This is a genomic window from Natrinema sp. H-ect4, from assembly GCF_041894845.1.
In the GTDB taxonomy this organism is placed as follows: domain Archaea; phylum Halobacteriota; class Halobacteria; order Halobacteriales; family Natrialbaceae; genus Natrinema.
This window is the reverse complement of record NZ_JBHDYC010000016.1, coordinates 57,003-104,390: the sequence shown is the minus strand read 5'-3', so window position 1 is coordinate 104,390 and position 47,388 is coordinate 57,003. Positions and strand designations below refer to the sequence as shown.

Here is a 47,388-nt window from a genome sequence, read left to right as displayed (position 1 = left end):
CACTCGTGCCACCGCCGGTGATTCCGTGTTCGGCCGGCTCGAGCCCGGTCGCGACCGTCGCCCAGACCTCCGGCGTGTACGGGACCGACTGCGTGTTCGCGAACGTCTCGATCTCGCCGCCGGACTCGAGGCGGACGGCCTCGAGGTCGAAGTGGTCGACCAGTCCGGCGTCGAGCGCGTCGAGTGCCAGTACAACGACCGTCATACGTATCCGAGATCCTCCAGATCTTCCTGCAGCGCGTCCTCCTTGACCACGTAGGCGGGATCGAACCGCTCGAGTTCCCCCTCGAGACTGGGGTCGTCCACCGGTTCGCCGTCCGCGAGTCGATACGTTCCCTCCTCCGTCGCGATGCGGTCGGCGGTCATCGCGGCCTTTCGATCCCCGTAGGCGGCGAAGGCGATTTCGCGCTCGAGCGTCCCCTGGCGGTGTTCGACGCCAGTCAGGATCGTTGGGACGTCGATCAGGGAGACGACCTCGCCGAGGTCGGGCGCGTTCCGCGTCCCGAACGGGACATTCAGCAGTTCGGGGCGCATCTCGCCGGGGTGGCCCCACAGCCCGTCCTCGCCGAGGAGTTCGCCGTGATCGCCGCAGAAGACGACGCGAGTGTCCTCGGGGATCGCGTTCCAGAGGGACTCGAGGGTCGCGTCGAGTTCGGCGACCTCCTGCCGGTAGAGCTCTCGAACGAGGGCTGCATCAGCCTCGGAGCCGCGATCCGAGAGCACGCGGCGAGTGATCCGCTGTGCCTCCGCCCGGTCGATATCCGCGCCGTCGGGGTCGTAGGGATGGTGGGGTTCCATGAAGTGCAGCCAGCCGAACCACTTCTCGCAGCCGTCAATTTCGGATCGAAACTGGTCGACGACGTCGTCCGCGGGCCGGAACGACTTCTCGGTCTCGTCGACGTAACTCCGGAGTTGCTGGTATCGGTTGTAGCCCCAGCTGGCGATTTTGTAGGGAAGCGAACCGCGCTCGAGCACGATCGCCCCCTTGTCTTTCAGCGACTCGCCGCCGCCTTTCGGCGACGTGAACGAGTCGAACCCGGTCGCGTAGTCGTACTCCGCGGACAACAGGTGATTCGTCGTGATTCCGACGCAGTGGGCGTCGAACTCGTGGGCGACGCTCGCCGTCGGCTCGAGACCGTTGCCGGCCGGATACTCCCCGCCGATGATCGCCGGGAAGCTGCCCGGCGTCGCGGTGCTCGTGGCGAAGGCAGCGTCGTGAGTATCGTCCAGAAATGCCAGGGTCCGGGGCATAAACTGCACGTGATCGGTTCGAAGCGAGTCAACTGTGACTAACAGGGTCGTATCCGTCGTGTTGTCGGTCATAGATATCCCAGATCCTCGAGTCGCGCGCGGCTCGCCGCGTCGACCTCCTCGGCGAACGCCCCCTCATCGTGCTCGTCGCCGGTCACCCACTCGCCGAAGGCGGACTCGAAGAGACCATCTGGAACCATCTCGTCGGGTCGCTCGACCTGTTTCGACGGCGGCCCAGAAACGTCGTACACCGCCTCGGTGCCGAGCTGGTCGCGGTAGTACTTCCGGTCGCCCCGATAGATCACCCGCTGTCCCCGGTCCCAGTACGATTCGTCCCCACCCTCCGGAATGCCAGAGCCGGAGCCGACGATCTCGGCTCGAGCGCGCTCGCGTTCGAACGCGAACGGATCGAACGGCTCCTCGCTCGCGAGCGCCCGAATCACGCCCCCAAGGTCGGCGTGGGAACTGAGGCCGTCCACGTCGACAGGAGTCTCTTCCGCGACCTCAAGGGCGCGGTCGCTCGTGGGGACGACATCGAACGGAACGTGCAACAGCCCCTCCGAGAGGCTGCTCATATGGTTCATGAGGTAGCCGTCGGATTCGTAGCCGAGGTTTTCACCGTGGTCCGCCGTCACGATCAGGATCGACTCGCGGTCGTCGCCTGTCTCCAGTGCCCGCACGAGGTCGGCGACGAGCCGGTCGAGGTAGTCGACGGTCGCGGCGTACAGTCGGCGGACGCGCTCGACGGACGGTTCGAACTCGCCGAGACCGTCCGCGGCGTTCACGTCCGAGTCCCGGAACGAACTCGAGTGGAACGCCGCGGAAACGCCGTGAATCGAGTCGTCCAACCCGCGAAACGGGGTGTGGGGGCCGTGGGCGTCCATGAGGTTGGCAAAGGCTAGCACCGGCCCGTCGGATTCGGTGACCTCGCGCTCGAGGGCTCGAGTGATCGACCGACCGCCGAAGTCGGTCGGCTTCTCGATCGGCAGCTTCCGACTCACGTCGTCCAGTTTGAGGAGGACGCCGTTGGCCAGCGATTGCAGCGGATAGTCGTGGTCGAGGGCTTGGCGGATGAAACCGGCGTAGGCCTCCATGCCCTCGGTCGATCGATCGGAAATGTGTCGCTGAACGTCCATCCCCGCGGGCAGCCTACGACTCGGCGAGACGGGGACCGTCCGGTCGAAAAAGCGGTCGAACCCGAAGACGGGACTGGCGTAGATGTTCGACGTGACGCAGACCGATTCGTATCCCGCCCTCGAGAGGGGCGCGATCCAGGTGTCCGCGACGTCGATCGGGTCGAACCGGCGCTGGTGAGCGTGGACGCCCGTTTCCGACGGGATCGAGCCCGTCAGCAGCCCGGCGTGGCTCGGGACGCTCCAGCCCGCGAGCGCCCGCATCCCCTCGAAGCGGACGGACGCCAGTTCCCGTAACCGGGTCGCGTATCGGTCGTAGACGTCCTTTCTGACGGTGTCGAGACAGACGACGACGATGTTCGGTCGGTCCGGTCGGTCGGCCCCGGTCATGCGAATTGCGCGAGTGCGGCGCTGAATCGGTCGCCCTGATTCGATTCGGTCAGGTCGGTCACGAGGCTTCGCTGCTCGCGACCGACGGCTCGGCGCTCCCCCGGAGCCCGCTCGAAGATGGCAAATATACCTTCGAGCAGGGCCGCCTCGGTCGGCGGAACGACCTGTCGAGACGGCAGTAACTCCCGAACGCCGGTCGCGTCGGTAACCATCGTCGGCGTCCCCGAGAGGATCCCCTCGAGCGCCGCGACGGGAAACGCGTCGCCCCGCGACGACTGGACGTAGACGCTCGCGCGGTCGAACCAGTCGGCGAAGGTATCCAGATCGACGAACCCGGGCGTGATCACGTGTGATCTGTCCGCGTACGCTTCCGCCTCGTGCCCCTCACCGAGGACGACCAGTCGAACGTCGGCGTCGACGGTCCCGGCGAATCGTCTGACCGCTCGGGTCAATCGATCGTACCCGTTGGCCGGTTTGGCCTCGCCCGCCGAGAGGATCGTGAACGGATCCTGCGGCGAGTTCGGCGAGAGCGACGCGAGTCGCTCGTACTTCTCGTCGGCGATCGGCGGCCGGACGTACGCGACCGGGACATCGCCGATGTACGGCCGCGCCCAGCGGTAGACATCGTGACCGACCGCGATCACGCCGTCCAGCAGCCGGCTCGAGAGGGGTCTGAGACCGCGCCAGAGGTGTCGCGTCGGCCGCTCGGAAAGGGTGTAAAACGTCTCGTCGGCGGCGAGATAGACGAGAGTCGTTCCCGGCCGCCGCAGTTTGTACGCGAGTCCGGTCTGGAGCGGCGCGCTCCCCTCCGCGATGACGGTATCGTACGCCGGCAACGTCTCCGCGGTCCGGAGCCGATCGATGGTCCGCTCGGTGTTTCCGTTCGGTTCGGGCGCTCGAGCGCCGGTCTCGAAGTGGCGACGTTCGGCGTTCACGGCGTCGGCAAAGACGCGGTGTGCGGGGTGTGCGTCGCTGTTCTGATAGAGCAAACACCGGTCGCTCGTCGCAGCGCGCCGCGGACGCGGCGTCTCCGTCCCCGTCTGACCCACTGAATCACTGTCTCGACTAGCACCGCTCGACTCGCCGCCTCGACCGCGAGCGGTCGTGCTCGCCGTCATCGATCCGTCGCCTCCTCGAGATCGGGGGGTTCGTCGGCGTCGTCGACCGGCTGTGATGCCTCCTCGGTGCGCTGCTGGCCCGCGGTTCGTCTCGCTTCGGTCGGGCGCTCCGGCTGCCGCTGTGCTTTGCGTTCCGGTGTCTCGATGTCGGCGGCAGCCGTTTGCTCGACGATGTCGCGAAGCCCCTCGGCGAACCGATCGTACTCGTATCGCCTCGCAGCCGCCCGAATCTCCGTCGAATCGTAGTCGTCGGAATCGAACCGCCGAACCGCGTCCCGGATCGACGCGACCGTCGGCTCGAAGAGCAATCCCGTTCGACCGCCCCGTACCTGGTACCGCGTGAATCCCTCGTTCACGCCGAGCAGCGGCTTGCCGGACATCATGGCCTCGGCCCCGACGAGGCCGAAGTCCTCCTGTTTGGGGGCGTAGACGACCGCGGTTGCCTGCGCGACGAGCGATTCGATGTCCTCGACGTACCCCCGAACCTCGATGTTGTCGTAGTTCGACGCGAACGCCTCGAGCGCCTCGCGCTGCTCCCCGTCGCCGGCGATCACGAGCCGCTCGTCGAGCCCGGCGAAGGCCTTCGCGATCAGGTCGATCCGTTTCTCGGGGGCGAGTCGGGACCAGGTGACGAAGTAGCCCTCGTCGCCGTCGTTGCGCCAGTCGCCGGTCACCGGCGGGTAGACGACCGTGGCGTCGCGGTCGTAGAACCGCCGAATCCGATCACGGACGAGTTCGCTGTTCGCGACGAAGCGGTCAACGTAGTCGTTCGCCTCTTTGTCCAGTGCCCGCCACCCCTTCGCGTAGGCCTTGATCCCCGTCTCGACGAACGGATACTCGAACGAGGAGAGTCGATCGCGATAGAGGTCGTACAGCCACCGCGGCGGGCTGTGGGGATAGTGGACGATCCGCTGACCGACATCGGGGACGTAGTACTTCGACAGCGGCGCGCTCTCGAGGATCACGTCGTACGCCGCGAGATCCGGGTGGGCGTCGGTCATATCGAGCGCGACGTTGAGCGTCTCGAGGGGGTTCATTCCCTCGTTTTTCCACTCGAGGAAGGGCCGCCACGGCAGCGAGGTGTACTTGGCCTGCCGGAACGGGATCACGTCGACGTCGTCCGGGATGTCGGTCCCCTCGGCGACGTAGGCGGTATAGATCGGTGCGTCGAGCACCCGGGCGGCCTCGAGTGCGAACTCCTCGCCGCCGCCGATTCCGGGGAAGCGATCGTGGAGGATCGCGACGTCCGTCACTGCAACACCTCCCGAAGTTCCTCGTCGGGCGACCAGGTGCCGTCGTGGCTTGTTTCGTCGCCGGCGGCGCGGGCGCGAAGGAGCGAGACGCTCGCCCGAAGGAGCGAGATCTGAGTGTCGAACAGGGAGTACAGCGGCTGGATCGGCCCGAGCGCATCGCGCGAGCCCAGCGCCGTAAAGGCGAGAACGCCGGCCGGAGTCGCCAGCCCGAACGGCCCGGCGACCGCCAGCGACCCGATCGTGGCCACGGCGATTCCGGTGGCGACGAGCCACGGAGAGACGACCATGAACCACCAGTTGAAGGGCAGGACGATGCGGCCGTAGGCCCCGTGGCGGCCGAGCGCGTCGCGCTGTCGCCACAGCAATCGGAGGAGCCCCATCGCACGGCGGTCCTTTTGCTCCCGGCGCTTACTGAATTCGGAGTGAGCGGCCTCCCTGTAGTGGATATCGGGATCGAAGACGACCCGGTCCCCGTTTCGCCGGATTTTGAGCGCGAGTTCGGTGTCGTCGGCGATCGAGTCATCGTCGATCGGGACGATCGCGTCGCGCTCGAACGCCGAGAACGGGCCGTGGAAGATCAGCGTCGAGTCGATGTGGGACTCGAGGATCTGGATCATCGTCTGGATGTCGCGATACCCCTGTTCGACCTCGCTATCGCCGATGACCTCGGCGTTGCGGCCGGTCACCGCTCCCACGTCGGGATCGGCAAGGTTCGCAACCGCCGTTCGAACCGCGTCGGGTGCGAGCCGCGAGTCGCAGTCAGTCTTGACGACGACCTCGTTCGCCGCGGCGGCGTAGGCCTGATTCAAGGCGGTCGCCAGTCCTCGTCGCTCGTCCTCCCGGATGAGCGTCAGCTTCGGCTCCTGACGGCCGGCGAAGAAGGTCTCCACCAGCTCGGCCGTCCCGTCGTCGCTCGAGTCGACGACGACGATCTCCACGTTCTCCATGGGGTAGTCGAGTTCGACCAGTTCCTCGAGTTTCGACTCGACGATGGCGGCCTCGTTGTACGTCGGGAGGACGATACTCACCGATGGCTCTCGAGGCCACGTGTCGGCGGGCGTCCCCGTTGGCCGCCGGACGTAGTACACGACGAGGTAGATCAGATACGGGAGGCCCGTCAGTGCGATCAGACCGAACAGGGCCTCGAGGAGACGTTTCATGCGAATGTACATATACACTCTATATTCCACGGTAAAACCGGTCTCCTTGCATTATACAAGATGGAAATGGTTAATGTATTCAGTCTATGAACGTCATGGCGTAGAGAATGTCATCTCGCGCTGTAATCCAACAGACCGTATAAGCGATTACTGCGAAGAAATCGGCCATACGGTGGGGACGAAACGTGCTACTTGATCCAACGCACTCGAGCGGTATCGATCGGACCGGTGGCTTTTTCCACCCGGTCGGTCATTTCCGAGTACGCGATAAACGGTCGTGAACCTCATCACAGTTCCGTTACGCATGCCACATTCGATATACTTTTACGGGACTACGGTATAGATGCGTGTATGTCAGTGCTAGCAGAGTCCGCCGTCGGGCACGACGAACTCGCCGTGCTCAAACTCCTCGCGCTCGAGGGCGGACTCGAGGGCGACGTCAAGATCTCCTGTTCTCACCTTGCGGAGCGCCTCGACGCGTCGAACCAGACCGCCTCGCGACGACTCCAGCGCCTCGAGAGCGCCGACTTGCTCGAGCGCGACACCGTCAGCGACGGCCAGTGGGTCGCGATCACGGAGACCGGGGAGCGAGCGCTCCACGCCGAGTACGAGGATTACCGTCGCATCTTCGAGACGGACTCCCAGATCGGCCTCGAGGGGACCGTCACCAGCGGGATGGGCGAAGGTCGCCACTACATCTCGCTGTCGGGCTACCAACGCCAGTTCGAGGAGCGACTCGGCTACGAGCCCTTCCCCGGCACGCTGAACGTCGACCTCCGCGAGGACAGCGTCCGCCGGCGCAGCGCCATGGCCTCGCTCGAGCCCGTCCCAATCGACGGCTGGGAGTCCGACGAGCGGACCTACGGCCCCGCCGTCTGCTACCCCGCGACGATCGAGACCGCCGACGGCGAGACCTACGAGAACGCCTACACCATCGCCCCCGAACGCACCCACCACGACGACGACCAACTCGAGGTCATTGCCCCCGAAAAACTCCGGGAGGAACTCTCCCTCGAGGACGGCGATCACGTCACCGTCTCCGTGGGGGATCGCGAATGACGGGCCACCACGCCGGACCGCAGTCGAACGCCGATAGCGGGACGAACGCCGATGCCGGGGCGAACTCGAGCGTCGACCCGTCCGCGAACTCGTTTGAGCACGCCCTCGAGTCGCTCCGGGCGGGCGAGCCGATTCTCGTCCACGACGCGGCCGACCGCGAGGGCGAGACGGACCTGATCTACCACGCCGATAGCGTGACACCCAAGGCCGTCACCCGATTGCGAAACGACGCTGGCGGCCTGGTCTGCGTCGCGCTCGGCCACGATATCGCGGAGGCGTTCGACCTCCCCTTCTACTCGGACGTGATCGATCACCCCGCGACGGCCGACCACGAACTCGGCTACGACGACCGATCGTCGTTCTCACTGACGGTCAACCACCGGGACACCTATACCGGGATCACCGACGACGATCGCTCGACGACCATCCGGGCGCTCGGCGACGCTGCCGCTGCACCCGAGAAAACAGAGTTCGCCACGGAGTTCCGGGTCCCCGGCCACGTTCACCTGCTCAAGGCCGCGCCGGACCTGCTCGCCCAGCGCGAGGGCCACACGGAACTCGGGGTCGCCCTGGCCGAGACCGCCGATCTCTCGCCCGCCGTCGTCGTCTGCGAGATGCTCGACGACGAAACTGGCGAGGCCCTCTCGCCCGCCGATGCGCGCGCCTACGCGGACCGACACGGCTTCGCCTACCTCGAGGGGCGCGAGGTTCTCGAGCGAATGGAGTAGCGGCCGGAGTCGTAGAACGCGTACTAGTACCGAAGCAGACGCGATGCAGACGTGCGAACACCCGCCTACAACCGGTCTCTACTGCACCGACGTGCGTATTTTGCACCCGATTCGGTCCGATTTGAAAACAGTAGGACACGTTTATTGCTCTCTATGTGGGCCTTGCTAGCATGGCTGAATCCCGGTTAACACCAGCGATCGATCTGGACGGTATTCCCCCGGACGAGGCCTTCACCATCCTGGGCAACGAGATCCGGTTGGACATCATCCGCGTGCTCTGGCACACCGATGCCGCCCACGAATACGACGACGTCTCCGATACCGCCGAGACGATATCGTTCTCGGCGCTGCGTCGTCGGGTCGACGTCGACGACAACGGGAAATTCAACTATCACCTCTCGCAACTGGCTCCCCACTTCGTTCGGCAAACCGACGACGGGTACCGATTGAGCAGTGCCGGCAAGCAGATTGCCAGAACCGTGATCGCCGTCTCGGGAGCGGAAGAACTCGACTTCTCCGCCGATCTCGAGCAGGACTGTCCGCTGTGTGACGCGCCCATGACGGCGACCTACGAGGACCAGTGGCTTCGGATCAGTTGTACCGACTGTGACGGGATGTTCGGCGACAAAGCGCCACGGGACTCGGTCTTCTTTTCGAACTACCCGGCTGCAGGCCTGACGGATCGGACCCCCGACGAGGCGCTCGCAACCGGATTCTACCGGTGTATGTTGGATATCGCCTCCATGATGCGCGACGTCTGTCGGGAGTGTGCGGGCTCCATCTCGTCGTCGGTTTCGGTCTGTGAGACACACCGGGTTCGGGAGGGGAAACCGTGTCCGCACTGTGGGACGCGATTCCCCGTTTGGGCCGAACAGCGGTGTGATACCTGCGGGTTCGCCAAGAACTTGCCCGTCGAACCGTTCGTCATGAGTCTCACCCCCGTGATTGGATTCCTCGACGGCCAGGGAATCGACGTGCTCGCTCCCTCCTTCGACGAAGTCATTGACTTGCTTCAGACCCGCTTCGAGACGGCCATCACGGAGGATCCGTTCCGCATAACCGTGACGATCGAAGGCGAGGCGACGACACTCACCGTTTCAGTGGACGACAGCATGAACGTCGTCGATCTCGACGAACAGCCGTCGATCTGATATCGGGACCCCGCTGGTTTCCGACCCGGTCGGAGGGAATACGAGCCCACCGGTCGGGTCCGTGAACGGAATTTCACTAGAATCAGCTAGAGAAATGTAATTCTCCTTATGTATAAGTACGATCCCGTCGTAGCCCTAGCTGGTCATGTCAGAACAAGACCTAATCGACTTCGGTATCTGGCGCGAGATGGACGAAGACCTCACCACCGAGGAAGCAAAACAGGAGGCGCTCGCGGCGTCTCAGCGGGCGATCGCAGAACTCAGCGAGGAAGATGTCGAGGTGGAGTGGGTCCGCACCGACGTGCTGGCAGACACGGACGACGACACCGACTGCGCGTACTGTCACTACCGCGCCCCGAGCGAGGAAGCCATCGCGGAGCACTCCGAGCGCGCGGGTCTCCCGGTGACTGAACTCACGCGCCTCGACGACCAATTCGATCGAAACGACCTCGAATAGTCACCAACAATGGCAGAATTGAAAACAATAAGCCTCGACGAACTCGAGCTTGTCGGAGTGACGCAATCGGAATCGGAGATGGACGTGAGCGTGAACTTCCCGTTCACACCGGCGTTCCCGGCGACGACCGGGATGGAACTCGAGGGCGGCCACACCGTCGTCTACTTCGAGATCGAACCCGGGAAGGAACTCGGGACCCACACGGACAGCCCCGAGGAACTCATCATCTGTCTCGACGGCGACGAAGTCGAGGCCTGGGCCGGGGGCGCAACGGGAGTGATCAGTGCCGGCGACCTGGCAGTGATTCCGCCGATGGCTCCCCACGGGTTCCGTAATACCGGTTCCGTGACGGCCCGGTTCCTGGGCGTCTTCTCGGATAGTACCACCGTCTCCGAGTTCGAAGCGGACCTCGAACCGTTCGGGGAACGAACCGTCAAGGCGTAGCGCGTTTCGACCGATCCCAACCGAATCGAGAACTGAGACAATGACATCGAGACAAAAAACGAGAGGGCACATCGACGGCATCGATCGACGACTGTTCCTGAAGACGACGGCTGTACTGGCGGGTGGAACGCTCGTGACCGGAGCAGCCAGCGGATCGCAGCGCGACTCAGCCCCGCCGGAACTCCCGAAGTCGGCGAACCACGACGTCCACTGGGGTGAATCGGATGCGGATGGGGGCGTCCGGACGTACGCGACCACCGACCGGGACGAGCGACTCTCGTCGCTGGGCGTTCACGTCGGTGGCGACGCGCTGATGGCCTTCGACGAGGAGGAGCGCGCAGCACACCTCCACTTCCCGGACGAAACGGACGACGGGGCCGAGATCGACCGCCATCAGTTCACCCACATGGGATTCCACTACAACCCCCAGGGCCATCCACCGCCGGCCATCTACGACGTTCCCCACTTCGATTTCCACTTCTACATGCTGGCCGAAGACGTCGTCGAGGGGATCAGTGGCGGGCCGCTCGAGTCCACGCCGCACCCCTTCGTCGGCCTGGCAGACTACGACGTTCCCGCTGACCAGTTCCCGCAGGGGCACGTGTTCGAGGAGCATCGGCTCATCGTCGAGGGGATGGGGGAACACCTGCTCGACGAGACGGCTCCGGAGTTCCGGGGTGAAGCGTTCACTCACACGAACGTCTACGGCGCGTACGATCCGAGTATCGACCCGGAGCAGCCCGCCGACACCGAGGTAATAGAGCTAGAGGGTGAACGCGTCGAACTCCCAGTCTACGAAGGGGATGGTGACGGAAGGGTCCACTTCGTCGAGCCGATGGTTACGACCGACTTCCTTCGCAACGACCTCGAGGAAGAGACGGTAATCGACATCGCGACGCCGGGAGTGTACTTCGAGGCGGACGACTACCCGACGGCGTACGCGTTGATGCCGGACGGCAACGGCGGCGCGTACGTCTCTCTCCGCGAGTTCGAGGAGTTCTCCGGACCGGACCAGTAGCCCGGCCGCCGGGCTACGCAGGCCGCCGACCATATTTTGCGCAAACGGTGACCTCATCGACTCGAGGGGCCCAGTTCGCCGCTCGGAGATTTCGCCAACGGTCCCGGACCGGCTGTTCGATCGCGTTACTCGACTGGTCGACGGCGTGCTCGAGAACGCGTCCGGATCGCGGTGATCGCCGGCACAGTCGCTGGAGGGGAGCTGTGATCGCCGGCACTCGACTGAGCGGCGTTCGGCGGGCCTCTCCCTCGATCCCCGACGGTTCGCTTCCGAAAACCGCGAACACTTAGTACGGTGGCTTGCAACACTCCCAATCATGGGATTCGACGAGATGGACGTCGACACGATCTGGCTGGACGGTGAGTTCGTCGACTGGGACGACGCGCAGATCCACGTGCTTACACACGGGCTCCACTACGGATCGGGCGTCTTCGAGGGCGCGCGCTGTTACGACACCGACAACGGACCGGCGCTCTTTCGCTGGGAGGAACACCTCGAGCGCCTGTTTCAGTCCACCAAGCCCTACGAGATGGAGATCGATTTCACGAAAGACGAGCTCACCGAGGCGACGAAAGCGCTCATCAAGCGCCAGGAGCTCCCCTCCTGTTATATCCGACCGATCGCCTTCTACGGCTACAACTCGCTGGGCGTCAGTCCCAAGGATTGCCCCACCCGAACGGCCGTCGCCGTCTGGCCGTGGGGGGCCTACCTCGGCGAGGACGCCCTCGAGAACGGCATCGACGTGATGATCTCCTCGTGGCGGAAACACGCCTCAAGCCAGATTCCGACGAACGCGAAGACCACCGGTCTCTACGTCAACAGCATGCTCGCTGGCGAGGAAGCGCGCCGGAACGGCTACGCGGAAGCGATCGTCCTCAACAAGGAGGGAAACGTCGCGGAGGGCCCCGGCGAGAACGTCTTCCTCGTGCGCGACGGCGAACTCTACACACCCGGTCTCTCGGAGTCGATCCTCGACGGTATCACTCGAGACTCCGTCATTCGGATCGCGGAGGATCTGGGGTACACCGTCCACGACAACGTCTCGATTTCGCGCGGCGAACTCAACACGGCCGACGAGTTGTTCTTCACCGGCTCCGCGGCCGAAGTGACGCCCATCCGGAAAGTCGACAACGTCGTCATCGGAAACGGCTCCCGCGGCCCGGTTACCGAGGAAATCCAGCAGAAGTTCTTCGAGATCGTCGAGGAAGGCTCCGCGGAGTACGACGAGTGGTTCGAGTACGTCGACGTGTAAGGAGAGCTAATTCTCGACAGCGAACGCGTCTGATCGATCTCGAGATAGCGACTTCAGAACGAAGTGAATCGGATTCTTCTCCCGGTCTGTCTTCTCCCGGTCTGTACAGATTGCGTGCTGTGGCCGGGAGCGCGCCTCGAGTATTACGAGAGGCGCACGACTCGGGGAAGGGCAGGCCATCAACCGACTCTCACCGCGGGCGAGGCCGAAGGTCGAGCGAGCGGGCCGACGACTGACTTGGAGCGAGAGAAACGAGCGGAAAGGAAGGAGGAGTGCTTTTGATCGACCTTTTGCCGAGCGAACGACCGACGGGAGTGAGCGCAGAGCAAAAGGTCGGTGTTAGTCGTCGTCGGCGCGGTCGGCTTCGCCACGGTCGGTTCCGGCGCGGTCGGTTCCGGCGCGGTCGGATTCGTTCGCTTTCGCGTCGTCGATAACGTCGATGGAGATGCCGGCGTCCATGCCCCGGTGGTTGGCATCGCCGAAGCCGGCGCTCAGGACGCGAGTAAGCGCGTCCTCGACATCTTCATCGAGTTCGGTGATCTCGTCGGATTCGACTTCGACGACGTAGCCGGTCGTGATGTTCGGCGAGGTCGGCAAGAAGAGCACCTCGCGGCCGTCGCCGGTCACCTTTCCGGTCTTGAACGCCGTCATCCGTAGCCCCTCCCAGGTCTCGATCTTGACCGGTTTCTGGAGCGAATCCTGCTCGCCGAAGGCCGTCTCGGCGGCCATCTTCGAGGCGTTGTAGACGACGCGGATCACTGGAACGCGGTTCGCGATGTTGTCGACCAGCCGTTCGACCAGCCCACCGACGGTCGTCCGCATGAGATAGCCAACGGAAAACGTGAGAATGACGAAGACGGTCAGCGCGACGATTACGCGAAGGAACTGCGCGAGTTGCTCGCGCGTCTGGGCGGCCTGATCGCTCGAGCCGGGAATAAGCGGCGTGAGCGCGCCGGAATCGAGAATGAGACCGGGCGTCAGCCCGGCAACGAGTCCGTAGAGCCAGTAGATCGCGTAGAGCGTGACGAGGATGGGACCGAGGACGACGAGCCCGCTCGCGAAATCCCGCTTCCACGAAGCCATGTGCTGGATCTCACACTACTGGCTAATGAGCCCTTCCCTTTGTCGTATCCCCCCGCTGTCAGCGCCGGCGGCAGCGTCGGCCGACGGATCAAATTTCAAGCCGTCGGCCTGCAAAGCAACGCACATGAGTCTCGAGCAGGAGTCCACGGATCAGGAGGCCGATCCGCTGGATCCGTTCCGGCAGTTCTTCGCGCTCGAGCGGGACGTGCTCGTCCTCTCGGTGGCGATGTTCGCGTTCAGTCTCGGCTTCCAGATGACGAGCCGATACATGGCCGAGTACATGTCGGCGCTGGGCGCGTCCGTGTTCGTCGTCGGGCTGTTCGGGACGTTCGGGAACGTTATCAGCGCCGTCTACCCCTATCCGGGCGGGGCGATTTCCGATCGAGTCGGCTCGCGGTACGCCCTGACGGCGTTTGGCCTGTGCTCGACGCTCGGCTTCGGTCTCTGGCTCGGTGCGCCCGCGCTCGCCGGCGTCTCGATCGGCTCCACCTCTCTGGCCATCGTCGCGATCTTCGTCGGATTGGCACTCTCGCAGGCCTGGAAGTCGTTCGGCCTCGGGGCGACGTTCGCCATCGTCAAGCAATCGGTGTCGCCCTCGAAACTGGCCGCCGGCTTCGCGAGCACCGAGACGTTCCGCCGAACCGCCTTCCTCGTCGGCCCGCTGCTCGCCGCCGCGCTCTTCTATCCGTTCGGCTCGAGCGACGGCGAGATCGTGACCGCGTTTCAGCTCATCCTGCTCGTCGCCGTCGTCTTCGGCGTCTTCGGGACCGTCGTCCAGCACGTCCTTTATCGGTCTGCGGACGACGATTTCGGCACGGAGTTCGAGGGAGCGTCACGGCTCATCGCCGACCTCCGGGCGATGCCCGACGAGCTTCGACCCCTGCTCGTGGGCGATACCCTCGTCCGGTTCGCGAACGGGATGGTCTACGTCTTCTTCGTCCTCGTCGTGACGCGGTTTCTCGAGGTCGGTCTCTCCGTTTCCCTGCCGGCCGTCGGCGCGGTCGACCTCTCGCCACAGTCGTACTTCGGGATCCTGCTGGGGATCGAAATGGTGGTCGCCCTGGTGACGATGATTCCGGTCGCGAAGGCAGCCGAACGCGTCGGCCTCAAACCGGTAGTCGCGCTCGGGTTCGCGGTCTATGCTATCTTCCCGATCGTGCTGATCAACGCGCCCGAAGACGCGGCGGTCCTCGCGGCCCTCTTTGCGTTCTCCGGGCTGCGGTTTGCGGGGCTGCCCGCTCATAAGGCGTTGATCGTCGGCCCCGCCGAACGGGGTGTCGGCGGCCGGGTGACCGGCGCGTACTACCTCCTGCGAAACCTGATCGTCATCCCCAGCGCGGCGCTGGGCGGACTGCTGTGGGACGGGTTCTCGAACCCGCTGACCGGTGCCGAAGTGTTCGCCGGCGATCCGACGGTCGCGTTCACCATCGCGACGGGAATCGGGCTCATCGGTACCGCGTACTTCCTAGTGTTTGGCAAGGAGTTCGAGGCCTATCAGTAGTTACGCAGCGTCGAAAAGTACATCAATTTCGCTACCGGGCCTATTCGTTATCTCATCCGTTGCCGGGATCTGCTCGAGCGGTCGACTCGCTCGATAGAGGGACGCTACGTATCACGCCGAACCGGCCAACCGTCTGCGGTGGCGCGCGCTGTGCCGCAGTGAATGTCAATGAACTGTGGCACGAAACTGCGCGAGGGATGAGCGAACGAACGTATGTGAGTGAGCGAATCGGTTGGGGAGGGTGAGGCAATTCCCTGTTGCCACGATAGCAGGGCACTTCTTCGCACGTATCTCCAGCAGACTCCACTGCTCCACTCACACGCCTACGCATCGAACGCTCACTTCGGGTAGCGACAGTTCGTTAGAGGAAAAACCGATAGTAGTACGGACTGACGAACCCCTCGATAATCGCGGCGATCGCCAGCAGGATTCCGATCCCGATCAGCACCCAGAACGCCCGCTCGAGCGCATCCGCGAAAGCCGTCCGGCTCGCGCGACCCCGCCACGTCCGCCACGCGGTGACGCCGACGGACACTCCCAACGCGCCCGCGATCAGAATCGCCGGGATCTCGAGAACACCGTGGGGAACGACGAAGGCGGCGAGTTCCAGCGGAGCGACCTCGAGGCGGGCCATGATCCCGAGGAAGACGCCGTTGAACAGCAGCGACACGATCGCCGGGACCGCGAGCGCGACTCCGGCGTAGGCCGTCGTGAGCGCGACGAACCAGTTGTTGCCGAACAGATTGGCCGCCATCGTCGGCGGGAAGATGCCCTCGAGGCGAGCCGCGATCGACGCGTCAAACGTCCCGACATAGGGTCCGGCGGCGGCCCACCCCATCCAGAATCCGAGAAGACCAAGGCCGAGGACGAACGCGTGCGTCCCGGGCCGCGCCCGGACGAACGACACCATTTCGCGCCAGCCGCGGCGGAGTCCGGCCCGGACCCCGTCCCGAAGGGATCGCGTCCGTGGCTCCGGCGGATTCAATCGGTCCCGATAGCCGCAGTAGACGGCGGACTTGAGTAGATCGAGGGCCGGCATCGCGACCAGCGCGGAGACCAGCGAGCCGACGGTGACGACGTCAACGAGCGAGAACAGTCCGGTGAGCGTCGACAGTCCGACTAGCATCCCGATCGCGATCACGTAGTAAAAGGCCGCCTCCACCGGTTGCGCGCGAATGAACCCCGCGGCGCTCCGCAGCGATCCGAACACGCCCGCATCGTCGACGACGATCGCAACCGGCGCGAAGGCGAACAACGCGCGAACGACGAGCAGGACGACGAACGCGACGAGTACACCGAGCAAGACCACGGGGAGAGCGAGTGCCGCGGACCCCGTCGCAAGCGAGACGATGCCGCCGAACAGCGCTGCTCCAATGCCGATGGCACCGAGTACCGCCACCCAGCACAGCGACTCGAGGAGGAACAGGCCGAGAAACCGAAGCCAGTAGCGGCGAACGCCGTCGATCCCGGCGACGAGACCCCGCTCGCCCCGGAGCCGGCCGTAACAGGCCGCGAGCTGGCCGGCAGCGACGACGGCGGACAGCACTGCGAACAGGACGACGCTCACGACGATCGCCACGAGGGCGAGGGCGACCAGCGACGGCGTCACCAGTTGCTCGAAGATCGGCTCGAGGCCGGTGGCCCACGCGTCGAACGCCTCGGGATCGGCGTCGGGACTCGGCGGCGGATCGAGTTCGACGAGGTGTGTTCGGATCGACTCGAGACGTCCGGACCTCGAGAGGAAGAGATACGCGATGCCGATCGCGAGAAACGGAACGACGCGGACGATCGCGGGAATCGCGACGCCGAGCAGGTACAGGGGCAAGAGATCACCCGGGCGACGACGGAAGACGGCGACGACGGCGGCGACGAAATCTGACAGAGCCATACCCGACAGTTGAACGGCGTATCAGTTAAATGAACGCTCTCGGCGGCCGTGAACTGTAACCGATCGATGCTGCGTCGCAGTAGCTGTCGCGAAGTCGATAGCGATCCTGGCACCTGTCGCGCTGTCGGTGATGATCCGGGCACCTGTCGCGCTGCCGGTGGCGATCCTGGCAACTGACGACTCAGTATTTACATCCCTCGTCGCCGTACGGTCGTGTATGGTCACCACAATCTCGCCAGAACGGCTCGCAGAGTTGCAAGACGAGAACGCCGATTTCGCGCTCGTCGATACCCGTCCCGAAGACAGCTACGAGTCCTGGCACATCGCGGGTGCGCTCCACTTTCCGTTCGGTCCCGAGGAGGAACTGGACGGCCGACTCGAGGACCTCGAGACCGTCGTCGGTGACGCCGACCGCGTCATCACCGTCTGTGCGAAGGGGCTCTCTTCGGGCAACCTTGCGACGCGCCTCGAGTCGGCGACCGACGAGTACGAGGTGGCGGCCGTCGACGGCGGGATGAAGGGCTGGAGCGGGGTCTACAACCGAGTTGAGATCGATGCCGGTGACGGGCTGACGATCGTCCAGATTCAGCGACGCGCGAAAGGCTGTCTGGGCTACGTCGTCGGCTGTGCGGAGACGGGCGAGGCCGTCGTCGTCGATCCGACCGCGGACACCGACGAGTACGCGGCCGCGGCCGAGGAGGCCGGTCTGACCGTTACCGGCGTGATCGACACGCACGTGCACGCCGACCACATTTCCGGTGGTCGCGATCTGGCGAACGATCTCGAGGTGCCGTACTACCTCAGCGAGCGCGCGAGCGAGCGCGACGTCGAACGGGAGTACACGCCGCTCGAGCGCAACGAGGTACTCTCGGTCGGCGAGCGCGAGGTCAAGGCTGTCTCCGCGCCGGGACACACCAGCGAGATGATCAACCTGCTTGTGGACGACGCGGCGCTGCTGACCGCTGACACGCTCCACGTCGATTCGACGGGGCGGACGGAACTCGAGTTCAGCGAGGACGAAGGGGAGAGAGGGGCTCGAATGCTCTACGAGACGCTTCACCGGACGATTCTGGCCGAACCCGAAAGCGTCGTTGTTCTTCCGGGACACGTGACGGTCACCGCCGACGGCGAGTTCGAACACGGTGCACCCGGCGAGCCGATCCGGACGATGATCCGCGAGGCTCGGACGGAGATCGACCTGCTCGGACTCGAGGAGGACGAGTTCGTCGAGCGCATGGCCGACGCCGGCGAGACGCCCTCGAACTACGAGGTGATCATCGACTACAACCGCGGCGTCCGCGAACTGCCGCCCGAGGAACGCGTCGAACTCGAGTTGGGTCCGAACAACTGTTCGGCGTGAGTCGAGCGAGTTCCGCGCGACCCGCTGGCTGAACGTCGCGTCAGCCTACCGCTTCGCGCCGGCGACGCCGCTGCCGATCGCCGCGCCGCAGTCGTTGCACGCGACGAGATAGAATCGCTTCGACGCCGCAAAGAAGCCGGTCGTGGCGTCCATTTCGACGAACTCGACGTCGGTCTTCTCCGAGAGGGTCGCGTCGCATTCGGGGCAGTGGACCATACGCGCAGTTATGATAGCGGTACTATATGTCTTGTCCTCACACTGCGCCGCCTCCGGCCCCACCGGCTTTCGCGCCGGCGACGCCGCTGCCGATCGTCGCACCACAGGCGGCACAGGACGCCGTATAGAAGCGCTTGGACGCCGTGAGAAACCCCATCTCCGCGTCGGTTTCTGTGAAGTCGATGTCGGCGGCCTCGGCGAGGGTCGTTCCGCAGTCAGGGCAGTGGACCATAGCGATCGAATGTGGTGCCTGCCTGAAATTTGTTGCCCACGTTCCACACCGGCGACTCGACCACCGCGAACTCGATCACCGCGAGTACGTCTCGAGGCGGCGGATCTCTCCCGCGGACAGGTCGAAGAAGTCAGCGAACTCGAACAACGTCGCTCCGTCATCGATCACGCGACCGCGAACCGCGACCCGGTCGGCCTCAGCGATCACCGACTCGAGGTCGTGGTCCGTGTCCGGATTCGGTCGCTTCCCGCGCATGAATTTGATGAACTCGTCGCGGTCCTCGAACGTCCGGTCGGGCCGGTGCTGGACGAACTCGGGCGAGAGGAGCGCCTCGAGCGTCTCGTAATCGTGCTCATCGAGCGTGTCGTAGTATCGACGGACGAGAGCGGCCGAATCCATACCCGACGTTTCGGTGCGACCGACAAAAGTGTGCGACTCTATGGGCGGCTGAGCCGAGGCGAACGTGTGACGTGACCACCGGACCCCCGTCGCTGTCGCTCGGGACTTTCGTGGCAATGGAGGGTGTCATAGAACTCTTCTCACATCGTGATGATCGTGCTTCCCGGATCGTCTCGGTGTTCGTAGTTTGTGATAGCGACGACGAGGCGAAAGCACAGGGCAAGAAGATGCTCCGTAAGGCAGGGTTATCACGCTATGGGACGGATCTGTGTCACCTTATTCTCGTCTATTAAGATATTCTTCGAGATTATTGATGATTTCTTCGTCATCAAACCGGAGATCGTTTCGATCGAATCGAATACTCGGTAAAAGACCGGATCGATGTAATATTACATGATTCTCCAACACTGTAACGTATTTTATCTGTGACATTGGTATAAATTGGCACCAGGTTACCAATTTTCCACTTCCACTCCGACGAAGCTCTAACCCAGCCGGAGTAAGCTTATAGGCTCTATCAGACAGCACTGTGTTTGTTGTACTAGATACTGTGACGACGACAACGAGAGCAGTTAACACAGTCAGATGTGGAGGAAGCCAAAATGAAAGTAGCCCAACTAGGACCAATCCAGTGACCATGGTGAATACCTGCACCTTTATTCTGTGACCCCGCGGCCACCTGGAAGTCCATTCTATTAGGACATTCTCGGATTCGATAGCGGAAGACGCAACCCGATTACGAGCCGCTCGTATGGCGATCTCACCTGCCACAGCTGCGACAATCCCGAGTAGGAACCCAGTCGCACCGACGAGACTTGACACGGGGATGGAAGCCGGGTCGATGAGATAGACAGCGACCACCTCGAGGACACTAAAATGGTAAGCGATCATTGGAACGAGTCCGAGAAGCGGGAAGAGCCAGGCTACCCAACCTGAGTTCAGCCAAGAGGCTATTTGTCCGTTGTCGGTTGTTAGGAATGCTGTCCCGGAACCGATAGTAATACCGATCGTTCCTAGAACGGTGAATGCAAGCACTTTGCTGCGCCAGCCCAAATACTCCACAGTGAACAGAGTAAGCGTCGGCGCAATCAGCGCGGCTACGTAGCTGCCGACGAGCACGCCGAATCGAGGACCCAATCCATCCGGTGAAACTACCGATTTTTCGGTATTATATTTCATATTTGATTTTGATGTGGGGCGTATAAAGTATTTAGGTACGCTGAAAAACTGAGTATTGACCTCAGCGTGAAGGAGGGAGTTGAAGCGGTTCTGACGAGTGCTGTTACTGAAGACTCGCCGGCCTGGTCGCGGACTGGCCGTCAGCCCGCGACCGGAGCGTACGCGTCGGGACGACGACACTTTCGTCTCGATCTTCCACCGCCGCGCTACCTCTGCTTCTAGTTCGTGGCGAATCCAGCCACAGAACGTCTGGAATGTGAACTGTTCGGGCAGGTCGCGCCCACCCTTTCGCGGTCGGACGACGGCTGTAAACGGATGCTGAACACATCCAGACGCAGACTTTCTCATGATCAACTCGTCGATACGATTCAGCTGATTACGTCGGTTGGGAAGTACCAGTCTTAGCAGTCACAATGCTGTGAAGATACGGTTTCTGAATCAGTCCCGATTTTAATTCCACATCCTTCATTAGTCAAACCGATATAGATCGTAGTCACCGTCGCGAGGACAGCCGCTATTGCCATCACAATCGGCGCCAATGCAGTTGCTCCAAAATAGGCGGCGATCGCAGTAGCGATAGTGAAGGTGCCGGCAGATAATGCGCTTCCCCATTGAATCTCATCGACAGCGTCGTCATCAAGATAGCCCACGTCGCCGTCAATCTCTGATTTCCCATTACAGTGGCTTTGGATCTGGACCCCGCCTTTGCGATTGTTGTCACTCTTGAAAAATTTACTACGTCCTTTTTCGGTTAGATCAACGTCAAGTTCGCCGGCACTCTTTTTTATTTTCCAGTATCCTTTTTCTACACCCTTATTCATTTGTTTAACAATTTTTTGGGCAGTGAATGCGAGCGATTTCCCGTTAGCAGAGATCTCAACTTTTTCCTTCCCAGATGTCCGACGTTTCGCTTTTTCCTTCCCGAGTGCGTTCACCTGACCTTTCACTTTTGCCTTACCATTGGCGACCGTGATCGAATCTGTGAGTTTTTCGAACTTGTTGGCTTTCTGATTGCCAATCGCCTTCTTGTCCTTTGCCGCAGCGGCGGAGCCAGCCATGAGACTGCCACCAATAAGACCGCTAGCTGATTTGAGAACACTACGCCTGTTGATTTCATTATAGCCTTCATTCATGACTTCATCAACATTTTAGTCCTTACTGTATATAAAATTTATCTTTATGCCACTGGACCGTATCATGGAAAGCCTCCCGTGGGAGGCCGCAGGGTTTGGAAACGGTGTCTAGCAGTACCAACGCTCTGCAAGACGTAGCTTCGGTAGACGACTTCTTGGATACGGCGGCTACCGAACAGAACCGCTGTTTGATCATCTTGCGTTCGAGTTTCTGCTGGAGTACGACGTGTTCGCCCCCGGTAGGCGGGGGCGAACACGAGTGCATCAGCCACCAGATCTCTTTCGTGGCTTTCTGCACTGCTACTACGAGGATGTCTACGGTACGCGCCCAGTTACACGAGAACTTCAGAACGGCCTTGGCGGGTTACTGCGGACTCGACAAACCGCCATCTATAGACAGGATTGATCGCTTTCTCACCGACCTCGAACACATTGTTGACGATGTCTTCGGCAGGCTCGTCAAGCAGGCCGCTGTCCGCGGCCTGCTCGACTCAACAGACTCTATCGATTCAACCCACGTCGAAGCGATCCAGTACAACGACGCTGCATCGTGGAACTACGACCCAACAGCCGAGGAGTACTACTACTACTACGGCTTCGGTTGTACAATCGTCTCAACCGGTTCAAAGATCCCAATTGCAGCGGAATTCACCCAATCCAAGCAAGCATCTCAAGAGACGGCGATGCGCGTCACGCGTGACACCTCCTGACAGAGAGGTGGCGTTCCGACGGGGGCTGGCCTGACAAGGCGCGGAAAACGCTACCCGGACAGTCAGCGGTACTGACTCGCGTTCCGGGGTTCTTTTCTCTCGGCCGGCCGTATCGCCTCGCGTGGAGTGTCACGTCTACTACGAGGGCGACGACGACCCCGAGAAGTGTACCGCGCGTCGCCTCGAGAAGTTCGATAAAGCGACCCTCTATCGGTCGATGGGGCAGGTGCCCTACGGGGTCGTCCTCAACCCCCACGCCGAGCAGGCGCTCTCGCCCGCCGACCTCGAGGAGGGGCTGGGGACGCTGGTTGCCCTCGATTGCTCGTGGGAATCCGCCGAGGCGGCGTCGTTCGAGATGCGCGGCGTCCACCGGGCGCTCCCGTTCCTCGTCGCCGCGAATCCGATCAACTACGGTCGACCGTTCCGGCTGACCACCGTCGAAGCGCTCGCCGGCGCGTGTTGCATCTTCGACGAGTGGGAGCGCGCCGAGGACCTGCTCGAACCGTTCCGCTGGGGCGAGACCTTTCTGACGCTCAACGAGGAACCGCTGCGGCGCTACAGCGAATGTACGGACTCGAGCGAGGTCGTCGCGGTGCAGGAGGATTATCTGGCCGACGAGGAGTGACGGAGTACGGCATGCGGATCGACGGTGGCGACTGACTCCCATCCTCAGTTCCCAGCGGACAGCGTATCGCCACCCGTCTGCGACCGTTTGTGAGAGTCGAACCGCGCCAGTCGGACCACAGCGATTAAATGCACCACGGGCGAAGGCCGGGTATGGCCAGTTTCGATGCCGCTGAGAAACGGACGCTCGAGAAGATGATCTGCATGCGCTGTAACGCTCGCAACTCCAAGCGAGCCAACCGGTGCCGGAAGTGCGGCTACAAGAAGCTTCGTCCCAAGGCGAAGGAAGCCCGCGCCGCATAATCGACCGCGACGGATCTCCAATATCGATCCGTTTTCTTCCGCTCCCTGTCTTCCAGTTACGACGCCGTCCGAACCGCGGACGGTCGAAACGGCTGCTATTCGTCGGGATACTTCGGTTCTCGCTTTTCGGCTCGCTCGAGCGCCGTCGTCACCACGTCGCGCACGTCGCCGTGGAAGACGCCGCCGTGGCCCGCATACATGTGCTCGACGCCGGCAGACTGACTACTATCGGGCATACGCTCGAGCAGGTCTTGAATGCTCTCGATGAGTCGCTCGCGGGACTGGCCGGCCATGTCGGTGCGGCCGAAGCTCCCGTACTCGAACGCGCCGTCGTCGTGGACGACCACGTCGCCGGAGAACAGCGACGAGTCGGAGACAAACGAGACGTGATCGTCGGCGTGTCCCGGCGTGTAGACGACATCGAAGTCCTCGTCGCCGATCCGGACCGTATCGCCGTCGTCGATTTCGTGCGTCCGCGTCGGGTGATCGTCGTACGCGTACACCTCGGGATCGAACGCATCACAGACTGTTTCGAGCTGGGCAACGTGATCGCCGTGCTGGTGGGTCATGACGACGGCCTCGAGGTCGTCGGTGTGCTCGCGGATCTCGTCGACGACGCCATCCATCGCACCGGCGTCGACCAGCGTCGTCCGATCGCCGACGACCAGATAGGCGTTGCACGTGAACGTCTCCGCGTCCTCGGTGACGTGGTGTACCTCCATATAGGGACACTTGCGGGCCGACGGCAAAAACGGTGCCCTCGATACCCGCTCTGCAATCAGCCAGCAGTGGCAATCCGCTCCCTCACTCTCCTCCTCACTCTCCTCTTTACTCTCCCCCTCAGACTTGATTCTATTCTTATACGCAACGTGCCTTCCATTGGTTTTGGCCGGTCTCCGGTGCGTATCAGCCACTTTAAAACACCTACTAAACCGTAACCATTGACTTTTTTAATCGGACTCTCGTAGGTGGCACCGTATGGGATTCGGGAGCTACGACGAATCCGAACAGCAGGACGTCGACGCTGATTTTGATGACGAGGACGCAGTGACATCGGAAGAGAACAGCCACGACGGAACGATCGAATTCGAGAACGGCGCGTCCAGCGACGAGTTGCTCGACCGACTCAAAGCGATCAAAGACGACGGCGACGGCGACGACGGTACCGACGGCTGATGAAGTCCGGGGTACGGGCGCTGGGCATCGCCGAATCGTACCGCGACGATCGGACCGACGGCCGACCCCGAAGTACGCTCGCCGGCGCCGTCGTTCGCGCCGATCGCGTATTCGACGGGCTCGCGTACGGCTCCTGTCGCGTCGGCGGTACCGACGCGACCGACGCCGTCATCGACCTGATCGACGACCTCGAGCGGCCCGATGTCCGGTACGTCCTGCTCGGCGCCATCGCCCCCGCCTGGTACAACGTTCTCGATCTTTCGACGATACACCGCGCAGTCGAGCGGCCGGTACTCGCCGTCACGTTCGAAGCGAGCGGCGGCCTCGAGGCCGGTCTCCGGGACGCGTTTTCGGGTGACGAACTCGAGGCGCGCCTCGAGAGCTACCGGGCGGTACCGGAGCGACGCGAACTGTCGGTCAACGGCGAGACCGTCTACGTGAGGTGCGTGGGTCTCGAGCCCGCTGACGCCGACGAAGTCGTTCGGGCGTTCACGCCCGCAGGCGGCCGTCCGGAGCCGATTCGGGTCGCGAGGGAGGCGGCTCGAGCGGCTGATTCGTACGCTCGATCCGTGTAGCAGTCCCTGCCCCGAAACGAGCCCTATCGGAGAGCATGTGGTCGCCGTTTTCCACCATTGCTGTCGGTTTCGCAGCACCGAATTTCGAATTTCGCACCATTCCTATAAAAATGTTTTTCTTCTTCTAGTTCGAATTAAGGTGGTGATGGATACTAGTACAGTTATCCGGTACATCGGTGTATTTCTCTTCGTCTATCTGGGAGCCGCAGTTTGGGTCGTCATTTTCTCCGGCGGAGAGGACTGGGTTGGGATAGTTTTCGATCCTGCGTATGTGTTGATCGTACTTGTCGCGGTAGGGATAGCTGGAGCAGGATACTGGGCCGGTGAGAAAATGGGACTCGGGGAGTGAACGGCGGAATCGAACCGGCCGCGTTCGTCCACTCGTTGGATGATACGGGCTACAGGTACGGTTGATAGTTGTTCATGCCCCATCAACAGTTTCCTGACACAGAGCTTAAGCGACATTCGGAAGGTGCGATAGCGGCTCCAAAAATCGATGCTTTGGTCTATTCACCTCCTCCGAACGGCATTCAAAGGAGAAAGACGTAGTAGGTGGCCGTTCGAGCCACGACCATGGGAGAGATGGAAGATCTCTGCGTGACGGACTGTACGCGCTGTCCGGCGCTCGTCGACTCTCGCAGCCGGATCGTCAACGGTGCCGGACCCGAGGATGCAGACCTGCTGTTCGTCGGCGAAGGGCCTGGTGCCAAGGAAGACGAGCAGGGCGAACCGTTCGTGGGTCGCAGCGGTACCGTCCTGGACGACGGGCTCCGAACCGTCGGCCTCGCACGCAGTGATATCCGTATCACCAACTGCGTGCGCTGTCGCCCGCCGGAGAACCGCGATCCGAAGAAAGACGAACTCGCGAACTGTCGGGGCTACCTCGAGCGGGAGATCGATCGCCTCGATCCCGAGGTGATCGTCACGCTCGGGAAGGTTCCAAGCGAACACCTCCTCGAGCGCTCGGTCGCGGTGACCAAGGAGGCGGGCGATCTCGAGGAGATCCGGATCGACGGGACGCCCCGCCGATTGCTGATCTGCGTGCATCCGGCGGCGACCCTGTACGACCGCAGCCAAGAGGAAACGTTCGAGAACGCCCTCGAGCGGGCGGCGGATCTCGCGGGCGTCGCCGACAGCGAGGGCGGGCAATCGCGACTCGACGGCTTCTGAGGCGGGTGTTGCTCACCGGAGATAGCGAAGCGTCCGGTGAAAATTGACTGGAAGGGGAATACATTTTACCGCGCCGCACCGATTGCCGGTATGAGCACCGTTTCGTCTCCACAGGAGCAGTCCCTCGCCTCCGTCGTCATCGTCGACTACGGACTGGGCAACCTCCGCAGCGTCACTCGCGGCCTCGAGCGCGCGGGTGCCGACGTCGAAATCACCGACGATCCCGCGGCGTTCGCGGCGGCCGACGGCGTCGTCCTGCCCGGTGTCGGCGCGTTCCGCGAGGGCGTCGAGAACGCCGACCCGCTCCGCGAGGACCTCCTCGAGGTGGCCGACAGCGGCACCCCCCTCTTCGGTATCTGTCTCGGCATGCAGATGCTCCTCACGACGAGCGAGGAGGGCGAAACCGACGGCGAGTCGGCCGTCCAGGGGCTGGATCTGATCCCCGGAACCAACGTCCGATTCGCCGAGGGCCAGAAGGTTCCGCACATGGGCTGGAACGAACTCGAGGTCCAGCGGGATCACCCCCTCGTAGCGGGCGTGGACGGAAACTACGCCTACTTCGTCCACTCCTACTACGCGGCCCCGGACGATGAGCACGCGACGGTCGCGACGACGGACTACGAACTCGAGTTCCCCTCGATCGTGGCCAACGAGGCGGGGAACGTCTTCGGCACGCAGTTCCACCCCGAGAAGAGCGGCGAGACGGGGCTGCAGATCTTGCGGAACTTCGTTGAAATCTGCGCCGAAGCGTGATTTTGACCGTAAACGACCACCGGGAGTGAGCGGCCCTTTTTGGTCCAGATTTTTGCGCGAGTGGTGAGTGAGCAGCGCGAACGAACCCGAGCGGAAAAAGGCGGGTGGTGAGACGGGAGTACAGATTCCGCGGAGTTTCATCGGAAACTGCACAGCAGAGTGGATTACTGGAGTCGGTCAGAGACGTGACTGCGCTCACCGGGTCGAGAGGACTAAATCGAGCCAAGTGACGGAGTCGAGCCAAGTGACGGAGTCGAGCCAAGTGACGGAGAGACACACCCCGCGGTGCCGCTGTAAGTTCCCGAGATAATGGCTGAGCTGCGGTATTTCGCTCGAGGTGGATAAATATTCACTTCATCTGTTACGTCGTCCAAATTGGGAGACGGTGCTGTTAAATACTACTGGTGTGTCACCATCCACTGAGTGTTTTGAACGCAAGTACGTTCGGTCGGTTTCGAACGCAGAATCGTCACTCGAGTCGATTCAGTCCAGTATCGTCAGTCACCGAATCGCTCTCCTGATCCCCTCTTTCGCTCGACCTGCAGGCTCGAACCATCGTTTCTGGTACGCCCCCACCGTCGCGTCGTTACAGCGGCACCGCGGGGTGTGTGACTCCGAATACAGCGGCACCGAGGGGTGGTGGACAGCTGGGTCAGCCCATCTATAACCCGTTCCGTCGATATACAGCAGAAATTCGGTACGCAACTGCAGGTGAACCCGGCGAACCGACTCTCGAGAAGAAGGGGCTCGAGTACGAGACAGCGAAATCGGACAGTCACGGACGGGCAATACAGCGGAAATACGGAGTTCTATTCCGGACATACAGCGGCATTGGGGGGTAAGAATCCCCAGCTTTAACCCCTCTAAAGCATATTTAGACGACATACAGCGGCACCACGGTTCGAATGGATTAAGTAGTCTCCGTCGAATCGTTCGGCCAACTGAATGTCCGACTCGATGGATTACTTCGGCAGCGAAAATGAGGTCTTCCGGAACAAGGAACTCCTGCAGGTCTCACACCTCCCTGACGGCGACCGGATTATCGGCCGCGATGACGAACTGACGAATCTCGCGAACGCAATCAAACCGGCCACGCGCGGGAACACGCCAAACAACGTTCTCGTCTACGGAAAGACGGGCACCGGGAAATCCCTCTGTTCGAAGTTCATCACGAATCACGCCGTCGAGCGTGCGAAGGACAACGACGTGTCGATCGGCGTCGCCTACGTCGATTGTCTCCAGGAATCGACGGAAACACAGGCCGTGCAATCGGCCGGTCATCAGCTCAACGAGCAGACGGAAACGGAGATCTCGATCCCCCATTCGGGGTTGAGTACGGCCGAGTATTACCGTCGCCTCTGGCGCATTGTCGACACTCGGTACGACGTTGCGCTAATTATCCTGGACGAAGTGGACAAGATCGAAGACGACGAAATCCTGATGCAGCTCTCGCGGGCGGTCGAATCGGGAAAGCTCACCGAGAGCACGATCGGCGTCATCGGAATCTCGAATAAAGTTCGGTACAAGGACTCGCTGGACGAGCGGATCAAATCGAGCCTCTGTGAACGGGAGTACGTCTTCTCTCCGTACGACGCGACCCAGATCCGAGAGATTCTCCGGTCGCGCTCCGACGCGTTCCACGAGAGCGTGCTCGAGGACGGCGTCGTCCCTCGCGTCGCCGCGCTCGCAGCCCGCGAACACGGCGACGCGCGGAAGGCGATCGATATCCTCCGATTCGCCGGCGAGATCGCCGAGGAGAACGACCACGATTCCGTCACGGAGGACTGCGTCGATCACGCTCACGAGCGCGAGGAAACCAGTCGCCTGGCCGAACTGATTTCCAAGAGCCCGAGTCACGCGAAACTGGTTCTCGAGGCGATGGCGCTGCTCACCCAGCAAAAAGAGGGGGACGATGCACCAATAACGACGAACGAAGCGTACGACCTGTACAAGCGATTGTGCGACCGCGATCAGTCCGAGCATCTGAAGCTCCGGCGCGTCCGAGACATCCTTTCGGAACTCGAGTTCCTCTCGATCATCGATCAGGAGCGCAAGTGGGCCGGCAGAGGCAAAGGAAACTACATGGAGAATCGGCTGATCGACGATGCGAAAGTCATCATCGCCGCTTGCAATGAATCCGAATGACGGAAATCGATCGACCGACAGGTAATTCGAACCCGAAACGACGGCAATAACAGTTACGCACAGCGGCAATCGGCTACAGCAGTTCGCGGACCTCCGAGTACCACATATCGTGGTAGTCGACGTGGCCGACTCGACGAGCGATCGCGACGGCCAGCGAGTGCCAGCACTTCTCGGTTGGATCGTCCGCGTCGAGGTTGTACTCGCTGTCCTTGCAGGTACAGCCGCCGTCTTCGACGATGTACTCGTCGTCGTAGCCGACGACGATCGTGAAATCGCGGTAGGCCTTCACACGGTTTTCGCCGACCGCCTCGATGGCGCGAACCCCGCGGTCGCCGTGGACCTGCGAGATGTCGCCGACGATTGCGGGCGTGAGTTCGCCGGCTTCCTCGAGGGCGGCCTGCCATCGCTCGACGGGGTTGGCCTCCGACACGACCGGAACTGTGTCCCCAACTGTAAAATCGGTTTGGTTGTTGTACCGCGACGGCGGACCGATCGGATCTACCTCGACTTCCGCACCGCTCGAGCCGCACGAGACCACACCGCTTTTCGCCCGCTACCGACGAGACGTGGTATGCGCGTCACTGAGGGCGGGGTCGAACTCGAGGTCCCCGGGGAGCAGACCGAGGGCATCGAGGAAGCGGTCTTCTACAATCCGCGACAGGAACTGAACCGGGATCTGACGATCGCGACGCTGCGAGCCTATCGCGAGCGCGAGGATCGTGCCACCTCGTATCTGGACGCGATGACCGCGAGCGGCGTCCGCGGCGTCAGGGCCGCCGCCGACGGCTGGGAGGTTACCTGCTGTGACGTCGACGAGGAGGCGGTCGCCCTCGCACGGGAGAACCTCGAGCGAAACGACTGCGACGAGGGGGCGCGGGTCGAACACCGTAATGTCTCCGCCCTCATGCACGAGGAGCCGTTCGACGTGATCGATCTCGACCCCTACGGGACGCCGATGCCGTTCGCCGACGCGGCCTTCGCGAACTGTCGGGACCTCGTCTGCGTCACTGCGACGGACACCGCGCCGCTGTGCGGGGCTCACTTCAACAGCGGCGTGCGCTCCTATTCTGCGATCCCCCGGAACACGGACTACCATGCGGAGATGGGCGTTCGGATTCTTATCTCTGCGCTCACCCGCAGCGCCGCGCGCGTCGACGTCGGTATCGAGCCGCTCCTGACCCACGCGACCAGTCACTACGTTCGGACCTACCTCGAGCTCGAGCACAAGCCCACTGCGGCCGACGCCGCGATCGACGAGTTAGGCCACCTCTACCACTGCGAAGACTGTCTCTACCGGGAGAGCGATTCCGGGCTGATCGCCGATCCGCTCGAGACGTGCCCCCATTGTGGCGGGAATCGAATGCTCACCGCCGGTCCCGTCTGGCTCGGCCCCGTCCGGAATCCCACGTTCGTCGCCGCGGTCCGCGACGAAATCCCATACACGTTCGATACCGCACCCAAGGCTCGAGAGCTCTGCGACGCGCTCTCGGCCGAACTAGACGAGCCGACACACTACGACCAGCACAAGCTCTGTCGGAACTGGGGGCTGCCCGCGAACGCGATGGATGAGTTCCTGACCGACCTGCGCGAGGCGGGGTATGCGGCCTCGAGAGCCCACTATGGGGGAACGACATTCAAGACGGACGCCAGCGTGGGCGAGATCCGCGTGGCGACCGAGGGGAACCTCGACTGACCGCGCTTCGACGAACCGGATCGACAAACGGTTCGACTGACCGCATCGAGAGGCCCCGTTACTCCACGTCCGCGTACAGGCGAACGAGCCCGCATTCCGGACAGCAGACGCCCTGCAGTTTCGTCGTGTTCTGCAGGCCGATCTTGCCCAGTAGTCCGTCGCGTTTCCCAGTCGCGATGGACAGGCTCATACCCTCGGTATCGCGAACGGAAACCGATTCCATCGGTACCCCGCAGTCGGGGCAGCGTCGTTGCTCCATACGATCGAGTTTTCCCACTGACAGAAAAATAAGGCGGGTTCGACTCGCGCGACGGCACGACCACGAGACGATACCGCCGACGGACCCCACCAGCGTCGGGCGCGAACGGGGTCCCGACAGTTGAACTCGATCTGAATTGCGTTGGCTAATCGACTTCTACGGCCGCAAACGGGACCGTACGAGCATCTCCAGAGAGAACCGAGCGCCGACATCGCACCTGACTCGAGGAGCGGACGCTGTTGCACCATCGTAACGAACCGTTGCAACGCCGTGCCGTGCGATTACATATTGTAGCCCACGCCGAAGGGCCACGCGTGATCGATCACAGACGAGGACTCGAGGTGACGGGCGAAGCCGTTCGGCTCGCCAGGGACGAACAGTTGACGCTGCTCGCAGCGGGTGTCGCGTTCTACGGCTTCATCTCGCTCGTCCCGCTCATGCTGCTCGCGCTGGGGATCGCGGCATCGATCGGCGGCGAGGCGCTCGCAGCGCGGCTCACGGCGGCGGCGAGCGACGTACTCACGGCGGACGCTCAGGAGCTGCTCGCCGAGACGCTCGTGGATGACACCGGCCGCCAGGGAGCGACCATCGTCGGCATCCTCGGTCTGCTCTGGGGCTCGAGCCGGGTCCTCCGCGGTCTCGATCGGGCCTTCTCACAGGTGTACGGCACTGCGGGGGAGAAATCGCTGCTCGACACCGTCTGGGATGCGACGATCGTCTCCGTCGGCATCTCGCTGGGTCTCATCGTCGTCGGCGCGCTCGAGCTGGTGATCCGGTTCGTGACCGGATTCGGACTCTCGATCGTCGGACAGCTGTTCGTCGTTCTCGGGCTGACCGCAACGTTCCTGCCGCTGTACGTCATCTTTCCGGACGCGAACGTCGGCCTTCGCGAGGCCGCACCGGGAACGATCGTCGCCGCGGTCGGCTGGTTCGCACTGAGCCGCACGTTCTCGCTGTACACCGGTCTGGCGACCGGATACGCGGTCTACGGCGCGCTCGGTGCCGTGTTCCTCGTCCTCGTCTGGCTCTACATCGGCTCGATCATCCTCGTCTTCGGTGCGGTCCTCAACGCAGTCCTCGCCAACCGTGAAGTGGATCGGCAGCTACAAAGTCCCGGACATCGACAGATTCCGACAGAAGCGATGACCGACGACGCCACGGGTGCCGACGAGGGGGCCACGGAGGACCGGGCCAGTGACCGCGCCAGCGCGAGGGCGAGTCGAACGAGCGCTCGGACGCGCGACCGCGCGGACGACCCCGAGGTACTGCGCGAAGAGATCGAGCGGCTGCACGATCGCGTCGACGCCTTCGAGGACGACGTCGAGAGCCGAACCGTCAGGAAAGAATCTCTCGAGAGCGAGCTCAAACGCTACGTTCGACGGCGAGTACGACGCGGCCACGCGACCGATTGGGGGCCGTACCTCGTCTTGCTGTACGGAACCGCGATGTCGATCGCGGCGTTTTATTTCCTGGCGGGCGGCTGGTCGATCCTCGCGATGTTCGTCGTCTGGACCTCGACGCTCGGGCTGTACGTGCTGATGGTGCTGTTCGGGTTCGGAATCTCTCTGCTCGGACTCCCCGGCCGGCTGCGCAACGCGATCGGCGATCGGCGTTCGTGAACCGCCGCGGCGACCGACTCTCGAGCGCACGCGCCCGACGACGACGATCACCCCCGTCCTGTCTTACTGTTTCGTGGGGACGGTCTGCTGAACGAACCGTCGAACCCGATCCGTGTACGTCGCCGGTCGGTGGAGGTTACAGATGTGGCCGGCATCCGCGAGTACTTCCACGCGGCCGTCCCGCGCAGCCCCGGCGTGGGCCCGCTCGCCGCGGCGCATCAGCTTGTCGTTCTCGCCGTTGAGGACGAGCGTCGAGCCGGGGTACGTCGAGAGTTTCGCCCGGAAATCCTCGCCCGCGATGTCCGGCCCCGCGTCGCCGAACTGCTTCGGATAGAAGCCGGCGCCGATGATCTCTCGCTCGATATCCGGCGCCAGCTCCCGATTCCGTACCCAGCGCGTCGCGAGTTTCTCGACAGCACGCTTTCCGACATCGGGTTTCGTCAGAAGCCGCGCCAGTCCCCCGGTCAGCCGCGTGCCGAGTTCCATCGAATTCACCGGGTTCACGCTGCTCCCCGACAACACCAGCGCGTTGACCTCGTCGGGATGGCGATATGCGTACTCCGTGGCGGCATAGCCCCCGAGCGAGAGCCCGACGAGGACGGCCGACCCGTCGGCGTGCGTCTCGAGGGTGTCCTCGAGGACGTCGATCGCCGGCTCCATCCGGAACGGCTTGCCGGCGCGAGTGCCGTGGCCCGGTAAATCGGGGGCGACGGTGTGAAACTCCCCGGAGAGGTCGCGCGTTTGAGGCAGCCACATTTTCCGCGTGAACATCGCGCCGTGTACGAACACGATCGACTGTGCGTCCGACGGGCCGTTGATGTCGACACCCTCGGAGCCGCCGCTTTCGTCTGTCCAGGCCATAGCCCACGTAGCAGCACGAGGGGCTTAGTAGGCAACCCGGCGAAACACGGCAACGGGTTCTCCAGTCGCAGTTGCGCGCGATTCCGCCGTCGCAATCAGACGATGTCACTCGTCCCCGCGGTCGTCGGCGTCGGCTATGTCGTCGGCGACCTCTGTCTCGTCGGTCCCGCTCATTCCGCCGACCGGCTCCGTCTCGTCGGTCCCGCTCATTCCGCCGACCGGCTCCGTCCTCGACGTTCGGTCCGACGGCTCACTGCGCTCTGACTGTTTATCGGGCCTCGAATCGTCCCGTATCGGGAGGGAACCCTCGAGCCGAACGGTGTCCACGGTGATCTCACGAAGTGAATCCCCTGCCGGCGTGTTCAGCCGTTGTCGTTCGACCGTCTCCGGTGATCGGGGTCAGTCCTCGCGCTCGAGTTGATCGCCGCCGAACTCGTCGTCGCTCTGGATCCGGGAGGCCTGCGGGCCGTCCTGATCCTGGTACTTGGAGCCGCGTTCGCTACCGTAGGGCCGCTCCGCGGGCGTCTTGAGTTCGGTGAAAGTGAGCTGGGAAATGCGCATCCCCGGGGTGAGCGCGACCGGTGCTGATCCGAGGTTTGACAGTTCGAGGGTGATCTGGCCCCGGTACCCGGGGTCGCACAAACCCGCAGTGGCGTGCACGACGACGGCGAGGCGGCCCAGCGAGGAGCGCCCCTCCACGTGCGCGATCAGGTCGTCCGGGATCTCGACGCGCTCGTGGGTCGTCCCCAGCACGAAGTCGCCGGGGTGCAGGATGAAGTCGTCGCCGTCCTCGACGAGCGTTTCGGTGACGTAGTCGTCGACTTCGTCCTCGGAGTTAGGGTGAATACAGGGGATGTTCGTCCGCTGGAACTCGAGGAACTCTCGACCCAGTCGGAGGTCGACGCTTGCGGGCTGGATCTGCAGTTTCGGGTCGTCGAGGGGGTCGACGACGAGGTCGCCGGCCTCGAGGCGCTCGAGGATGTCCGCATCGGAGAGGATCATACCGTGTCAGAGCGAGTACGGGGCCCTAAATTTCCCGGTCCGCAGTCGGGGCTCGACGGAAGCGCTGCGATGCACGCCGACTTCGCGGCTCGAGCGCTCCCCCCGAACGGATCCGACAGTCCAGACGAGAGCCGGACACTCTCGCTCGCAATACGATCTCGATCGTGTGAATTATCCGAAAACCTCTCTCAGACGGCCTAACCGATTATAACGCTGTATCACGAAGGCCGTCGTATGGACGGGACCCGGACCCGATTCAACGGTGACACGAGGGTTCTGCATCAGCGAGCGGTCAGAATACCGCTTCCCGATCTGGAGGCCGAGCGGGTCTTCCATGAGAACATGATGACCGTGGCGGACGCTCGAGAGCGAAAGGCGGACCTCCTCGCTGACCCCGCGGCGTCCGTGCTAGACGCCTACGAAGCGGAGCGCGATCACGTCGCCGAGAGTTTCAGACGACGGCTTCGACGAATCGCCGGTGAGGACTTCCACGAGGCCGCGATGGCGTACAACCGCGGCGAGCGCGACGACCGGATCGGGGCGCTCGCCGCGTACTACTTCGAGGGAGCCTGGCGGATACAACAGCACACCACCATTACGGACATGCTGTTCTCCCCGCTCACCCTCCGGTATCCCGATAGTTTCACACTGAATATCCGATTCGCGAGCGGGTACACCACCAGGGAGTCGGTCTGCTACGAGTCACCGGAACACTCCGCCGAAGAACTGGCCGACGAGCACGCGGAGACGTACTACGAAGAGAGTCTGTACTCACAGCAACAGGCGGCAACGTACCTCAGAGAGACGGCGGAGCTCATCCGCGAGGAGTTTCCCGATCCGGATGAGACCGCGTTCGAGGAGCGAAAATACGGCGGCATCGTGTTCGCCAGCGGCCGGCGGGGCTCCGTCTTCTCGGCGATGCTCGAGCGCGTCGACCCGGACCCGGATCGGTTTGCGGAACCGGTCGACGAGCCGACGCTCGTCGAAGCGGGGCCGGAGGCGAGACGAACCGAACGAGAGCTCTGTCTCGACGGCGAAATCGTTTGCTGACTCCTCGCACTGATCGGCAAACTGACCGTAACGCCCGCCAATCGGGTTCTCGACCGTCCCGTCGCACAATTCGGTAGTCGCTACTCGTTCCGAAGCGATGCCGCGATGGCCTCGAGTTCCGCTTTCCGGAAGGGGCCCTCGGCACGGTCCGGATCGTCTCCGTCCTCGAGACCGATTCGTCGGCGGATACTCGCTCGCATCTCCGATTTCGGGGACAGTCGGTCCGTCTCGATATCGGCCTCCACGGCGTCACAGATCGCGGCGAGCGCTTCCTTGGTGAACGCGGTCGATTCGACGCGTTCGTACCGGCCCACGGCGAGTCGGATCTCGTTTCGGAGGTCGTCGACAGTCGGTGACATACGGACGGAGAGGAGCCGAGCCGTGCTGTACATTTCGGTCGGCCGCCAACTCTCCTTCTTCGTCTTCGTCTCCCGCCATGATCGTTATCTCCCGCCCTGATTTTCGTCTCCAGCCATGACGGTGAGTACGGCACTGCCGTCGGGCGGGGCCGAGATAGTCAATGCTAACACCGCCCCCGTCCTCGTTTCGGCTATGAAACAGGCAATCGTCGCTCGCACCGACATCGGCATGGGACAGGGAAAGCTCGCGGCGCAGGTCGCCCACGCGTCGCTGTCGGCCTACGAAAAGGCCGACAGCCAGCTACAGGATCAGTGGAAACAGGGCGGCCAGAAGAAAGTCGTCCTGAAGGGCCAAAGTGAGCGGCAACTGCACGAACTCTCCGAGATCGCCAAGAGCGAGGGGATTCCGACCGCCATCATCCGGGACGCCGGACACACCCAACTCGAGCCCGGGACCGTCACCGCGCTGGCCGTCGGCCCGGCGGCGGACGATCGTGTCGATAGCGTGACCGGCGAACTCTCGCTGTTCTAGTCCGAGCGGTAGCCGCGGGGTTCCTCCCTGACCCCCGACTCGTCGTCGGGAAGCGACGCGTCGGTGATAGCGTCCGGAAGTATCCCGTCAGTGAGGGCGCTCGGGAGCAGCGAGCGGACGTCGATCGAGGCGCTTCCCAGGACCGCGAAGCCGGCGAAGATCGTCAGGAAGCCGGCGATCGCGAGCGCGTCGATGGTCTCGCCGAGCAGCGCCCAGCCGCCGAGCGTCGAGACGACGGGGACGACGTAGAAGATCAGGTTCGCGCGGATCGCGCCGGCCGTGTCGATGAGGCCGAAGTAGGCGATGTACGCGATGACGCCGGCGAAGATGCTGACGTAGCCCAGCGCGAGGATCGCTTCGGTAGACCACGTGATCGCGGCCGCGGACTCGCCGCTCGACCAGGCCAGCAGGTGGCTTAGCGCCGCGGCGAAGGGGAGTCCCCAGGCGACGCGGACCGTGCTCGGGAGATCGCTGTCGGCCCGGCGGATGAGGACGGCCCCTAGCGCGGCGGCGATCGCGCCGACGAAGAGGATCCCCTTGCCGACGGCACCCCCCAGCAAGTTCGCGGGGTCCGGGCTCACGACGAGGCCGACCCCGAGCAGGCCGAGTCCCATGCCGGCCCCACCGCGCGGAGAGAGGCGCTCGTCGGAGAGCAAGAACGCGGCGAACACCGGGGTCATGATCGGGTTGAGGCTGTACACGATCGAGGCGACGGCGCTGGTAACATACTGTTGGCCGACGAACAACAGCGCGTTCGTCAGGCCGATCGCGAGCACGCCGGTCGCGAGGATTGCCCCGACGTCACCGCGCGTCCGCGGAAGTAGCTCCGACCGCGACGACGTCAGACCGACGTACGCCAGCATGACGACGGCGGCGATGTCGAACCGAAGGGCGACAAACAGCAGCGGCGGGAAGTAGGCGAGTCCGGCCTTCGCGGCGACGAACGTCCCGCCGAAAAACAGACTCGAGAGGGCGAAGAAAACGGCAGTGCGACGGGAGACCATCTATGCCGGTACCCCCGAACGAATCGTGTGCGTCGAACCGATACCGGCCGACGCGCGAATAGCGAAGATCATCGTATTACACCGTAGGAGAGCTGAGTATATAGTTTCGTTCAGAAATAATTTCACGGGAAGAAAGGTCGACGAGCGGGGAAAATAGCCGGGACCCGCGACAGACCGCCAGACCGTGAAAGTCTTTCACGCTACGAAAACGATTTCCCGCGGCGACCCGGAGTACCCGTATGGAATCGGCGCTCGAGGAGATTGAGTTTCTCGCGCTCTCGGCGAACCGCGTCGAGGTGCTCGGACTGCTGGCGGAGGGACGACACACGCGCAACGAACTGGCGACCGCGACCGGCGCTTCGCAGGCGACGCTGGGACGGATTCTCGGCGACTTCGAGGATCGATCGTGGATCAGACACGACGGAAGCGAGTACGTCGCGACCGCCACGGGTCGGCTCGTCGCGGAGGGATTTACCGACTTGCAGGAGATCCTCGAGACGGAAGGGAAACTCCGCGATATCGTGGACTACCTGCCGACGCACGCGATGGACTTCGATCTCCGGCGGCTCTCGGACGCCACGATCACGGTCCCCAGCGCGACGCGGCCGAACGCGCCGCTGAGTCGCTTACTCGATTTCATCCGTGACGGTGACGATGTCCGGACGTTCTCCCACACGTTCAACGGACAGACGCTGCGCGTCGTTCGAGAGCGCGTGACCGCCGGTAACCAGCGGTTCAGCGGGGTCTTCGGCCGCAACGCGATCGACGCGCTGGCCGACGAGTCGGAGCTTCGAAACCAACTCGAGGCGCTACTTGCAGCCGAGGACGCCGAAATCAGAGTCCGCGAGGAGGGCGTCCCGATCGCGATAATGATCGTCGACGAGGTCGTCTACCTGCTCTTGCGCGACGAGAACGGCATCCTCCGGGCCTCCGTCGACACCGAGGACGCCGCCGTTCGCTCGTGGGCCGAGGACTCGCTGGATCACTACTGGCGGACGGCGACGCCGCTCGAGGCCGAGACGCTATCCGACTGAAGCGTATCCGACCGAGGACCGATCAAAAGTGGTGCGTGGTCGGAACGCTACGCTGGAACTGGCCTGGTCTGTGCTGGGTCGACTGTCACCGACTCGAGCACCGGTGCGGGCCGTGCGACCGCGATCGGATCCGGTCTGACCCCGAGCGGTTCCGATCCCGTCCCGATCGATGCGGGTTCCGGCTGCGTCTCCTCCTCCCCGGTCTGTTCGATGACGTACTTCTGGCCGACCGTCGACGCCTGGAGGCTGTCGACGGGCGCGTGGTCCTCGGTCAACACCGGGACGTCGTCGGTTCTGGGTTCGTCCAATGAGGTCTCGATTTCGCCGCTCAGGTCGATCCCCACGTCGCGGCGCTCGTTTCGTTCGGCGAGCTCGGCTTCGGTGAAGTCCGTGTCGGCCTTCGTGGCGACCACCTCGATGTTCTGGACCGAACCCGTGTCCGAGGTGCGGTAGCTGTAGGTCGAGGCGAAGGCCTCGTCGATCGTCTTGTACTGCGCCCGGTAGAACTCGGAGCCGGCCCCGCTAGGCGAGGCGATGACGTTCGCGAGGAAGACGCCGTCATCGGAGAGGCGCTCCTCGGCCAGTTCCATGAACCCCAGCTGCGTCAGGTGGATCGGGACCTGATCCTTCTGATAGGCGTCGAGGATGATCAGGTCGTAGGTCGTGTCGGTATCCCGGAGAAACCGGCGGCCGTCTTCCGTGTGGGCGGTCATGTTCTCGCCCTCCTCGAGGTGAAAGTAGTCCTTTGCGGCCCGGGTCACCGCGGGATCGAGTTCGGCGACGTCGACGTTGACGTCGTATTTCCGTTCAAAGTCCTTCGGCCCGGTATACCCGCCCCCGCCGATGAACAACACGTTCTCGACCTCGTCGGGATCGTCGACCATCAACATCGGCAGGTGGAAATATCGCGTGTACTCGAAGACGTGCCGATCGCGATCATCGAGATCCATCGCGCTGTGGCGGGCGTCGTCCAGATACAGCGTCCGGACATCGCCGTCGTCGATGACCTCGAGTTCCTGGTAGGCCGTCTGGGTCTGGTAGACGACGTCGCCGCGGTGGTCGAACGCCACCGGCCCGAGTCCGGCCGCGACGACGAGCAAGAGCGCGATCGCAACGCTTGCGGCCGCCGGCCGCGGGGAGAGGGCGGGGAGCGTGAGCGCGAACGCAGTTCCGACGAGAATGAGCCCGAACAGGAGCCCGATCATGTCGATGCCGAGCGTCGGGATGAGGAAATACGTCGTCGCACCCGCACCGACGATGCTGCCGATAGTGCCGAGCGCGTAGACGTGTCCCGACGCTTCGCCGATCCCCTTCTTCTCGGAAAGTTCGGCCGCGTAGGGGCTAATAAAGCCCAGCAGGTATGTCGGCGGCCCGAAGAGGATGAGCACGGCCGGGAGCGAGGCGTACCGGGCCGGAAGGGGTATCGCAGACGCCGAGAGCAGCAGTTGGCCGCTCCCGTAGATCACGATGGCGACGTAGGCCGCCGTCCCGAGCAAAATCCAGGTCATTCGACGGTTCGATGCCGTTTCCGCTCGTTTTCCGCCCTGCCAGTACCCCAGGCTCAGCGCGGCGAGGAAGACGGTGATGATGCTCCCCCAGGTGTAGATACTGCTGCCGAACTGGGGGGCGATGATCCGGCCCGCAAGTATCTCCAGCCCCATACTGGTGACGCCGGAGACGAATACCGCGACGTCGGGTTTCGTCGGTCGGTAGCCGGACAGCTGCCGCATACTCATTATCGGACAGTAGCGGTCCCGTAATGAGAACTTGTCGCCTCACACCGACAGTCGCCGGGACTCGAGCGGCGAGGTCGCTACGGCGCTTCACTGCTGTCCATTCTGGTGTTCGGTATGAGTCAATCACCGCTTCCTGAGACGGTGGTAACGGCGGTGCAGAGAACACAATCGCTCAGAACGCGGTCGTTTCACGCATGAACAGCGCCGTGATGATCACACCGAGGATCAACCCGGGAAGCTGGAGTATCCCCACCGCAGGCGCGAGGAGAAGGCTGAGGCTGACGCCGATAACAGCACACTACCGGTCGTTGGCGCTCGTACCGGTCGCATCCTCCTTCGCGTCGTCCGTCTCCAAAGGGGCGGAATCGAGGTACTGTCGGAACTGCTCGAGGCACTCGCCCGGCCGCACGATGCCGCGAGGTTTGTCGTAGTCGATGATGCCCGCTTCGTCGAGTTCCGGCAGGTGGGACTGGTAGAGTGGGATGTAGACACGCTGGCGCTCATCCGACATCAACTGCTTGACGGTCGTCTCGTGTTCTTTCGCGGCAACGTGTTCGGCGACATCACACATCTTGACGAGGTCGCCCGCCTGCAGCATGTACCGGATCGCCTCTCGACGGCGAAAGGTCTGCAGAATGTGAAACACGTCGTCGAGAGAGAGGTCCGCCGTCTCTTCAGTCGGCGATTCACTATCGCTCGCGTCTGAAACGTCGGCGGGTTGATTTGTAGTAGCTGTCGTACTCATTCGGATAGCACACTTTCTTACTCACAAGTAGGGGCAATTATCCTTCCGCCAAAATAGCATGGTATGTCTTGGAATCGCCACTTCCAGTTCGGAACCATCGTTCGTGGTCGGTAGATACTGCACAAATCACAACCATGAGGAGAGGTACCTCAGTTTTCGTTCACATCGCCGTCGAGCCGTCGACGATTCGACGGGGGCGCTCCTCAGTGCTCGCGTCGGTTCGTCCGACAGTTCGCGGATGCCGGGGCGCACACCGAGCGCAACCACCGCTCGAGTCCGAAGCGGTCGTTCAGTTCGTCGTGATGACCTCGATCACATCCCTCGCCTCGACCTCGTAGTCACTGCCGAGCTGGCGGTTGCTCCGACAGTCGATCGCGTGCAGGAAGCCGTCGCCGATGTCGGAGTGGAGGCTGTACGCGAAGTCCTCCGCGGTCGAGTTCGGCGGGATCAGATAGCAGTCGGGCAGCACCTCGCCACGTTCGTTCCCCAGCCCGTTCGCGCCACCGGGGAACACCGGCGTCACGCCGAGTACGTCGAACAGCGCCGTCTCGAGGGCCGCCTGGACCCCCGTCGCGCCGAACTCCTCGAGGAAGTCGCGGATCTGCTCTAAGCCCTCCTCCTGATCGCCGGAGACATCACCCAGAATGTCGAAGTCCGCGTCGCCGGGTCGGTAGTCGACGACGCCGGCCTGTTCGGCCGACTTCAGCGCCTTCTCGGCGTGGGCGCTACAGGGGACGATCGTCAGGTGATCGTACTCGGGATCGCTGGTAATCTCCTCGTAGTTCGCCTGCGCCTCGGGGGTGTCCATCTTGTTCGCCGCGATGACCATCGGCTTGGTCTCTTTACGGATCTCGCGGGCCAACTCGAGTTGGTCGTCCGCGTCCCACTCTGCGGGGTCGAAGCCGACGCCGACGCGCCGGATGAGGCGTTTGATCTCGTCTTCGCTGGTCTTGAACGCGCTCATCTGCTCGGCGAGTTCCTCCTCGATGGCGTCGTCCTCTGTGGTGTAGCCCGTCTCGTATCGAGTGATCCCCTTCTCGAGGACGCCCAGATACCACTGGTCGAGTTCCTCCTCGAGGAAGGCGATATCGTCCCGCGGATCGTGACCCTCCGTCGCTTCGCCCTCGGCGTCCGTTTTGCCGGAAAAGTCGACGACGTGGACGAGCACGTCGGTTTCATTGAGGTCGGAGAGGAACTGGTTGCCCAGGCCGTTGCCCTCGTGTGCGCCGGGGATCAGTCCGGCCACGTCGACGAGTTTCGTCGGGACGAACCGCGTGCCGTCCGTACAGTAGCCGACGTTGGGGGTGCACTCCTCGTCGAACTCCGGTGCGGCACAGTCGACGCGGGCGTAGGCCTCGCCCACGCTGGGATCGATGGTCGTGAACGGGTAGGCCCCCTCGGGCACGTCATTCATCGTTGCAGCGTTGAAAAAGGAGGACTTGCCGACTGACGGTTTGCCGACCAGTCCGATCCGGTAACTCGCACTCATTATCCGGAGTGGGCGAGCAGCGCCTAAACGGGTTTCTGTCCGACGGTAGAATGGTATGAATATCCCTGGCACGACGATATCCGAATCGAATCGGCTCTCGCGGGATATCGGGACGAACGAATCAGTACAGACCGCCGAACCGGACTCGAGTGGCCGTCGATCGGCACTCGAGCTATAGTAGCCACTGCAAGTCATTGCACGCCTGATCGACCGACAGCTGTCCGATCAGTGTGTGAATCGTTTCAGTGGCTACTATAGACGTGTGTCGGCGGCTCAGCGGCCGTCTCGATGTGTAGTTCGCCGGCGACGTCCGCCAGGAGATCGCCCTTGACCTCCGAACTCCGCCAGCCGATTTCGGCGACCAGCGGCGGCTCGAACTCCGAGCGGATCGTCTCGAGGCGTTCCGTTTCCGTCTCGACGCGCTCGCGGAGGTAGCGAGCGCCGCGGCCGTTCTCGTCGGGGTCCGGCGACGGCGTGAGTTTATTGGCGACGAGGCCGCGGACCGCGAGGTCCTTCTCCCGGAGATCGTCGATCGCTCGCTCGGTCTCGTTTAGCGACAGTTCGTCCGGGTTCACAACGAGGAAAAAGGCGGCGTCGTCGTGCAGCGCCGAGCCGGCGAACTCGAAGAACTCCTTGCGTTCTTGGAGCCGCGCGAGGACAGGGTCGCCCTCCATCACGCGGCGCGGTTCGTTGTTGCCGATCGCGGCCTTCTCGAAGAGATCGATGCTCGTCCGTCGCTTGTGCATCAGCCGGTCGATCCAGTCCTCTAGCAGGTCGGGAAGTCCGAGAAGTCGGAGCGTACTCCCCGTCGGCGAGGTATCGAAGACGACGCGATCGTATGGCTCCGAGTTCCGCATCACATCGATGAACCGATCGAACAGCGCCGATTCGTAGGCTCCCGGCGTCCCGTGAGACATCTCGAGTTGGCGGTTGATCTCGTTGACCATCGACGCCGACACCTGCTCCGAGAGGTCCTGCCGGATCTCGTCGAGGTGGCGCGTCACCTCGTCCTCGGGATCGATCTCCATCGCGTCGAGCCCGTCGATACCCTCGACCGATTGCGGGGAGTCGTCGAACGGTTGATCGAACACGTCGGTGACGGAGTGGGCCGGGTCGGTCGAGACGACGAGGGTCCGCTGGCCGTCGCGCGCACAGCGGAGCGCGTACGCACAGGAGACGGTCGTTTTGCCGACGCCACCCTTCCCACCGAAGAAGACGAACGGCTCCATCAGAAGTGGTACTGCTGGCCCTTGCGTTCGAGGTACGTTCCGCGGTCCCACAGCCGCCGCTCCCACGATTCGAACTCGTCCTCGAGGTACGGGAGTAGTTCCGCGGTGTAGTACGAGACCGGTGACGGGATGCCGAACGCGTCCGGGAAACACGCCAGGATGAACGCGTCCTCGGCGTCCTCGGCTTCCTTCTCGATCTTCTCGTAGGCCGGGTGCGAGATCATCCCGTGGTAGAGCCCCCGCAGCCACTCGTCGAGCGTCTCGCGAAACGCTTCGATCCGATCGGCCAGATCCATGTCCGTACGTCTGTACCGCACGCTAAAAACCCTCGTGGCTCGGTTTCAAGGCGCTGCGATCCCAGTGACCGGATATGAATACGGACACGAACGATGAAATCCCGGTGACGATCCTCTCCGGCAGTCTGGGGGCTGGCAAGACGACGCTGCTCAATCACCTGTTGTCGAACGCCGGCGACCGGACGCTGGCGGTCCTCGTCAACGACATGGGCGAGGTCAACGTCGATGCCGAACTCGTCGCCGAGGGGTCGGAACTCGAGCTCGACGACGGCGTCGCGGAGCTCTCGAACGGCTGTATCTGCTGCGAGCTTCAGGACGACCTCGAGACCGCCGTGGTCAGGCTGGCTCGCGACCGATCCTTCGACCACCTCGTCGTCGAGTCGTCGGGCATCTCCGAACCCGCGCCCGTCGCCCGGCTGTTCACGACCGAGTCCCGCGTCGCCGCGCTCTACGACGTCGACACGCTCGTAACGGTCCTCGACACGCCCGCCTTCCTCGAGGCCTTCGCAGGGGAGGAACGGCCGGAGCGAACCGGGAGCGAGGACGACCGTCCGCTTTCGGATCTGCTCGTCGAGCAGCTCGAGGTCTCGAACCTCGTCTTGCTGAACAAGGCCGATCGCTGTCGCGAGACGGAACTCGCGGAGGCTGAAGAACTCGTCCGTGCGCTCCAACCCGACGCCGAGACGATCCGCACGGAGTTTGCCGCGGTCGATCCCGACCGTCTGCTCGGCGCCGACCTGTTCGACGCCGCCCGCGTGAACGATCTCCCGGGCTGGAAGCGAGCGCTGGCGTCGGCCGACGGCGATCACGGACACGGAGACCGCGACGGCGACGATGGCCGTCACGACGAAACCGACGGCGACCACCGCGGTCATCACCACCCCGACGAGGTATACGGCGTCTCGTCGTTCGTCTACCGGTCCCGCCGGCCGTTCCATCCCGAACGGTTCGCTGACTTCCTCCGGGACCTCCCGCGATCGATCGTCCGCTCGAAGGGGACCGCCTGGCTTGCAACCAATGAGATGCGGGTGTCGATCGCCCAGGCCGGTCCGTCCGTCAGGGCCACTGCGCAGGGCCCCTGGATCGCGAGCCTCCCCGAGGTCGAGCGCGACATGTATCGGTCGAATCGACCGAACCTCGAGTGGCACGACGAGCACGGGGACCGCCGGACCGAACTCGTGTTCATCGGCACCGACTACGACGAGTCGACGCTCCGGGCGGCGCTCGAGGACGCACTCGTCACCGACGAGGAGCGGGAGACTGATCTCGACGGCCCCTTCCCCACCGAACAGGGCGACGAGACCGTTATCCGAGAGCCGTAGTCAGCACGCACAGTCGCGGCCGGTCGAGCGCTCGAAGCGCATCTCCGCGCCACAATCCGGACAGACCGGTTCCCCCTCGAGGTCGACATCCCTGATCCGAACGGCGCAGTCGTCACACCAGTAGGCCCCCTCGGAGCCGTCGGCAGGGCGGTCCTTCGGTGTGGGTGATGCAAGCGCTGCTTTCACCGATTCGATAAGCCCCATAGTCGATCGTTCATCGTGAACACCGATAATACTGTGCGATAAATTAGCACGCTTTCGCGATCGCGCGGTTCGCGCCGAACGTACCGACCGGTCGCGTCCGCTAACCGATGACTAACGGGACCGCGAGCGCGATGATCAGCGCCGTGAGGATCGGAATGAGGTAAAACAGTCGTTCGGCGCGGACGGCCGACGGGACGGCGCCGATCGTCTCCGGCCGGGCGGTCCACACCTGGCGGTGGAAGGCGACGACGGTGGCAACGGCGAACAGCGCGCCGGAGAGCGCGATCGCGGTCTCGAGCGACAGCCCCAGCGCCTGCCCGTACAGCGGGCCGAACGATAGCAGAATCATGAAGGTGAGCCCGGCGACCACGACGAACGGCACCGGGTCCACGTGCGATCCGTGACGGTTGCGAAGTCGCATACGAAGTGTTCGCCCTCGAGCGGCAAAGAGTTACACCGTGCGCTGGCAGCCGTGATCGAACTCGTCGACGTCGGTGGTGAATTCGTGAACGGCTTACGGTGAACAGTTAAGTGGCGGTATCATCGTCTTCCTGTATGAGCGATGGGGACTCCGAGCAGGACGGGTTCGAGGCGGGCGTATCGTCCTCGCAGGGCGATCCGCGCGTCCTGCTCGCGATGAACGCCGTACTATCAACGCTATTCGCGTGGTCGATCGTCTGGGGACTGTCGTATTTGGGTTTTCTCGAGTTCGGGTTCATTAACGTCGCCACGGCGGCGATACTGCTGTTCGCGATGACGTATCTCGTGACGATGTCGTGAGTGCGAATCCGCCGGTTCCCCCTATCGGCCGTAAATAAGTCGGCGACCGAGATCGTCGAGGCGCTTGGTGACGCGCCCCGCCCAGGCGCCCGGCGAGACGCGCCGGAGCGTCTCGTCGTCGACCTCGATAGCGGATTCGCCGAACACGTCTCGCGTCGACTCGCCGTCGGCGTCCTCGTCATCACCGGACGAGGCGACGTCGACGACCGTCGACATGGAACAGCGGCCGCAGGCTTCGGTCTTCTTTCCTCCCATGTGTATCCCTTGCACGATAGTTCGTCTGCGAGGGCTAAAGTCTACTGCCGACTCGAGGGGCTGCGATGACGAGGCGAGGTATCGGATCGGTTCCACCGACGATTATTTGATACCCCGACGGTAACCGATGGTATGAGAGAACGAGTCATGGGTCCGGAGAGAACGGAACTGGTACCGGGTCGTGAGCGATCACTGTCACACCCCGTCAACGCACGATGAGCGAAAACGCGCAACCAGCGGAACTGCCGGCGGAGATCCGCGAGGCGGTCCCCGACTGGGACGACGAGTACCTCGACCGAGTGTCCGACCGACTGATGTACAACTACGACCTCGAGAAAGATCGCCGCGTCGGCGGCGAGCGCTGGGATCTCTACGGGGAGATGCGCGTTCTCAGCCAGAAGCAGTTCTTCCATCCGGCGCTTTCCTACGCCGATCACGAGGCCGAGGAGTACCTCTTCGTCCGGCACGAATCGCGGCCGACCGTCGCGGAACTCGAGCGACTCGTCGACCTCGGGCACGAACTCGCCGACGAGCGCGTCGTCGCCGACGAGGAGCACTTCGGGACGGACTTTACCTTTGTCCTCGTCGCGGACGAACTACCCGACGACGTCCGCGAGTTCGTTGCCGGCTTCCGTGACCGAACGTTACTGAAGTTCGGCTATCACGGTCACTACGAGATCAACCTCCTCGTCGTCGTCCCTGAAGTCGAAGCACACGTCGCCAGCGAGGCCGCCGACATCGTGGAGGCGTTTACCCTCTGGGACGACGTGAGCTCGCCCGAAGAGGGGTTCTTGTCGCGGTTCGCGAAACGGTTCTGGCGGTAGCGTCGTTCCGGCGGTTGCAGACTGTTCTAGCGATACGTCGTGTCCAGCGGCTGAAAAAACCGAATGACAGTCGGTCGCTGCTAGTCGTCGCCCGGTTCGGCCGCGGGCGTCTCGGGGCCGCGACGGACGGTCCGAATGTTCTTGTACCCAAGTCGGACGAGTGCGAGTGCCAGGCCGATGAGGACGAGGCCGAGAGCCATCTGCACGCCCGAGGAGATCATCGCCTCGGTGGTT

Annotated in this window: 53 protein-coding genes and 3 pseudogenes (1 of these 56 cut by a window edge); 26 read left to right on the top strand and 30 right to left on the bottom strand. The window is 63.2% G+C overall.

Annotation, left to right across the window (positions count from 1 at the left end; translation table 11 throughout):
• From ACEWFR_RS18685 to ACEWFR_RS18660, 6 genes and pseudogenes are all read right to left on the bottom strand, one after another.
• Positions 1 to 205 (bottom strand): annotated as a pseudogene (locus tag ACEWFR_RS18685) (hypothetical protein); the annotation flags it as partial.
• On the bottom strand, positions 202 to 1,323 hold the full coding sequence (locus ACEWFR_RS18680) for a sulfatase-like hydrolase/transferase (protein WP_374062472.1): 1,122 nt from the start codon (positions 1,321 to 1,323) through the stop codon (positions 202 to 204). The pseudogene ACEWFR_RS18685 and the gene ACEWFR_RS18680, both read right to left, overlap by 4 nt.
• Positions 1,320 to 2,774: a sulfatase-like hydrolase/transferase gene (locus tag ACEWFR_RS18675; protein WP_374062471.1), complete on the bottom strand. Its 1,455-nt coding sequence runs from the start codon at positions 2,772 to 2,774 to the stop codon at positions 1,320 to 1,322. Before ACEWFR_RS18675 ends, ACEWFR_RS18680 begins: the two co-directional genes overlap by 4 nt.
• Complete coding sequence (locus tag ACEWFR_RS18670; RefSeq protein WP_374062470.1) at positions 2,771 to 3,892, bottom strand: glycosyltransferase family 4 protein; 1,122 nt, start codon at positions 3,890 to 3,892, stop codon at positions 2,771 to 2,773. Before ACEWFR_RS18670 ends, ACEWFR_RS18675 begins: the two co-directional genes overlap by 4 nt.
• On the bottom strand, positions 3,889 to 5,145 hold the full coding sequence (locus ACEWFR_RS18665; RefSeq protein WP_374062469.1) for a glycosyltransferase: 1,257 nt from the start codon (positions 5,143 to 5,145) through the stop codon (positions 3,889 to 3,891). Before ACEWFR_RS18665 ends, ACEWFR_RS18670 begins: the two co-directional genes overlap by 4 nt.
• Positions 5,142 to 6,305, bottom strand: coding sequence for a glycosyltransferase (locus tag ACEWFR_RS18660; protein WP_374062468.1), 1,164 nt, complete (start codon positions 6,303 to 6,305; stop codon positions 5,142 to 5,144). The genes ACEWFR_RS18665 and ACEWFR_RS18660 overlap by 4 nt, the downstream gene beginning before the upstream one ends.
• Before the next feature lie 351 nt (positions 6,306 to 6,656).
• Between ACEWFR_RS18660 and ACEWFR_RS18655 the strand changes: the two genes are divergently transcribed.
• The 7 genes from ACEWFR_RS18655 to ACEWFR_RS18625 all read left to right on the top strand — a co-directional run bounded on the left by ACEWFR_RS18655 (position 6,657) and on the right by ACEWFR_RS18625 (position 12,414).
• Positions 6,657 to 7,364, top strand: a complete 708-nt coding sequence (locus ACEWFR_RS18655) for a CTP-dependent riboflavin kinase (protein WP_226038807.1) — start codon at positions 6,657 to 6,659, stop codon at positions 7,362 to 7,364.
• The gene (gene ribB / locus ACEWFR_RS18650; RefSeq protein ID WP_374062467.1) at positions 7,361 to 8,092 is read left to right on the top strand and encodes a 3,4-dihydroxy-2-butanone-4-phosphate synthase; all 732 of its coding nucleotides are present in this window, start codon (positions 7,361 to 7,363) and stop codon (positions 8,090 to 8,092) included. Before ACEWFR_RS18655 ends, ribB begins: the two co-directional genes overlap by 4 nt.
• A 170-nt stretch (positions 8,093 to 8,262) precedes the next feature.
• Positions 8,263 to 9,243: an ArsR family transcriptional regulator gene (locus ACEWFR_RS18645; RefSeq protein WP_374062466.1), complete on the top strand. Its 981-nt coding sequence runs from the start codon at positions 8,263 to 8,265 to the stop codon at positions 9,241 to 9,243.
• A 145-nt stretch (positions 9,244 to 9,388) separates the two neighbouring features.
• A complete protein-coding gene (locus ACEWFR_RS18640; RefSeq protein WP_226038810.1) occupies positions 9,389 to 9,700 on the top strand; it encodes a nickel-binding protein in 312 nt (103 codons plus the stop codon).
• 9 nt (positions 9,701 to 9,709) lie between these two features.
• Entirely contained in the window at positions 9,710 to 10,144 is a 435-nt protein-coding gene (locus ACEWFR_RS18635) for a cupin domain-containing protein (RefSeq protein ID WP_374062465.1), read from the top strand.
• Positions 10,145 to 10,184: 40 nt separating this feature from the next.
• A complete protein-coding gene (locus ACEWFR_RS18630; RefSeq protein WP_374062464.1) occupies positions 10,185 to 11,162 on the top strand; it encodes a hypothetical protein in 978 nt (325 codons plus the stop codon).
• A gap of 316 nt (positions 11,163 to 11,478) precedes the next feature.
• Positions 11,479 to 12,414: a branched-chain amino acid transaminase gene (locus tag ACEWFR_RS18625; protein ID WP_374062463.1), complete on the top strand. Its 936-nt coding sequence runs from the start codon at positions 11,479 to 11,481 to the stop codon at positions 12,412 to 12,414.
• Between the two features lie 339 nt (positions 12,415 to 12,753).
• On the opposite strand, the gene ACEWFR_RS18620 is transcribed toward ACEWFR_RS18625, so the two are convergent.
• Entirely contained in the window at positions 12,754 to 13,497 is a 744-nt protein-coding gene (locus ACEWFR_RS18620; RefSeq protein ID WP_374062462.1) for a DUF502 domain-containing protein, read from the bottom strand.
• 124 nt (positions 13,498 to 13,621) lie between these two features.
• Between ACEWFR_RS18620 and ACEWFR_RS18615 the strand changes: the two genes are divergently transcribed.
• Positions 13,622 to 14,998, top strand: coding sequence for an MFS transporter (locus ACEWFR_RS18615; protein WP_374062461.1), 1,377 nt, complete (start codon positions 13,622 to 13,624; stop codon positions 14,996 to 14,998).
• A 361-nt stretch (positions 14,999 to 15,359) separates the two neighbouring features.
• On the opposite strand, the gene ACEWFR_RS18610 is transcribed toward ACEWFR_RS18615, so the two are convergent.
• Positions 15,360 to 16,886, bottom strand: a complete 1,527-nt coding sequence (locus ACEWFR_RS18610) for a stage II sporulation protein M (protein WP_374062460.1) — start codon at positions 16,884 to 16,886, stop codon at positions 15,360 to 15,362.
• Positions 16,887 to 17,103: 217 nt separating this feature from the next.
• Between ACEWFR_RS18610 and ACEWFR_RS18605 the strand changes: the two genes are divergently transcribed.
• Positions 17,104 to 18,246 (top strand): rhodanese-like domain-containing protein, encoded by a 1,143-nt coding sequence (locus ACEWFR_RS18605; protein WP_374062459.1) that lies wholly within the window; start codon positions 17,104 to 17,106, stop codon positions 18,244 to 18,246.
• 45 nt (positions 18,247 to 18,291) lie between these two features.
• On the opposite strand, the gene ACEWFR_RS18600 is transcribed toward ACEWFR_RS18605, so the two are convergent.
• The 6 genes and pseudogenes from ACEWFR_RS18600 to ACEWFR_RS18575 all read right to left on the bottom strand — a co-directional run bounded on the left by ACEWFR_RS18600 (position 18,292) and on the right by ACEWFR_RS18575 (position 21,405).
• Positions 18,292 to 18,462 carry a hypothetical protein gene (locus tag ACEWFR_RS18600; protein WP_006431146.1) on the bottom strand — a complete coding sequence of 57 codons (171 nt, stop codon included), beginning with the start codon at positions 18,460 to 18,462 and terminating at the stop codon, positions 18,292 to 18,294.
• A gap of 37 nt (positions 18,463 to 18,499) precedes the next feature.
• The gene (locus ACEWFR_RS18595) at positions 18,500 to 18,694 is read right to left on the bottom strand and encodes a hypothetical protein (protein ID WP_374062458.1); all 195 of its coding nucleotides are present in this window, start codon (positions 18,692 to 18,694) and stop codon (positions 18,500 to 18,502) included.
• A 75-nt stretch (positions 18,695 to 18,769) separates the two neighbouring features.
• Positions 18,770 to 19,093, bottom strand: coding sequence for a nuclear transport factor 2 family protein (locus tag ACEWFR_RS18590; RefSeq protein WP_374062457.1), 324 nt, complete (start codon positions 19,091 to 19,093; stop codon positions 18,770 to 18,772).
• A 276-nt stretch (positions 19,094 to 19,369) separates the two neighbouring features.
• Positions 19,370 to 20,272, bottom strand: coding sequence for a hypothetical protein (locus ACEWFR_RS18585; RefSeq protein WP_374062476.1), 903 nt, complete (start codon positions 20,270 to 20,272; stop codon positions 19,370 to 19,372).
• A 186-nt stretch (positions 20,273 to 20,458) separates the two neighbouring features.
• Positions 20,459 to 20,584: pseudogene (locus ACEWFR_RS18580) on the bottom strand (ISH3 family transposase); the annotation flags it as partial.
• Between the two features lie 89 nt (positions 20,585 to 20,673).
• Positions 20,674 to 21,405, bottom strand: a complete 732-nt coding sequence (locus ACEWFR_RS18575; RefSeq protein ID WP_374062456.1) for a hypothetical protein — start codon at positions 21,403 to 21,405, stop codon at positions 20,674 to 20,676.
• Between the two features lie 104 nt (positions 21,406 to 21,509).
• Between ACEWFR_RS18575 and ACEWFR_RS18570 the strand changes: the two are divergent.
• From ACEWFR_RS18570 to ACEWFR_RS18560, 3 genes and pseudogenes are all read left to right on the top strand, one after another.
• Positions 21,510 to 22,106, top strand: a pseudogene (locus ACEWFR_RS18570) (IS5/IS1182 family transposase); the annotation flags it as partial.
• Between the two features lie 130 nt (positions 22,107 to 22,236).
• Positions 22,237 to 22,740 (top strand): DUF367 family protein, encoded by a 504-nt coding sequence (locus ACEWFR_RS18565; RefSeq protein ID WP_098727402.1) that lies wholly within the window; start codon positions 22,237 to 22,239, stop codon positions 22,738 to 22,740.
• A 152-nt stretch (positions 22,741 to 22,892) separates the two neighbouring features.
• Positions 22,893 to 23,042 (top strand): 50S ribosomal protein L40e, encoded by a 150-nt coding sequence (locus ACEWFR_RS18560; RefSeq protein WP_098727401.1) that lies wholly within the window; start codon positions 22,893 to 22,895, stop codon positions 23,040 to 23,042.
• A gap of 95 nt (positions 23,043 to 23,137) precedes the next feature.
• Here the strand turns inward: ACEWFR_RS18560 and ACEWFR_RS18555 are convergent, their stop codons facing one another.
• On the bottom strand, positions 23,138 to 23,764 hold the full coding sequence (locus tag ACEWFR_RS18555; protein WP_374062455.1) for an MBL fold metallo-hydrolase: 627 nt from the start codon (positions 23,762 to 23,764) through the stop codon (positions 23,138 to 23,140).
• 256 nt (positions 23,765 to 24,020) lie between these two features.
• Between ACEWFR_RS18555 and ACEWFR_RS18550 the strand changes: the two genes are divergently transcribed.
• The 6 genes from ACEWFR_RS18550 (at position 24,021) to ACEWFR_RS18525 (ending at position 28,861) form a co-directional block, all read left to right on the top strand.
• Positions 24,021 to 24,218, top strand: a complete 198-nt coding sequence (locus ACEWFR_RS18550; RefSeq protein WP_374062454.1) for a DUF5786 family protein — start codon at positions 24,021 to 24,023, stop codon at positions 24,216 to 24,218.
• Positions 24,218 to 24,793 carry a DUF99 family protein gene (locus tag ACEWFR_RS18545; protein WP_374062453.1) on the top strand — a complete coding sequence of 192 codons (576 nt, stop codon included), beginning with the start codon at positions 24,218 to 24,220 and terminating at the stop codon, positions 24,791 to 24,793. Before ACEWFR_RS18550 ends, ACEWFR_RS18545 begins: the two co-directional genes overlap by 1 nt.
• 145 nt (positions 24,794 to 24,938) lie before the next feature.
• Positions 24,939 to 25,142, top strand: a complete 204-nt coding sequence (locus tag ACEWFR_RS18540; protein WP_374062452.1) for a hypothetical protein — start codon at positions 24,939 to 24,941, stop codon at positions 25,140 to 25,142.
• A 224-nt stretch (positions 25,143 to 25,366) separates the two neighbouring features.
• Positions 25,367 to 25,963 (top strand): uracil-DNA glycosylase family protein, encoded by a 597-nt coding sequence (locus ACEWFR_RS18535; protein ID WP_374062451.1) that lies wholly within the window; start codon positions 25,367 to 25,369, stop codon positions 25,961 to 25,963.
• 90 nt (positions 25,964 to 26,053) lie between these two features.
• Entirely contained in the window at positions 26,054 to 26,716 is a 663-nt protein-coding gene (gene hisH / locus ACEWFR_RS18530; RefSeq protein ID WP_374062450.1) for an imidazole glycerol phosphate synthase subunit HisH, read from the top strand.
• Between the two features lie 945 nt (positions 26,717 to 27,661).
• Positions 27,662 to 28,861, top strand: a complete 1,200-nt coding sequence (locus ACEWFR_RS18525; RefSeq protein ID WP_374062449.1) for a Cdc6/Cdc18 family protein — start codon at positions 27,662 to 27,664, stop codon at positions 28,859 to 28,861.
• 73 nt (positions 28,862 to 28,934) lie between these two features.
• Here ACEWFR_RS18525 and ACEWFR_RS18520 read toward each other — a convergent pair whose 3' ends face one another.
• On the bottom strand, positions 28,935 to 29,291 hold the full coding sequence (locus tag ACEWFR_RS18520) for a hypothetical protein (RefSeq protein WP_098726071.1): 357 nt from the start codon (positions 29,289 to 29,291) through the stop codon (positions 28,935 to 28,937).
• 141 nt (positions 29,292 to 29,432) lie between these two features.
• On the opposite strand from ACEWFR_RS18520, the gene ACEWFR_RS18515 reads away from it, so the two are divergent.
• Positions 29,433 to 30,554 (top strand): tRNA (guanine(26)-N(2))-dimethyltransferase, encoded by a 1,122-nt coding sequence (locus tag ACEWFR_RS18515; protein WP_374062448.1) that lies wholly within the window; start codon positions 29,433 to 29,435, stop codon positions 30,552 to 30,554.
• 58 nt (positions 30,555 to 30,612) lie between these two features.
• Here the strand turns inward: ACEWFR_RS18515 and ACEWFR_RS18510 are convergent, their stop codons facing one another.
• Complete coding sequence (locus ACEWFR_RS18510; protein ID WP_374062447.1) at positions 30,613 to 30,813, bottom strand: hypothetical protein; 201 nt, start codon at positions 30,811 to 30,813, stop codon at positions 30,613 to 30,615.
• A 314-nt stretch (positions 30,814 to 31,127) separates the two neighbouring features.
• Here ACEWFR_RS18510 and ACEWFR_RS18505 point away from each other — a divergent pair, with 314 nt between their 5' ends.
• Positions 31,128 to 32,432 (top strand): YhjD/YihY/BrkB family envelope integrity protein, encoded by a 1,305-nt coding sequence (locus ACEWFR_RS18505; protein WP_374062446.1) that lies wholly within the window; start codon positions 31,128 to 31,130, stop codon positions 32,430 to 32,432.
• Positions 32,433 to 32,495: 63 nt separating this feature from the next.
• Here ACEWFR_RS18505 and ACEWFR_RS18500 read toward each other — a convergent pair whose 3' ends face one another.
• Positions 32,496 to 33,293, bottom strand: a complete 798-nt coding sequence (locus tag ACEWFR_RS18500; protein ID WP_374062445.1) for an alpha/beta fold hydrolase — start codon at positions 33,291 to 33,293, stop codon at positions 32,496 to 32,498.
• 399 nt (positions 33,294 to 33,692) lie between these two features.
• Positions 33,693 to 34,295: a dCTP deaminase gene (dcd, locus tag ACEWFR_RS18495; protein WP_226038832.1), complete on the bottom strand. Its 603-nt coding sequence runs from the start codon at positions 34,293 to 34,295 to the stop codon at positions 33,693 to 33,695.
• Positions 34,296 to 34,529: 234 nt separating this feature from the next.
• On the opposite strand from dcd, the gene ACEWFR_RS18490 reads away from it, so the two are divergent.
• Positions 34,530 to 35,345 (top strand): hypothetical protein, encoded by an 816-nt coding sequence (locus ACEWFR_RS18490; RefSeq protein ID WP_374062444.1) that lies wholly within the window; start codon positions 34,530 to 34,532, stop codon positions 35,343 to 35,345.
• 80 nt (positions 35,346 to 35,425) lie between these two features.
• Here ACEWFR_RS18490 and ACEWFR_RS18485 read toward each other — a convergent pair whose 3' ends face one another.
• Positions 35,426 to 35,704: a hypothetical protein gene (locus ACEWFR_RS18485; RefSeq protein WP_374062443.1), complete on the bottom strand. Its 279-nt coding sequence runs from the start codon at positions 35,702 to 35,704 to the stop codon at positions 35,426 to 35,428.
• 193 nt (positions 35,705 to 35,897) lie between these two features.
• Here ACEWFR_RS18485 and pth2 point away from each other — a divergent pair, with 193 nt between their 5' ends.
• Positions 35,898 to 36,236 (top strand): peptidyl-tRNA hydrolase Pth2, encoded by a 339-nt coding sequence (gene pth2, locus ACEWFR_RS18480; protein WP_098727400.1) that lies wholly within the window; start codon positions 35,898 to 35,900, stop codon positions 36,234 to 36,236.
• Here pth2 and ACEWFR_RS18475 read toward each other — a convergent pair.
• Positions 36,233 to 37,240: a DMT family transporter gene (locus ACEWFR_RS18475; RefSeq protein WP_374062442.1), complete on the bottom strand. Its 1,008-nt coding sequence runs from the start codon at positions 37,238 to 37,240 to the stop codon at positions 36,233 to 36,235. The two genes, pth2 and ACEWFR_RS18475, sit on opposite strands and share 4 nt — an antisense overlap.
• 239 nt (positions 37,241 to 37,479) lie before the next feature.
• Between ACEWFR_RS18475 and ACEWFR_RS18470 the strand changes: the two genes are divergently transcribed.
• Positions 37,480 to 38,274 carry a helix-turn-helix transcriptional regulator gene (locus ACEWFR_RS18470; protein ID WP_374062441.1) on the top strand — a complete coding sequence of 265 codons (795 nt, stop codon included), beginning with the start codon at positions 37,480 to 37,482 and terminating at the stop codon, positions 38,272 to 38,274.
• Between the two features lie 47 nt (positions 38,275 to 38,321).
• On the opposite strand, the gene ACEWFR_RS18465 is transcribed toward ACEWFR_RS18470, so the two are convergent.
• The 5 genes from ACEWFR_RS18465 to ACEWFR_RS18445 all read right to left on the bottom strand — a co-directional run bounded on the left by ACEWFR_RS18465 (position 38,322) and on the right by ACEWFR_RS18445 (position 43,769).
• Positions 38,322 to 40,010 (bottom strand): spermidine synthase, encoded by a 1,689-nt coding sequence (locus ACEWFR_RS18465; RefSeq protein WP_374062440.1) that lies wholly within the window; start codon positions 40,008 to 40,010, stop codon positions 38,322 to 38,324.
• A gap of 298 nt (positions 40,011 to 40,308) precedes the next feature.
• Entirely contained in the window at positions 40,309 to 40,755 is a 447-nt protein-coding gene (locus ACEWFR_RS18460; protein ID WP_374062439.1) for a hypothetical protein, read from the bottom strand.
• A 289-nt stretch (positions 40,756 to 41,044) separates the two neighbouring features.
• Positions 41,045 to 42,244 carry a redox-regulated ATPase YchF gene (locus ACEWFR_RS18455; RefSeq protein ID WP_374062438.1) on the bottom strand — a complete coding sequence of 400 codons (1,200 nt, stop codon included), beginning with the start codon at positions 42,242 to 42,244 and terminating at the stop codon, positions 41,045 to 41,047.
• A gap of 242 nt (positions 42,245 to 42,486) precedes the next feature.
• The gene (locus ACEWFR_RS18450) at positions 42,487 to 43,473 is read right to left on the bottom strand and encodes a TRC40/GET3/ArsA family transport-energizing ATPase (RefSeq protein WP_098726058.1); all 987 of its coding nucleotides are present in this window, start codon (positions 43,471 to 43,473) and stop codon (positions 42,487 to 42,489) included.
• Positions 43,473 to 43,769: a hypothetical protein gene (locus tag ACEWFR_RS18445; RefSeq protein WP_090611616.1), complete on the bottom strand. Its 297-nt coding sequence runs from the start codon at positions 43,767 to 43,769 to the stop codon at positions 43,473 to 43,475. The genes ACEWFR_RS18450 and ACEWFR_RS18445 overlap by 1 nt, the downstream gene beginning before the upstream one ends.
• A 74-nt stretch (positions 43,770 to 43,843) precedes the next feature.
• Between ACEWFR_RS18445 and ACEWFR_RS18440 the strand changes: the two genes are divergently transcribed.
• Complete coding sequence (locus ACEWFR_RS18440; RefSeq protein WP_374062437.1) at positions 43,844 to 45,091, top strand: GTP-binding protein; 1,248 nt, start codon at positions 43,844 to 43,846, stop codon at positions 45,089 to 45,091.
• Here the strand turns inward: ACEWFR_RS18440 and ACEWFR_RS18435 are convergent, their stop codons facing one another.
• A complete protein-coding gene (locus ACEWFR_RS18435; RefSeq protein ID WP_374062436.1) occupies positions 45,092 to 45,295 on the bottom strand; it encodes a hypothetical protein in 204 nt (67 codons plus the stop codon). It lies immediately after the preceding gene.
• Between the two features lie 100 nt (positions 45,296 to 45,395).
• A complete protein-coding gene (locus ACEWFR_RS18430) occupies positions 45,396 to 45,716 on the bottom strand; it encodes a hypothetical protein (protein WP_374062435.1) in 321 nt (106 codons plus the stop codon).
• 134 nt (positions 45,717 to 45,850) lie between these two features.
• On the opposite strand from ACEWFR_RS18430, the gene ACEWFR_RS18425 reads away from it, so the two are divergent.
• Positions 45,851 to 46,075 (top strand): hypothetical protein, encoded by a 225-nt coding sequence (locus ACEWFR_RS18425; protein WP_374062434.1) that lies wholly within the window; start codon positions 45,851 to 45,853, stop codon positions 46,073 to 46,075.
• Between the two features lie 21 nt (positions 46,076 to 46,096).
• Here ACEWFR_RS18425 and ACEWFR_RS18420 read toward each other — a convergent pair whose 3' ends face one another.
• Positions 46,097 to 46,330 carry a hypothetical protein gene (locus tag ACEWFR_RS18420; RefSeq protein ID WP_374062433.1) on the bottom strand — a complete coding sequence of 78 codons (234 nt, stop codon included), beginning with the start codon at positions 46,328 to 46,330 and terminating at the stop codon, positions 46,097 to 46,099.
• A 215-nt stretch (positions 46,331 to 46,545) separates the two neighbouring features.
• On the opposite strand from ACEWFR_RS18420, the gene ACEWFR_RS18415 reads away from it, so the two are divergent.
• Positions 46,546 to 47,154 carry a hypothetical protein gene (locus tag ACEWFR_RS18415; RefSeq protein WP_374062432.1) on the top strand — a complete coding sequence of 203 codons (609 nt, stop codon included), beginning with the start codon at positions 46,546 to 46,548 and terminating at the stop codon, positions 47,152 to 47,154.
• Between the two features lie 80 nt (positions 47,155 to 47,234).
• On the opposite strand, the gene ACEWFR_RS18410 is transcribed toward ACEWFR_RS18415, so the two are convergent.
• A protein-coding gene (locus ACEWFR_RS18410) for a carbon starvation protein A (protein ID WP_374062431.1) crosses the window boundary here: on the bottom strand, positions 47,235 to 47,388 show its final stretch. 1,685 nt of this gene lie beyond the right edge of the window; 154 of the gene's 1,839 nt are visible here — the last part of the coding sequence; the start codon falls outside the window, past its right edge — the gene reads right to left on this strand; the stop codon is at positions 47,235 to 47,237.

What these genes read in the sequence shown, in the direction of transcription:
- ACEWFR_RS18680 (WP_374062472.1), bottom strand. Translation starts at nt 1,323, where the DNA reads ATGACCGACAACACGACGGATACGACCCTGTTAGTCACAGTTGACTCG.
- ACEWFR_RS18675 (WP_374062471.1), bottom strand. Translation starts at nt 2,774, where the DNA reads ATGACCGGGGCCGACCGACCGGACCGACCGAACATCGTCGTCGTCTGT.
- ACEWFR_RS18670 (WP_374062470.1), bottom strand. Translation starts at nt 3,892, where the DNA reads ATGACGGCGAGCACGACCGCTCGCGGTCGAGGCGGCGAGTCGAGCGGT.
- ACEWFR_RS18660 (WP_374062468.1), bottom strand. Translation starts at nt 6,305, where the DNA reads ATGAAACGTCTCCTCGAGGCCCTGTTCGGTCTGATCGCACTGACGGGC.
- ACEWFR_RS18655 (WP_226038807.1), top strand. Translation starts at nt 6,657, where the DNA reads ATGTCAGTGCTAGCAGAGTCCGCCGTCGGGCACGACGAACTCGCCGTG.
- ribB (WP_374062467.1), top strand. Translation starts at nt 7,361, where the DNA reads ATGACGGGCCACCACGCCGGACCGCAGTCGAACGCCGATAGCGGGACG.
- ACEWFR_RS18645 (WP_374062466.1), top strand. Translation starts at nt 8,263, where the DNA reads ATGGCTGAATCCCGGTTAACACCAGCGATCGATCTGGACGGTATTCCC.
- ACEWFR_RS18640 (WP_226038810.1), top strand. Translation starts at nt 9,389, where the DNA reads ATGTCAGAACAAGACCTAATCGACTTCGGTATCTGGCGCGAGATGGAC.
- ACEWFR_RS18635 (WP_374062465.1), top strand. Translation starts at nt 9,710, where the DNA reads ATGGCAGAATTGAAAACAATAAGCCTCGACGAACTCGAGCTTGTCGGA.
- ACEWFR_RS18630 (WP_374062464.1), top strand. Translation starts at nt 10,185, where the DNA reads ATGACATCGAGACAAAAAACGAGAGGGCACATCGACGGCATCGATCGA.
- ACEWFR_RS18625 (WP_374062463.1), top strand. Translation starts at nt 11,479, where the DNA reads ATGGGATTCGACGAGATGGACGTCGACACGATCTGGCTGGACGGTGAG.
- ACEWFR_RS18620 (WP_374062462.1), bottom strand. Translation starts at nt 13,497, where the DNA reads ATGGCTTCGTGGAAGCGGGATTTCGCGAGCGGGCTCGTCGTCCTCGGT.
- ACEWFR_RS18615 (WP_374062461.1), top strand. Translation starts at nt 13,622, where the DNA reads ATGAGTCTCGAGCAGGAGTCCACGGATCAGGAGGCCGATCCGCTGGAT.
- ACEWFR_RS18610 (WP_374062460.1), bottom strand. Translation starts at nt 16,886, where the DNA reads ATGGCTCTGTCAGATTTCGTCGCCGCCGTCGTCGCCGTCTTCCGTCGT.
- ACEWFR_RS18605 (WP_374062459.1), top strand. Translation starts at nt 17,104, where the DNA reads ATGGTCACCACAATCTCGCCAGAACGGCTCGCAGAGTTGCAAGACGAG.
- ACEWFR_RS18600 (WP_006431146.1), bottom strand. Translation starts at nt 18,462, where the DNA reads ATGGTCCACTGCCCCGAATGCGACGCGACCCTCTCGGAGAAGACCGAC.
- ACEWFR_RS18595 (WP_374062458.1), bottom strand. Translation starts at nt 18,694, where the DNA reads ATGGTCCACTGCCCTGACTGCGGAACGACCCTCGCCGAGGCCGCCGAC.
- ACEWFR_RS18590 (WP_374062457.1), bottom strand. Translation starts at nt 19,093, where the DNA reads ATGGATTCGGCCGCTCTCGTCCGTCGATACTACGACACGCTCGATGAG.
- ACEWFR_RS18585 (WP_374062476.1), bottom strand. Translation starts at nt 20,272, where the DNA reads ATGAAATATAATACCGAAAAATCGGTAGTTTCACCGGATGGATTGGGT.
- ACEWFR_RS18575 (WP_374062456.1), bottom strand. Translation starts at nt 21,405, where the DNA reads ATGAATGAAGGCTATAATGAAATCAACAGGCGTAGTGTTCTCAAATCA.
- ACEWFR_RS18560 (WP_098727401.1), top strand. Translation starts at nt 22,893, where the DNA reads ATGGCCAGTTTCGATGCCGCTGAGAAACGGACGCTCGAGAAGATGATC.
- ACEWFR_RS18555 (WP_374062455.1), bottom strand. Translation starts at nt 23,764, where the DNA reads ATGGAGGTACACCACGTCACCGAGGACGCGGAGACGTTCACGTGCAAC.
- ACEWFR_RS18550 (WP_374062454.1), top strand. Translation starts at nt 24,021, where the DNA reads ATGGGATTCGGGAGCTACGACGAATCCGAACAGCAGGACGTCGACGCT.
- ACEWFR_RS18545 (WP_374062453.1), top strand. Translation starts at nt 24,218, where the DNA reads ATGAAGTCCGGGGTACGGGCGCTGGGCATCGCCGAATCGTACCGCGAC.
- ACEWFR_RS18540 (WP_374062452.1), top strand. Translation starts at nt 24,939, where the DNA reads ATGGATACTAGTACAGTTATCCGGTACATCGGTGTATTTCTCTTCGTC.
- ACEWFR_RS18535 (WP_374062451.1), top strand. Translation starts at nt 25,367, where the DNA reads ATGGGAGAGATGGAAGATCTCTGCGTGACGGACTGTACGCGCTGTCCG.
- hisH (WP_374062450.1), top strand. Translation starts at nt 26,054, where the DNA reads ATGAGCACCGTTTCGTCTCCACAGGAGCAGTCCCTCGCCTCCGTCGTC.
- ACEWFR_RS18525 (WP_374062449.1), top strand. Translation starts at nt 27,662, where the DNA reads ATGTCCGACTCGATGGATTACTTCGGCAGCGAAAATGAGGTCTTCCGG.
- ACEWFR_RS18515 (WP_374062448.1), top strand. Translation starts at nt 29,433, where the DNA reads ATGCGCGTCACTGAGGGCGGGGTCGAACTCGAGGTCCCCGGGGAGCAG.
- ACEWFR_RS18510 (WP_374062447.1), bottom strand. Translation starts at nt 30,813, where the DNA reads ATGGAGCAACGACGCTGCCCCGACTGCGGGGTACCGATGGAATCGGTT.
- ACEWFR_RS18500 (WP_374062445.1), bottom strand. Translation starts at nt 33,293, where the DNA reads ATGGCCTGGACAGACGAAAGCGGCGGCTCCGAGGGTGTCGACATCAAC.
- dcd (WP_226038832.1), bottom strand. Translation starts at nt 34,295, where the DNA reads ATGATCCTCTCCGATGCGGACATCCTCGAGCGCCTCGAGGCCGGCGAC.
- ACEWFR_RS18490 (WP_374062444.1), top strand. Translation starts at nt 34,530, where the DNA reads ATGGACGGGACCCGGACCCGATTCAACGGTGACACGAGGGTTCTGCAT.
- ACEWFR_RS18485 (WP_374062443.1), bottom strand. Translation starts at nt 35,704, where the DNA reads ATGTCACCGACTGTCGACGACCTCCGAAACGAGATCCGACTCGCCGTG.
- pth2 (WP_098727400.1), top strand. Translation starts at nt 35,898, where the DNA reads ATGAAACAGGCAATCGTCGCTCGCACCGACATCGGCATGGGACAGGGA.
- ACEWFR_RS18475 (WP_374062442.1), bottom strand. Translation starts at nt 37,240, where the DNA reads ATGGTCTCCCGTCGCACTGCCGTTTTCTTCGCCCTCTCGAGTCTGTTT.
- ACEWFR_RS18470 (WP_374062441.1), top strand. Translation starts at nt 37,480, where the DNA reads ATGGAATCGGCGCTCGAGGAGATTGAGTTTCTCGCGCTCTCGGCGAAC.
- ACEWFR_RS18465 (WP_374062440.1), bottom strand. Translation starts at nt 40,010, where the DNA reads ATGAGTATGCGGCAGCTGTCCGGCTACCGACCGACGAAACCCGACGTC.
- ACEWFR_RS18460 (WP_374062439.1), bottom strand. Translation starts at nt 40,755, where the DNA reads ATGAGTACGACAGCTACTACAAATCAACCCGCCGACGTTTCAGACGCG.
- ACEWFR_RS18455 (WP_374062438.1), bottom strand. Translation starts at nt 42,244, where the DNA reads ATGAGTGCGAGTTACCGGATCGGACTGGTCGGCAAACCGTCAGTCGGC.
- ACEWFR_RS18450 (WP_098726058.1), bottom strand. Translation starts at nt 43,473, where the DNA reads ATGGAGCCGTTCGTCTTCTTCGGTGGGAAGGGTGGCGTCGGCAAAACG.
- ACEWFR_RS18445 (WP_090611616.1), bottom strand. Translation starts at nt 43,769, where the DNA reads ATGGATCTGGCCGATCGGATCGAAGCGTTTCGCGAGACGCTCGACGAG.
- ACEWFR_RS18440 (WP_374062437.1), top strand. Translation starts at nt 43,844, where the DNA reads ATGAATACGGACACGAACGATGAAATCCCGGTGACGATCCTCTCCGGC.
- ACEWFR_RS18435 (WP_374062436.1), bottom strand. Translation starts at nt 45,295, where the DNA reads ATGGGGCTTATCGAATCGGTGAAAGCAGCGCTTGCATCACCCACACCG.
- ACEWFR_RS18430 (WP_374062435.1), bottom strand. Translation starts at nt 45,716, where the DNA reads ATGCGACTTCGCAACCGTCACGGATCGCACGTGGACCCGGTGCCGTTC.
- ACEWFR_RS18425 (WP_374062434.1), top strand. Translation starts at nt 45,851, where the DNA reads ATGAGCGATGGGGACTCCGAGCAGGACGGGTTCGAGGCGGGCGTATCG.
- ACEWFR_RS18420 (WP_374062433.1), bottom strand. Translation starts at nt 46,330, where the DNA reads ATGGGAGGAAAGAAGACCGAAGCCTGCGGCCGCTGTTCCATGTCGACG.
- ACEWFR_RS18415 (WP_374062432.1), top strand. Translation starts at nt 46,546, where the DNA reads ATGAGCGAAAACGCGCAACCAGCGGAACTGCCGGCGGAGATCCGCGAG.